Raw genomic sequence first — 57358 nt, 5'->3', positions numbered from 1 at the left:
TCCACCATGTTGATCTCCGGCGAGATATCAGCCAGCACACCCTCCATGTGCGTCAGCCCTCTTGCCAGCATAGTCAGGCCGTGAGGCATGATGATGTGGTTCTCCTTCATGACCTCCATCAGATCCATCATGACGGCCGCCACATCGATCTGACCCATATCCACCGTGCCGTACTTGGACAGAAGTCCGCTGATGTCCTCGTAGAGACGGCTCGGATCGGGCTGCTCCCTGAATTCCCCGAGGGCCATGACCGCCTCCTGGATCAGTCCCACGTCGTTGACCGCCACGCCGCGCACCGCCTTCGCGATCAGCTCCCTGTCCTGCTCTGTCAGGCGGCCCATCATCCCCATGTCGATCCAGATGATCTTGCCGTCCCGGATCCTGAGGTTTCCCGGATGCGGGTCCGCATGGAAGAAACCGTCCTCAATGACCTGTTTCATGTAGTTGTCAGCCAGCTTGCGCCCCACTTCGTTCAGGTCGTAGCCGTCCGCCTGAAGGCGCTCCTTCTCGTCAATGCAGTACCCCTCGATATACTCCATGACAAGGACGTGGAGCGTCGTGTACTCCTGGTAGAGGACCGGCATGCCCACATAGGCGACCCCCTCGTTCCTGCGGGCGAATTCCTCCATATTGGCGGCTTCGGTGAGGAAGTTCATCTCCTCCCTTGTCACATCCCAGAGCTCCCCCAGCACCATGTCCAGGTCCACCATACCCTTGATGCTGACCGGGGGCAGGAGGCGCACCGCCTTCCGCAAAAGGGAGATATCCCGGGCCATGATCCCGTAGATTCCCTTTCTCTGCACTTTGATGACGACAGGGGATCCGTCCTTCAGGACCGCCCGGTGTACCTGCGCGATAGAGGCAGAGCCCAGGGGCTTCTCCGTGATCTCCTGGAAGATCGCGCCCCACGGGCATCCGTAGGAAGCGTCCAGCACCTCCGACACTTCGGAAAACGGCATGGGCTTTACGTCTGACCGAAGCTTCATCAGCTCATCGCAGTACCGCTTGGGAAGGATGTCCGAGTGCATGGACATGATCTGGCCGATCTTAATAAAGGTTGGCCCCAGGTCTTCCAGTATCATCCGCAGTTTCTCCGGGGTCAGCCCTTTTGTGATCTCATATTTGTGCAGGACTGCGGTCATCTCCCGCAGCCTGCTCTTATATTCCATGGTTTCCTCTTTACTCATGGACTCCTTCTTCCTCTGTCTGTGCCGTCTCTTCTGCGGCGCTCTCCTTGACGAGGATGCGCGCCTTCAAAGCTTCGATCTGCTCCGGGCTCATCCGGTCCAGAAGCTCGTCCAGCTCCTCCGGTGTGGAGGCCTTCACGGACACATTGACTTTATCCTTCACCGTCTGCCGGATATTGTGCTTCAGCTCCTCGTTGAGGGCTTTGCCCTGCTCTACGGTCAGTTCGCCCTTCTTTACCATCTCATCCAGCATTTCTTTGGACTTCTCTGTCGTCACCGCCACTGCGCCGATGCCTGCCAGCAGGATCTTCTTGATCCCATCCCCAAAGTTTTCCATATCGATCTCTCCTTTCAAAGTCCTTCTGCCGCCGGTTACCCTGCTATCGTCATAAGGAAGGTCCAGCCTTTCGGGAGGAAAATGATAAGCCCGGCCGCCGCCGCCATGATGGAAGCGATCAGCACCGCCCCGGCTGCCGCGTCCTTGGCAAGTTTGGCAAGAGGGCGTCTCTCCTGCGTGACGAGATCCACCACCGACTCCACCGCCGTATTGACCAGCTCCAGCGACATGACAAGGCCGAAGAGCACGAAGCAGATGCACCATTCCGTCCGGGAAATCCCGAAAAACAGACCTGCGATGATGACCAGCGTCATCATGCAGCAGTGGATCTGCATGTTCCTCTCCCTGCGGATCACCGCAAAGATGCCTTCAAAGGCAAAGCCGAAACTTTTATAAAGCGGCGGTTTCTTCTGTCCCTTCACCTTGCATTCCTCCCGGGCAAAGATTTGTTTTTATTATATCACACTTTTCTCTGTTTGGCGTCAAAGATCTCCACGATCGTCTTCTCTGTGCCTGTCATGCCCGGGGAGGCGATCAGGCCCATGTTCCGCATGGTCTCCTCCGGCGTCTCCCCGTTGATCCCGTGCACATCCGCGATGTGGATGCCGTGCATGGCCAGGTCCACGGATCTCCATGCCGCATCGACAGCAGCGATCCCTTTCATGGTGCAGCCCTGGTTGCCGCCGTCGCAGATCATCCCGGTGATGCTGCTGGCCATATTGTTCAGCACGTAGGTCATCTCTGTCACCCCGCCGCCCCGCAGCCACGCGAGGGCGCAGGCCATGCCGGATCCGGCCGCAATGGCGCAGCCGCAGAAGGCAGACAGCCGGCCGGAATACTCCTTGATGTACATGCACACCAGATAGGAGAGGGCCGTGGCCCGCAGGAGCTGCTCCTTCGTGTAGCCATTTACCCTGTATGCCGCATAGAGGGGCATGGTGGCGATGATCCCGTGGGCGCCGGATCCCGTGATGCTCATGGCCGGCGCATCGAGGCCGATGACCCGGGCCTCGATGGCCCCGTTGCAAAGGAGGGACGCCGTGGCCTGCTCGTCCTTCGAGATCTCCTTCCCGCCGTTTCTCTCAAGAAGATGGCGGGCAAAGGTCGTCTTCGGGCTTGCAAGCCCGAGGTGGAACAGGCGGAGGTTGACTTCGTAGGCCTCCTCTATGAAGGCAATCTCCTCCCCGTCCACAGTCTCAATATAGGAGACCAGATCCTGCAGGGTATAGCAGTGGATCGGATGCCCCGCCTCCCCGCCGTCTTCTTCCCGGATCTCCGGTTCATCCTTTGTCCCGGCAATGATCTTCCCGTTCACTTCCTCGCACACGATATTCGTGTGGGAGTCCCGGATCGTCACTACCGCCGTGTCTTCCTCCGTCTCCACGGACGCCTCGATAAAGATGCGGCTGCTGATGCTGTCAAGCACGATCTTCACTTTGCCGGCGCGGATCAGCGCATCTGCCTGCCTGTTGTCCTCCTCCTTCACATCCGCCAGCGCTTCCAGCCCCTTCTCCGGCCTGCCGGCTACCGCCCCCAGGGCAGCGGCATAGGCGCTCCCCACCTGGTCGGTTCCCGGGATCCCGCAGGTGAATGCATTCTTATACATGCCGCTGTTCATGGACACGGTGATCTGCCGGATCACGCCTCTTGTGTGGCTTACCGCCTCCGCTACCGCAAAAGCGATCGCGCCCGGCTCTGTCACCCCCAGGGCCGGTTTCATGTCTTCCCGTATCATTCTTGTCAGTTCTTTCATATCCTCTTCTCCTTTTTTCAGAGTCTATTTCATCCCCGGAGCCGCGTCTGCGGCAATCCACCGCTGTACGACCGAGATGCTTTCTTCTGCGATCTTTGCGATCATATCGGCCGGCATTCCGGCCTGTGCCAGATTCAGGGCCATCGTTCTTTTGCCCTCCGTTTTTCCTTCGGCCTTCCCTTCGGCTCTTCCTTCGGCTCTCCCCTCGGCTCTTCCGACTTCCCTTCCATGTTTTTCAATCTGCTCCGTAATCTCACACATGCGTTTTATTCCTCCTTCCTTACACTTCAGTGAGATTTCTTTTAGATTTTATCAGAGTATAAGATACGGACTAACCCGTAAGACAACTGTAAGAAATATAAATGCTTTGCAATTATCATAACACATGCGCAGGCAAGTTTCCATAAGATTTTATATCGTTTTTATCCGATTTATACTCGGTTACACATCTGCAAAGAATCTTTGCGTGACATTCCTGGCCGGATTCTGTATCATAAAAGCAGGAAAGGAGGGAGGGACATGTCAAAGATCAGTCAGAATATCAAAAGACAGCGCATACAGAAAGGGCTGTCCCAGGAGGAGCTGGCGCAGAAGCTGTTCGTGACGAGACAGACGGTCTCCAACTACGAGACCGGAAAGTCGAATCCGGACCTGGACACCCTTACAAAACTGTCGGAAATACTGGAAACAGATGTAGAGACGCTGCTCTACGGAGATACCGCCTGCCGGGAGAAGAAGAAGTTCCGGCGGGACTGCGGCCTTCTGGCTCTTGCTGCTGTCCTGTTGGCCGGCGTCATCTTTGCACTGCAGCATGCCAGGACCATGCAGGGGATCACCTTTGAGATCTCCATCGCTGCCGTGTGTTTGTCCTGTATCGGCATGCCTCTTCTGCTGGCCCTCTTTGGATTTTCCGGGACAGGGCTTATTCTGGGACTGGCGGTCCGCAGGAAAGCGCAGCTCCCCCGCCGGGTTTTGATACGAAGGATCCTGGCCGCCGTGCTTCTGGCATTCCTGCTGTGGAGCGCCCTGTTCCTTCTGTGGCTGTCCGGGCATCTTCCGTTTTCCTGGCTGTCCGCAGCTGTCGGCAGGATCTATTTCCTTACTTCCATCTCCACGGCTGTAAAGTATCTGGTCGGGGCTGCCGCCGTTGCCGCCGGATGCCTCTGGCGGCTTACTGAAAAATAGGAAGAACGCTTCTCTTTTATTTCAAGGAAATCCTGCGGACGGCCTCCCGGACCGGAAGTACGCTGCCCGGCGCGACAGACAGTTCGTCCACGCCCATCTTCAGAAATGTCTCTGTGAGGGATACGTCTGCGGCAAGCTCTCCGCAGATGCCCACCCGGCAGCCGCCTCTGTGGCCGTTCTCCACCGTCATGCGGATCATCTCCAGCACAGCCGGATGACGGGCGTCGTAGAAGCGGTCCAGCGTCCCGTTCCGGCGGTCGATCGCCAGTGTGTACTGAGTCAGATCATTCGTGCCTATACTGAAGAAATCCACTTCCTCTGCCAGCGGTCCGCCAAGGATCACCGCAGCCGGGGTCTCGATCATGACGCCCAGCTCCACATCCCCACAGGCAATGCCCGCGCGGCGCAGCTCCATCCGGCTCTCCTCCACATATTTCTTTGCCTGCTGCACCTCCCACACGGAGATGACCATGGGAAACAGGATGCCGATCCTGCCGTATGCAGCGGCCCGCAGGATAGCCCGCAGTTGTGTCCGGAAGATCTCCGGGCGGTCCAGACAGATACGGATGGCGCGGTATCCCATTGCCGGATTCTCTTCCCGCGCCAGGTTCAGATACGCCGCCTGCTTGTCCGCGCCGATATCCAGCGTGCGGATCACCACCGGCCGTCCCTGCATGCGTTCCGCCACCTGCCTGTATACCTGGAACTGCTCTTCCTCCGTGGGGAGCCTGTCTTTTTCCAGATAGAGGAATTCGCTCCGGAAAAGGCCGATCCCTTCCGCGTCATTTTCAAGCGCGGCGTCCACATCGGCCGCGCTTCCGATATTGGCGCACAGGCAGACCTCTGTCCCGTCCGCCGTGACGGTCTTTTTACCCTTCAGCTTCCCCAAAAGATCCCTCTGTCTTCTCTCCTCCTCCTGCCTTGCCCGGTACTTTGCAAGAGTCTCTTCATCCGGATCCACGATCAGCTTGCCGCCGGCGCCGTCCAGCACAGCCGGCCTGCCGTCCAGCTCCTCACCGGCCGGGATGCCGCAGAGCGCGGGAATGCGCATGGTGCGGGCGAGGATGGCCGTGTGGGAACTGTCGGATCCCAGCTCCGTCACAAACCCGAGAAGCCTGTCCCGGTCCATCTGCACGGTCTCGCTTGGGGACAGATCCACTGCCGCCAGGATCACCGGTTCATCCCCCGGCACCGCGCTGCACATGCCGCCCTGCAGGATCCGGATCACCCGCTGCGCCGCATCCCGGACGTCGGAGGCGCGCTCCCGCAGGTACGGATCCTCCATCTGCGCAAACATCCGGCAGAACTGGTCCGCCGCGGAGGATACCGCATACGCCGCGCTGCTCTTCCCGGCGCGGATCCGCTGCAGGATGGAAGCGTTGAATTCCTCGTCTGCCAGGATCATACCGTGTCCCCGGAAGATGGCTGCGGCATCCTCCCCCGCTTCCCCGGCCGTCTTCCCGCAGAGTTCCTCCAGCTCCTTAAGGGCCTGCGCCTTTGCCCTCTCGTAGCGGGCCGTCTCGCCGGCTGTATCTGCTGTCTTTTCAGGAGAGATGGCCGGCCTGTCCTGTGAATAAAAACGGATCGTTCCGATGGCTGTTCCCGCCACAACGGATTTTCCCTGGTATATCTTCATAGCCTCTTTACCTTCTTACTTTATTCATGCCCGTACTGCCCGGGCAGAAGTCTTCCCCTGTCGTCGAACGCGAGAGGCTCCGCCTCCCCCAGCGCCTCGATGTCCCTGCTGCCCCGCAGTTCCTCATAGAGCGCGGCAGAAACATAGAGATCAGCGATCTGGTTCGTATTGCGGATCCGCACGACCCTGGCCGCCTCCGGATCCTCCAGGGCCGCCGTGTCGAGGGCCGCCTGCAGCGCGTCCCGGTCTGTCCTGAGCACGCAGGGGAATTTCCCCTGCGCCGGCGCCATGGAGGCCACGGCGTTCTTCGCTGTAGCGGCAAAGTCTGTCTGCTCCAGCACATCTTTTGTCGTAAAGTCCGCCAGCCCGATCCCGATGGCATTCCCGTGGGACCCCTCTGTCAGGCCGAGCACTGCAATGCGCGTGATCTGCGGGGATGCCGGCTCCGCCTGCCCCGTCACACAGACCCGTCCGATCACCTTGGTGTCCATACCAGATCCGGAGATATCCTTCCCCATCTCGTCTACGATGAGCACGTCGATCTGCTCTGCCGGCAGCTTCATCCTGCCCTGCTTCACTTTCGACAGCAGCGCCTTCTCCGTCTCCAGGAAATCCGCCGGCTCCCGCATGCAGATGCAGTCCAGCCTGTGCACCGCGTTCTCTGTCAGAAGCACGCCGAAGAGGACCGGCAGGTGCTCCATCATAAAGGCGGCCGTCTCCCGGATGACCGTGCCGTACCCGTCCTTCAGAGCCAGGGCGTGCACGTTCTGGCATCCAGCCGGGCCGCCGATGCCGATGGCCATCAGCTTCAGGACGCCGCTCTCCGTGACATCTTCAAAATCCGTGTGCATCTTGACCCGGTTGATCAGCACAAAGGCGTCGAACTGGTCGCAGAGCACGCTGCCGTACACCGGATACCCGTGAGGTCCCGTCCAGCCCCACAGCTTCGTCTCCCCGCTGCACAGAACCGGCGCGCCCACCTCCTCCTGCGTGATGCCGAGGGACGCAAGCACTTCCTGCTGCCCCTGCGCCGTGCCGCCGCCGTGGGACCCCATGGCGGCGAAGATATACGGCTCCCCGCCTGCCTCTTTCACCTTCCCGACAGTCATGCGCACGATCGCCTGGATCTGGTCGATCCCGCGGCTGCCCACGGCGATCCCGATCTTCTTTCCTTTCATTTTCCCCGGATCCAGCCCCAGGCTGTCCCAGCTCTCCTTGTATGCCTGCTGTACATCCCCGATCCTCTCCCGGTTGTAGCCGTGATTGTGGATCCGTATCATCTTCGGAAACATAGCTCTACCTCCCGCTTTCTTCTATACTGCATTATATCCTGTTTGCCCGGCACATACAAGGAGGGACATGCAGCCAGAAAGGCCGCCCCCTTACCGGGAACGGCCTTTCCGCGCTCTGTCTGTGTTCTATGCTTCCGTCTCTTCCTCTGTCTCCTCATCGCCGACAGGCTGGTTGTGGATCTCCGTAATGGAGACAACCGTCGCCTCCGGGTTGGTGACAAGGTCAATGTCCTTGTTCTTCGCGATATCCAGATCCTTCACCTGGATGGAGTCGCCGAGCTTCATGTCTCCCACGTCGATCTCGATCTTCTCCACCAGCGCGGACGGTTCCGCCTTGAATGCGATCTCGTGAAGCATCTGGTTCACAAGTCCGGTGTTCACCTTCTCGTGGTTCAGCAGGATGACCTCTGCCACGGAGTGCACCTTCTCGCCCTTTACAAGCGCCTGGAAATCGATCTCATAGATCTCTGTCTTGAGCGGGCTCAGATCGATCTCCTTCACCAGGACGTCCATCATCTGTCCGTCCACGTCCAGCATGATCTGGCTTCCCTTGCCGTGGGACTTGATGAGGCGCTCCGCATCGGTCTTTGCTATCTGGATCGGCATGGACTCCTTCATCTCCCTGCCGAATACATTGCCGGTAACAAATCCTTCTCTCCTGAGTTTCTTAGCTTTTGTCTGCATGTTACGCTTTTCAGCTTTCAAAGTAGTCATTTATCTTTTCCTCCAAAATCTGATAATGCTTAGCAGCCTTCAACTTTGCAAAACAAAGAGGTCAGTTAAGTATGTCTTTTTGTTACACGTATATTATAACACCTATTATAAATAACACAAGCCCTTTTATGAATTTTTACGGATCGCAGCTTCCGCACGGCTCATATCCGTCCTCGAGCAGCGCCTGCCTGCTCCCGGTATAGGTCTCCTTATTGTCCGGCTTGATATCCGCAGCGCCGCTGCAGTCCGGATCGTGGAATTTCTTCGTGTTCGTGTTGAGGATGTAGGTGTGCTCCTCCCCGTCGTCCACCCACTCGGCGTAGGTCTCCCCGCCTTCGATCTCCCAACTGTTTCCCTGCGAGTAATCAATCTCAATGCCCGGCTGGATGTTGAACACATACACGTTGAACGAGACGCCCCGTCCGCCGTCTTCCACTGACTCCGCTTCCATCCACACGCCGGATGCCACCAGGTTGTCGCCCTCAAAGACCGGGGTCACCTGGTAGAGCACATGGTTGCCCGTCTCCTTCACATAGTCGGCCACCTCGTTCTCAAAGGGCAGCATCCCCTCTGTGTTCATGTATCTCGTCCCGGTGATCAGGTTTCTCTCGTTGGCATTCTCGCCGGTGAGCTGGAAGCCGATGAGATGGCACCGGTTGTAGAGATGTCCGCCGTCCACCTGGTCATACTCCACAGACTGCCAGCCCGTGGGCTTTACTTCGCTGATATTGCCCCGCTCCTCATCCGGCATGGTCTCCAGGCCCACGCAGGCTTTGGCCTCCTGGCACCGCCCCAGACCGTCCAGCTCGCTGTAGGACTCATAGGCATCCCCGGTAAGCTCATCTTCCTCGAAATCCGGCTCCCCGTCCTCCACTTCCACATAGGGCTCCCCGTCATACTCCGGGATCTCCCCCAGCGCCAGCTCCGCCTCTGAGACGGAAGCCTGGCCGGCTGTCCCGCCAAATAAGACGTCTGCGCCTGCCCCCTGACAGGATGTGAGAAGAAAAGCCGCCAGTGCCAGAATGGATACACCGACCGCCCTGCTTCGGTTTCCGCCTGTCTTTTTATTCGAATGTCCTGTCAAAACGTTTCTCCAGCTCCTTTCCCGTGCGGATCGTCTCATCCAGACTTCCGATCATCTTCACTGCCAGATCCACCGCTCCGTCAAACCGGCGCAGCAGTTCCCGGTTGCTCCTGCGGCAGCGCAGGTTGTCCCTGTGCTGGTTCATCAGCCCTTTCATATACGGGTACTTTCCCGTCACCTTCAGCCCGGTGTTGATCGCATCATGCTTCAGCCGTCCCGGCGCCGTGAAGAACCGCTTGACAAGCCGCATGTCTTTTAAGGCGCGCAGCACGGTCTCCGGCTCCATATGCGCGTAAAACGGGGCGACCGCCTCCGCCGTCTCCGGATCCGCGGGGATCAGCTCCGCCAGCGGATAGGCAAAGGGATCCTTCCCGTCCATCCGGAGGAGAAGCTTCTCAAATTCCTCCTCGATCTCCAGATGCTGCACGCCGCTCCTGCGGATATAGGCATCCACGAAGGGATGGCACTCGCCATCCAGGATGAAATGGCACACAAAGCCCAGCAGATACGCGTACTCCGGGCCTGTCCTTCCCTTCTTCCTGACGACGCCCGCCGCATGCCTGAAAAAGGGCGCCGCGGATATCTCATGGAGATGGTTCCCGTACCTGGAGACCCGGTTCGCCTTCCAGGGCCTGTAAAAGAAAAAGAGATCCGGACCCTGCAGGCCGATCCGGAACTGACTGCTGTGCTGCTCGATCGTCTGTTTGACCTCCCCGTCCAGGCGGGCATATACCTTGCGCCCGAAACGGTCATGTGCGTAAAATGCCGGCATGTCGCTGCCTCCTTTGTCTGTTTCTTTTTTGCGTCCCTATTATTATAATCGGTTTTGCCAAAGATAACAAGCGCAGAACAAAAAGGAGGAAGGCTTTCCTTATACTTGCCTTCCTCCTGTGCACGCGTTTCTGTTTTCTTAGTACAGACACTTCACGGTCGGATAGATCCGGCGGAACTTCTGGTACTTCTCCTCGTACTTCTTTACCAGCTCCTCCTCCGGCTCCACCGTGTCGATCACCTTCACGATCTTCTGCGCGATGGTCTTTACATCCGGGTACTCGCCGCAGCCCACAGCCGCCAGCATGGCGCCGCCCAGGGCCGGGCCCTCCTCGCTCTCGATCACATCCACCTTCAGGTTCATGACATTGGCGATGATCTTCTTCCAGAGCGGGCTCTTCGCGCCGCCGCCGCAGATCTTCGTGCGCTCGATCCGGATGCCGAGGCTCCTCGCCACTTCCAGGGAGTCACGAAGGCCAAAGGCAACGCCCTCCAGCACTGCCTGCGTCATATCTTCCCGGGTTGTATCCATGGACATGCCGATGAACATGGCTCTCGCGTCCGGATTGTTGTGGGGCGATCTCTCTCCCATGAGATAGGGAAGGTAGAACACATTGTTCTCACCCAGTTTGGTGATGCCCTCCTGCTCTTTCCCGAAATCTTTTGTCTTCAGGATCTCCTCCATCCACCACTTGTTGCAGGAGGCAGCGCTCAGCATGCACCCCATCAGGTGGTAGTTGCCGTCCGCATGGGCGAAGGAGTGGAGCGCATTGTGCTCATCCACGCCGAAGTGCTCGCTGGAGATGAAGATCGTGCCGGATGTACCCAGGGAAATGTTGCACATGCCGTCCCCGACTGTGCCGGTTCCCACGGCTGCCGCCGCGTTGTCCCCCGCGCCCGCGATGACTTTCACGTCTGCGGAGAGGCCGAGCCGGGCGGCCACATCCTCTCTCAGGGTTCCGACCACCTCGTAGCTCTCATAGAGCGTGGGGAGCATCTCTTCCGTGATGCCGCAGATGTCCAGCATCTCCTTTGACCAGCAGCGGTTCTTCACATCCATGAGGAGCATGCCGGAGGCGTCCGACACGTCCGTGCAGAAGGATCCGGACAGCCGGTAGGCCAGGTAGTCCTTGGGCAGCATGATCTTTGTGATCTTTGCAAAATTCTCCGGCTCGTTCTTCTTCATCCAGAGGATCTTGGGAGCTGTAAACCCGGCGAACGCAATGTTGGCCGTATACTGGGACAGCTTGTCCTTGCCGATCACCTCGTTCAGGTAGTCTGTCTCCTCGCCGGTACGCCCGTCGTTCCAGAGGATGGCGGGACGGATCACCTGGTCGTCCCCGTCCAGGGCCACCAGGCCGTGCATCTGTCCGCCGAAGCTGATGCCCGCCACCTGGCTTTTGTCAAAGCCCTCCGTCAGGTCGCAGATGCCCTCCATGGACTTCTCAAACCAGTCCTCCGGATTCTGCTCAGACCAGCCCGGGTGCGGGAAAAACAAAGGATATTCCTTTGAGACGATATTTTTTATGTCACCTGTCTCGTCCATCAGGAGCAGCTTCACCGCTGATGTGCCGAGATCCACACCGATATATAACATATGTACCTCCTAAAAACAGGGCAGGGAGCACACTCTCTCCCCGCCCCTTTTTGTATGTCTGTGTCAGCTTATCTCCAGGGATTCTCTGTCGGATACCGAACGCCTGCCGGCTGGTTGTAGCCGATCTCGTCCACCGGTACGCCGATGTACTTGAACACCTCGAACAGCGCCTTGCCGTGATGTCCGAAGGCAACGGCCCCGTGATGCGGATAGCCGCCCTCGATCAGCACGTGGCGGTAGAAGCGTCCCATCTCCGGGATGGCGAACACGCCGATAGCTCCGAAGGATCTGGATGCAACCGGGAGTACCTCGCCGTGTGCGATGTAAGCGCGCAGGATATTGTCGGCTGTGCTCTGCAGACGGAAGAAGGTGATGTCGCCGGGAACGATATCGCCCTCCAGCGTTCCCTGTGTCACTTCCTCAGGCAGCGTTCTCGCCATGATCTTCTGGTACTTCATCTCGCAGAAGGACAGCTTGGAAGATGCCGTATTTCCGCAGTGGAAGCCCATGAATACATCCTGCAGCGTGTAGTCGTACCTGCCCTTGATGTCCGCATTGTACATATCCTTCGGCACGCTGTTGTTGATGTCGAGCAGGGTTACCGTATCGCCGCTCACAACGGTTCCGATGAACTCGCTGAGTGCGCCGTAGATATCTACCTCGCAGGATACCGGGATGCCCTGGGCTGTCAGACGGCTGTTCACATAGCAGGGAACGAAGCCGAACTGTGTCTGGAAAGCCGGCCAGCACTTGCCTGCGATGGCAACGTACTTTCTGTAGCCTCTGTGCTCCTCCACCCAGTCTTTTAATGTCAGCTCGTACTGCGCCAGCTTGGAAAGGATCTCAGGCTTCTTGTTGCCTGCGCCGAGCTCCTCCTCCATCTCTTTTACAAGCGCCGGGATCCTCTCGTCGCCCGCATGCTTGTTGAACGCCTCAAACAGGTCGAGCTCAGAGTTCTCCTCGATCTCAACGCCGATGTTGTAGAGCTGCTTGATCGGTGCGTTGCAGGCCAGGAAGTTGAGCGGACGGGGACCGAAGGAGATGATCTTTAAGTTGTTCAGGCCCTCGATCGCTTTTGCGATCGGGATGAACTCGTGGATCATGTCCGCGCAGTCCTCTGCGTCGCCTACCGGATACTCCGGGATGTAAGCGCCCACATTGCGCAGCTTCAGGTTGTAGCTGGCGTTGAGCATACCGCAGTACGCGTCTCCTCTGCCGTCCAGCAGATCGTTGCCGGATTCCTCTGCGGCAGCGATGAACATCTTCGGTCCGTCAAAGTGCTTTGCGAGCAGTGTCTCGGAGATCTCCGGTCCGAAGTTTCCAAGGTATACGCACAGCGCGTTGCAGCCGGCCTTCTTGATGTCCTCGAGAGCCTGTACCATGTGGATCTCGCTCTCTACGATGCAGATCGGGCACTCGTAGATGCCCTCTGCGCCGTACTTCTCTGTGTAGGCCTTCATCAGGTTCTGTCTTCTCGTCACGGATAAGCTCTCCGGGAAGCAGTCACGGCTTACAGCTACAACTCCGATTTTTACTTCTGGCATGTTGTTCATAGTGTATCAATCCTCCTTATTCCTGTTTACAGTGTGATATTTTCTCCTTTTAACCCGCAGAAGGCGCCCTCTATCTTTGCGTCCTCATGGGCAATGAGCCATTTGTTCTTTGCAGTGATGAGCCTGTCCTCGCCCGCTTTTCCAACCGGGAAGGTGAGGTCTGTGTTGGTATCCTTCGGCAGCACCACGACCACCCGGAAGCCTTCGTTGCCCTCCACGGTGCAGGGCGCGTAGTGAAGCGTCGTCGCATAGACCTCGATGGCGGTTCCGGCCGGAACGAGGAACGCCTCCACCCTGGATGTATCGTAGGTGTAGTCGGGCTCCACATCCTGCTGATGTCCGATGAGCAGGATGGCGTCCGTCACAGCCACGTTGATCTCTGAAGAGCGGTGGTACTCCAGCGCATTCAGCTTCTTATTGTTGCCGTTGCAGTATCCGATCTCAATGGGAAGCCCGCCAAAAGCCCGGTTCCTCAGATCTTCCTCCACGGGAAGGGCCTCCAGCTCCTCCACAGACGGCACATAGATGACGTCATCCAGCGGCAGGGGCGTGTGCTCCATCTCTTTGATGAGACGGCTCAGATCATAGCCTTCCAGCACTTTGCCGTACTTCCTGAACGCTGCATCCGTCACGTTCTGGATCTGCATGTCTATCTCCTCCTTTTCCATATCCGCACAGGCGGACTTGTCTTGTTAATGTCAGTATAACAACTTTTTTTGTCTGATACTACCAATTTTTTGCGCATTTCATGGCAGTTTCTTGTCTTTTTGTATGATGCGGATATATAAAAACTGTACCACCACATCGCATGATGGTACAGCATTTATACATACTACTTTCTGTCTTATCTGGAATTCTTCTTGGACTCCACGTCGAAGATAACGGCTGCCAGAACGACAAGGCCCTTCACAACCTTCTGCCAGTTCATGTCGATACCCATGATGGACATACCAAGGTTGATGACGCCCATCAGAGTGGCGCCGACGATCACGCCCGGGATCGTTCCGCTTCCGCCGTATGCGGATGCGCCGCCGATGAAGCAGGAGCCGATGGCGTCCATCTCGTAGCTGTCGCCGGCGTTCGGGTTCGCGGAATTCAGGCGGGCGATGGTCACCATGCCGGCAACCGCTGCCAGAAGACCCATGTTGGCGTAGGCGAAGAAGTACACCTTGTTCGTGTTGATACCGGACAGCTGCGCCGCCTTCTCATTGCCGCCGATGGCGTACAGGTGACGGCCGATGGTCGTCTTGGATGTGATGTAGCCGTAGATGATGATGATCACGGCGATCCACAGCAGCATGTTCGGGAGGCCCTTGTACTGCGCCAGCCTCCACATGAAGCCGATGATGACGATGCTGATGATCACGCAGCGGATGATATCATTGCTTGCCTTGTTCACGGCGTAGCCCTTCTTGATCTTGGACATCCTGCCCTTGAAGGTGATGAGGATGAAGATGGCTGCCGCGATCACGCCGATCAGCACGCAGGTGATGTTGAGGCCCTGCCCGCCGAAGAAGTCAATGATGTAGCTGTTGAACAGGTTTAAGTATCCCTGGGGCATGGGTGCGATGGTGAAGCCGTCCAGCACGATGTTGGAGAGGCCGCGGAACATCAGCATGCCTGCCAGCGTCACAACGAAGGGCGGGATCCGCCGGTAGGCGATCCAGAAGCCCTGCCATACGCCGATGGCCAGGCCCACTGCCAGCATCACGAGGATGCCGACAAAGATGTTCATCTTCATGTTAACCATAACGGTGGCGCCCACAGCGCCCACGAAGCAGACAACGGATCCGACGCTCAGGTCGATGTTGCCGCCTGTCAGGATACACAGCAGCATACCGGTTGCCAGGATGAATACATACGCGTTCTGAGAGATCAGGTTGTTCACGTTCTGCGGGAGCAGCATCCTGCCGTCTGTCTGCCATGTGAAAAATAATACGACGATGATCAGCACAATGATCATGGTATACTTCTTTAAAAATTCTGTAACTTTACCCTTTTCCATAGCTATTCTCCTTTGCTCGATTTCAAGATGCGTGACATGATGATCTCCTGGGTTGCCTCCTCTGCGCTCAGCTCACCTACGATCTTCCCCTCGTTCATGACGTAGATGCGGTCTGACATACCAAGGACCTCCGGGAGTTCGGAGGAGATCATGATCACGGATTTACCCTGCGCCACAAGATCGTTGATGATGCAGTAGATCTCGTACTTGGCGCCCACGTCGATACCTCTTGTAGGCTCGTCAAGGATCAGCACGTCCGGCCCCGCGAACATCCACTTCGCCAGCAGCACTTTCTGCTGGTTGCCGCCGCTTAAGTTGCCCACATTCTGCTCTACGGACGGGCACTTCGTGCGCAGCTTCTGGCGGTACTCCTCCGCAACGGCGATCTCCTTGTCGTTGTCGATGATGCCGTGGCTGCTGACGCCGTCCAGGTTGGCCAGCGTCGTGTTGACACGGATGGGGTTGCTCAGGATCAGCCCGTTGCCCTTCCGGTCCTCTGTCACGTAGGCAAGCTTATGTTTGATGGCGTCCTTTACAGAGTGCAAGTGCACTTCCTTGCCGTCGATCAGGAGCTGTCCGGAAATGTTCTTGCCGTAGCTCTTTCCGAAGATGCTCATGGCAAGCTCGGTGCGCCCGGCGCCCATCAGGCCGGAGATGCCCAGCACCTCGCCCTTGCGCACGTACATGGAGACATTGTCCACGACTTTTCTCTCGGAGTACAGCGGGTGGTGCACGGTCCAGTTCTTTACCTCCAGCGCCACATCGCCGATGTTCTTCTTCTCCCGCTTCGGGAAGCGGTCCGTCAGCTCACGGCCGACCATGCCTTTGATGATCCGGTCCTCCGTGAAGACGTCCTTCTGCTTGTCCAGCGTCTCGATGGTGGAGCCGTCCCGGATCACCGTGATTTTATCTGCCACATAGGCAATCTCATTGAGCTTATGAGAGATAATGATCGAAGTCATGCCCTGCTTCTTGAACTCCAGGAGCAGATCCAGGAGCGCCTGGGAATCCTCCTCGTTCAGTGAAGACGTGGGCTCATCAAGAATGAGCAGCTTCGCGTTCTTGGCCAGCGCCTTTGCGATCTCCACGAGCTGCTGTTTGCCTGTTCCTATGTCTTTGATCTGTGTGCGGGAGGACTCCTTGAGGCCTACCTGGGCCAGATATTTGTCCGCCTCGCCGTATGTCCTGCTCCAGTCAATGTTGAAGGGTTTTCCCTGCTCATTGCCCAGATACATGTTCTCGCCGATCGTCATCTCCGGCACAAGAGCCAGCTCCTGGTGGATGATAACGATCCCTTTTTCTTCGCTGTCTTTGATCTTGTTAAACTTACAGACTTCTCCGTTGTAAATGATATCCCCCTCGTAGCTTCCGTAAGGATAGATACCGCTCAGTACGTTCATCAGCGTGGATTTGCCGGCTCCGTTCTCGCCCACGAGGGCGTGGACCTCGCCTTTTTCCACTTTCAGATTCACGTTGTCAAGTGCTTTTACGCCCGGGAAAGTCTTGGTAATATTTTTCATCTCCAGCAAGATTTCTGCCAATGTTCTCCCTCCCTTTCCTTCTGATAAAACAGGCGGGCTTTTTTGTTCCCGCCTGTATCTTTGCTAGTTAAGTTCTGCTATTACTGGATATCGGACGCCTCGTAGTATCCGGAGTCGATCAGCATCTCCTCGTAGTTGTCAAGTGTAACAACTGTGGGCTCGCAGAGGTATGTCGGGATGACGCCTGTTCCGTTGTCGTAGGACTCTGTGTCATTTACTTCCGCTTCCTCGCCGCTCATGATGGCGTCTACCATCTTAACGGTCTGCTCTGCAAGGAGACGTGTGTCTTTGAATACGGACATTGCCTGCTTGCCGGCCACGATGTTCTTCACGTTCGGCATATCGCAGTCCTGACCTGTGATGATCGGCCACTCGCCTGTGTAGTTTGCCTCAAGAGAGTTCTCAACGCCGAGGGCTGTGGAGTCGTTGGAGCAAAGAACTGCGTCGAGCTGGGTGTCAGCGTAGTTGGAGCTTAAGATCGCATCCATTCTGGACTGTGCCTTCTCTGTGGACCAGTCTGCTGTCGCGCACTGCTCTTTTGTGGTCTGTCCGGAGGGAACAACCAGTTTTCCTTCGTCAATGTAGGGCTGCAGCACATCCATAGCGCCGCCGAAGAAGAAGTTCACGTTGTTGTCGCCCGGGTCACCTGTGAAGATCTCGATGTTGTAAGGTCCGTCTGTGTTCTCGAGATCCAGCGCCTCTACCAGGTACTCGCCCTGCTTCTGGCCGACAAGGTAGTTGTCGAATGTAGCATAGTACTGAACAGCTGTCGTGTTCATGATCAGACGGTCATAGGAGATAACCGGGATGTCCTGCTCCTCTGCCGTTGCAAGCGGTGTTCCGAGGGACTCGCCGTCGATGGAAGCGATCACGAGAAGGTCGCATCCGCCGGAGATCATGTTCTCCACCTGAGATACCTGTGTGTTGATATCGTTGCTGGCGTACTGAAGGTCTACCTCATAGCCAGCTTCCTCCAGCTGTTTCTTCATGTTCTCGCCGTCCTGGTTCCATCTCTGGAGATCCTTTGTCGGCATGGCAACGCCGATCTTGCCTGTGCCGGCCTCGGTCGTCTTCTCCTCGCCGCTGTCAGCTGTCGCGCCGCCGCTTCCCTCGCTTGAGCAGGCTGCCAGGGACGCTGTCATAGCTGCGATCAGGCCGATCGCAAGCAGTCTCTTTGTTCTGTTTTTCATAATCATCGTTCCTCCATTCATGTAAGAATTATTTGATGGTATTACTATAGCAGGATGTCATCTGGACATGTTTGCAAAGGTCTGCACATATTTATCAAAATAAAGGCAAAAAAACAGGGACTAGCACTTTTTTGTGCTAGTCCCTGTTAAAAATGTCCTATTGACAATGCCGGTTCTTCTGTCTTTTGTCAGTTTTCCACATTGAGGTACACTTCCTCCCTGGAGTGGAAGCCGGAATCCACGATCACGCTGTCCATATTCCCGGCAGTGACAGCTGTCGGCTCCAGGCCGATGTAGGGCACCTCCTGCCCGCTCTGGGTCTCGGCCACATCCGGTCCTTCCCCGAAGATGCCTGTCAGAGAGCCTCCCTCTGCCAGCTTCACCGTGCACTCCGCAGCCTCCCTGGCCAGGTCGTTGATGGGCTTGAACACAGTCATGGACTGGGTCCCCTCCACGATGCGCTGGCACGCCTCCAGATCCGCGTCCTGCCCGACCACCACCACGTCGCCGGCCAGCTGCCGCTCGCTCAGGGAGCGGATCACATAGCCCGCCAGCCCGTCGTTGCCGCACATGATGGCGTCGATCCTCTCGTCGGTCCCGGCGAAGGCGTCCGCCACGGCCTGGATCCCGTTCTCCGGCGTCCAGGAGATCACGTGGCTCTTGTACACGACTTTCCAGGGGCCGTCCCCCAGCTCGCTCTCAAAGCCGTTCACCACGTCCATGCTGTTGGAGTCCGCCTCCGGCCCGCAGATCATGACCACGTTTCCCCCGTCCGGCAGGTTTTCCTTGATGTTCTGCGCCATCTGTGCGCCGACCATCGCATTGTCCACCGTGATGTAGAGATCTGTCTGCTCCCCCTGGATCAGGCGGTCGTAGGACACCACCTGGATTCCCTTGTTCCTGGCCTCCCTGACTTCCTCTTCCAGGGAGTAGCAGTCGGTAGCCACAATGACGATGGCGTCCATGTTCTCCTCCGTGAACTTGCGGATCTGCTCCTTCTGTTTCTGCACGTCCCCGTTGGCGGTCTGCACATCCACCGTCGCGCCCATCTTCTGGGCTGTGTCCACAAAGACGTCCCGGTCCCGGGTCCAGCGCTCCAGGACAAAGGTGTCAAAAGTAATGCCGATCCGGATCTTGTCGCTCTCCTGCTGTGCGCCGGCAGACGCCTCCTGCGCGCCCTCCTGCCCGCCGGACGCGCAGCCCGTCAGGAGGAGCACCGCCGCCGCTGCCAGCGCGGCCGCTCTTGCCAACCTGCTTCTCTTCTTCATCCTCTACGCACCTCCCCTGTATTCTGTCGGCGTCATGCCGGTCCATTTCTTAAATATACGGCTGAAATAGTTGGGATCCTGATACCCCGCGTCGTGGCAGATCTCCTTGATGCTCCGGTCGGTCCCGCTCAACTGCTCCTTGGCGTAGTCCATGCGCAGCTTTGTCGTGTACTCGATATAGCCCGTCCCCTCCGACTCTTTGAAGAGCTTGCTCAGGTAATAGGGGCTGATCCCCACCTCCCGGGCCATCTCCTCCAGGGACAGCTCCCGGCTGAAGTTTTCCGCGATGTACTGCTTCGCCTGCTCCACCACGCTGTCCGTCTTCATCTGCTGCTTCCTGGCGATACGGGAGGCGCTCTCGCTCATCTTGTCCAGAAACCATTTCCGCAGTTCCGGATACGAGTTGAAAGACAGAAGCATCTCAATGTACCCCTCCCTGACCTCGAAATGGTATTCTGAGATCCCGCCCTGCATATAGGCGAAATGCTCCGCCCAGAGGACAAATTCCATGGCTTTTAAGCGGACCACGTTGGTCATCTTCGGCTCGTATCCCTGCATCCAGTCCATAAACCGGTCCGCCAGCACTCTGGTGCTTTCTTCATCCCCCTTCTGCACCGCCTCAAACAGCTGCTTCTCCAGATCGATGGGATAGTCATCGGCGTACCTGCAGCTCATCGTGATGTCGCTGGCGTGGATCACCTTGCCCACCGTCTGGTGGACGCTCTCCAGCGCCTCCTTGTAGGACTCTCCCATGTCCTCCCATTTTCTGACAGTCCCGATCCCCGCCTTGAACTTCAGCTCTGTCTGCTGCTCCAGCCTGCGAAGGAGGGCCCTTGTGTTGTCCACCTTCATGACCCGCTGGGCGTACTCCTGCGCCTCCTCGCCGCAGGGGACGAGGACAATGACCTTGTTTGCCATGAGGGATCCCACAATGCCGCCGGTGGCCTCCTTGACCGTCTCCCGGAAGACCATGTAGTGCTTCTGCAGCTTGATGCCTGCCCCCACCGTGTTGGTCAGCTCGCCTTTGTGGATCTCGTCCCCGCACTCGATGACCATCACGTAGCCGAGATCCTCTTCTATATTCAGAAGATCCCGGTAGGCGGCGTACTCCTCCTTCCCGGCGCTCTCCATGAGAAGACTGTAGACGAAACCGTTCTCGATCATGGGGACAACGGCCTCCAGCTTCTCCTTGATGCGCAGGTCGTTCCGCGCCTTCTCCCGGCGCTCCTTCACCTGCTTCATGGCTTTTCTCAAGGTGTCTGTCAGCACGTCCCGGTTGATGGGCTTGGTCAGATAGGACAGGACGCCCACGTCGATGGACTTCTGGGTATACTCAAATTTATCGTAGGCCGTCAGGACGATGAAGACCACGTGCCGGTTCTCCCGGCGGATCTCCTGCATGGCCTCCAGGCCGTTGATCCCCGGCATCTGGATATCCATCAGGATGATGTCCGGGTGAAAGCTCTCCGCCAGCTCGATGGCGGTCCGCCCGTTCCGGGCAAACTCCAGCTCGCACTCATCCCCAAAGGATTTGCCGATCATGAACTCCAGGGACTGCCGTACGATCCCCTCGTCATCACAGATCAGTATCCGTGTCATCGCTTCCGCTCCTTCCTTCTCTCGGGATGAACAGCGTCACCGCCGTTCCCCCTTCTTCTCTCTGCCTGATCTCAAACACATGCTGCCTGCCGTAGTAGCTGCGCAGGCGGTTGATCACATTGTCCAGGCCGATCCCCTCCGAGTCCCGGCCGCTCAGGCTGTGGGCGCTCTCCCCGCGCATGACCTTGCGCGCCGTCTCCGGGTCGATGCCCACGCCGTTGTCTTCGATCGCAATGCAGATGTTTTCATCGTCCCCCCACACGCTCAGCCGAATCCGGCCCTCGCCTTCCATTTCCCTTATCCCGTGGTTCACCGCGTTCTCGATGATGGGCTGCAGGATCATGCTCGGCATGGAGACCTGCAGGAAGCGGCTGTCGATCTTGCGGGAGAAATGGATGTCCCCCGCGAACCGCACGTTCAGGATATAGAGGTAGTTGTCCACAAGCTGCAGCTCTTCCTGCAGGGTCACGTCCTTCTCCATCTTGCGCACATTGTAGCGGAAGAAATCCGCCATGTTCTGGATGAACATGCAGGCTTTCTCCGCCCCCTCCATCATGGCCAGTTGGGCGCCGGCGTTCAGGCTGTTGAACAGGAAGTGGGGGTTGATCTGAGCCTGCAGGTATTTCAGCTGGGCCTCTTTGAGGTCGTTCTTCATGCGCAGCTCGTTGGCTGCCAGCTCGTTCTCCCTCTCGTAGTTCCGCCTTGTCTCCTCAATGTAATTGCGGATGCTGCCGATCATCTTGTTGCAGGCCTTGGCCACAGCGGTCACTTCGTCCCCGGTCTCCACAATGGGGAAGTCCACCTCCATGTTCCCCTGGGCGATCTCCGTGGCCGCGTTGGCCAGCTCGATGAGCGGCCGGGTGATGCTCCTTGTCATCATGATGATCCAGCCCACTGCCACTGCCATGATGGCAAAGAGGACGCAGATGCTGAAGGCCGTCGTGTAGCTCAGCACCACGCGGAGGGTGGAGTAGCTCCTGGCATTGCTGACAAAGGTCGTCGTGTTGACGCTGTTGATGTTGGCGCGGATAAAGCTGTATATCTCTGCAGTCTCCTCGTAGGCCTCCCGCACGCCCTGGGCGTCGCGGCCCCTCTTTTTCTCCACCGCATTGTCAGCCCGGTCGAGATAGGTGACCGACAGGTTGTAGATATTCTTCTCCGCCAGAAGCGTGCTGTCGCTTGCCGTCTCCCGGTTCAGATCCTCCAGAAGCCCCTGGTAATCCTGGGTGTACCGGTAGTAGTCCTCCAGCGCATCCGAGCTCTTTGTGTTCAGGTACTGATAGAGGGAGTCCTGGATGTGGGTCACATTGGAGGAGAGCTCATTGAACTGGATGTTGCTGTTATACACGGTGTCCATTTCCCGGATGGTGCGGTTCAGGTTGTAGTAGATAAAGATCACGATGGCAAAGACCGTCACCGACACGATGACGAAGATCTCCACCAGCCTGACCCGTATGGATTTCTGCTGTGCTTCTCTCATGGCCTACTCCCCGCTCTCAAATGCATCCACATTGCTCCCGTCGATCAGCTCCACTGTCACGGGAAAGTACTCGTTTGTGTACCGCTGGGCCATGTATTCCTCCATGGCCTCCATGCAGAGGCGCCCTGCCTCCCTGGCGTCCACCACGACGGTGGACTTGATGACCCCGTTCCGGATCCCCTCCAGGATCTCCGGGGAACTGTAGTAGCCGATGATCTCCACCTGGCCCACCAGGTTGTAGTCCCGGACGCACTGGTAGGCGCTGATGGTGTCCGTGGCGCTCAGGCACACAAGCACATCCGGGCGCCTCTCCTCGTCGAGGAGCAGGCTGCGGACCGTCTCCTCGGAGACGAATTCCCGGTCCTCTCCCGTGCGGACGGTGAACACTTCAATATCACGGGACGTGCCGGCGATGGCTTCCGTGATCCCGGAATAGATGTACCCCGGAGAGACCTCCTCCTCGTTGACAGGGAGAAGCACAGCCGCCGAGGCCCTCCCCTGGGGCGCCGCCTCCAGCACTTCCTCCCCGTACATCTCGCCCAGCGTGTAGGAGTTGGCTCCCACGTAGCTGACCCTGTCGCTCTCGGGAGCGTCCTCCATGAGGGTGATCACCGGGATATTTGCCCGGGACGCCTCCCCGATGAGGGAGGTCATCTCCTCTGTCATGTCCGCCTCCACGACAATGCCGTCCACCTTGGCGGCCACGGCCATCCGCATCAGCTCCTCCGCCGTGTAGGGCTCGCTTAGGTCCGCGCCAAAGTTCTCCGGATACATGGGCTCCTGCGCCTCCGCGCCCGCCAGAACCGCCTCCCTGTACATGGACTCCCAGAATACATCCGAGGCATCGCCGCTGATCATGGCCACGTGATAGACATAGCTGACGTCCTCAGCCTTGCCCCCCTCTTCCCCGGAAGCCTGCCGGTCCAGATACAGGTTGAATCCGACGAGAACAGCCAGGATCAGCGCCACGATCACAAGCATGACTGCATACATGACCCGGTTGTTGTCCATCCACTTCTTCATCTTCCATCAGTCCTCCCTGCGAAACTGGCTCGGCAGCATGCCGTACTTCTCTTTAAACGCCCGCGCGAAGGCTTTGCTGTTCGGAAAGCCGCACCGGGACGCGATCTCCCCCAGGGACAGGTCCGTCCGCTCCATCTGCTCCACGCCGTGCTCGATCCGGATGTCGTCCAGATACGCCTTGTAGTTGCTCCCGGTGTACCTGCGGAACATCCGGGACAGGTAGGCGGGCGAGTAGCCGAATGTGCGGGCCAGGTTCTCCAGGGACAGATCCCTGCTGTAGTTCTTTCTCATATACTCCGTGACCGCGGACAGGCGGTTCAGTTTTTTCCCCCGCCGCACCACCTCCGGGCTGACCTCCGTCTTCCGGTATTTTGTCACAAGCAGGTACACAAGCATGTAGAACTGGCTCTGCACCTTCAGCTCGTACCCGCAGGCGCGCTCCGTGTAAGTCCGGTACATGTCGCCGATCAGGCGCATGACCTCCTCGTCCTGCAGGCGGGAGCTGTGGGAAAAATAAATAAACCGCTCATCTGTGTAGTAGTTTTCAAACGTAGAGAGCGGTATCTGAAGCACGATGGTCCGGTTCGCCCTCGGCGCGAAGACCGAGTGGACTTCGTTGGAATTGACCAGCATGAACTCACCGGGCCTTAAAGGATACTCCCTGTCGTGGAGGGAGAAGGTGAGTTCCCCCTCAAAGAGCGCAAAGATCTCTATGGACCGGTGCCAGTGCTTCTGCCGTATGTAATTGCCGTCCCTGCCCTCGAAGACAAACAGCTTAAAGGGAATGTCCTCATTGGGGCGGACCATCTCGTGTGCGTACTCCATGCAAACTGCCTCCTGTCTGCTCCTACTCTCCTCCCAGGCGCGCGGCCACGAACCAGCCGGCCGCGAATGTCACGATGCCTGCCAGCAGGCTCAGGACAGAGAAGGTGCTCCAGTCAACTTTGATAAGGATCGCCGCCGGCGAGGCCACGATCAGGCCGATGATGGCGTAGTAGGCGTGGGTCTCGGCCCGTGCGAAGATGAACTCGATGATCTTGGCGATCAGGAAGATGCCGAGCAGCACGCCGATGCCGAAGGGGATGAGGATCACGCACTGCACCAGGAGCTCCGGGATGTCAAAGGCAAACAGGGCGTCCATGAACCGGTTGATCGTCCGCAGGATCGTATCGTAATAGCCCAGCAGCATCAGCATCATGGATCCGCTCACCCCCGGAATGACCATGGTGGCTGCCGCGATGATCCCCACCAGGAGAAGCTTGATCTCATTGAGCAGCGTAAAGCTCACATCCGCCGCCTTTCCGCCCGTCTCCCCCATGACGGCCATCAGGATCACGATAGCGAAAAAGACAAGGAGGGGGATCATCCGGCTCACAGTGGCCCGCTTCCCCTTCACTTTCTGGAAGATAAAGGGAAGGCTTCCCGCGATCAGGCCGCAGAAGGCGAAATTCGTGGGGATCGGGTACTGCTCGAGCAGGAATTCAAACACCCTGGACAGGATGATGATGGCAAGCGCCGCGCCGATGAAGATCGGCAGAATCAGCCGCATGCTTTTGGCAAACTCGCTTTTCAGGTGGGTGATGGCATGGATCAGCTTGTCATAGAGGCCCATAGCCACCATCATGGTGCCGCCGCTCACCCCCGGAATGATATTCGCGACGCCAACCACGACGCCCTGCAGTATTGTTTTTAACATGTTCTTTTATCTCCTTTTGCCATATACTCTTCCAGGAAGGCGAAGAGCTTCTCCATCTCTTCATCTGTCCCCACAGTGATCCTTATGTAGTCCCGGATCCTGTCGCTGTCCCAGTACCGCACGTAGATGCCGGCCTCCCGCAGGGCCCGGAACATCTCCTTCGCGTCGCAGTCCGGGTGGGATGCAAAGATAAAGTTGGCGCTGGACTCTGTGAAGGAAAAGCCCAGTCCGGCCAGGCGCTCCATCGCCCGGCTTCTCGTGCGCCTGATCTTTGCAATGGTCTCCTCAAAATACGCCCGGTCCCGCACGGAGGCCTCCCCGCAGGCCAGGGCCGCCCGGTTCAGGGTGTAGGAATTAAACGAATACTTCACGTCATGCAGGCAGCGGATCAACTTCGGGCTGCCGATGGCATAGCCGATGCGCATGCCGGCCAGGGATCTGGCCTTGGAGAAGGTCTGGGTGACAAGCAGGTTGTCGTAGGATCCGATCAGCTCCACCGCCGAGGGTCCCGCGTAATCAATGTACGCCTCATCCACGATGACGATCACATCCCGGTTGTGGCAAAGGATGTCCTCCACGAAGTCCAGCCCCTCATAGATGGCCGTCGGCGCATTGGGGTTGGGGAAGATCACGCCGCCATTCTCTTTGTAGTAGTCCTCCTTCACTATGCGGAAGTCCGCATCCAGCGCCGGCGTCTCAAAGGGGATCCGGTAGAGCTGCGCCCAAACCTTATAAAAGGAGTAGGTGATATCCGGAAAGAGGATCGGTTTGCCGGAATTAAAAAAGGTCAGGAAGCACAGGGCCAGCACTTCATCTGACCCCACGCCCGTAAACACCTGGTCCTTTCCGACATGGTGAAAGTCCGCCAGCGCCTCCACGAGGCCGGTGCAGGCCGGATCCGGATAGAGGCGCAGGTCCGCCGGGTCCATCTCCCTGAGCGCCTTTGCCACACCCGGCGCCGGCGGGTAGGGATTCTCATTGGTATTCAGCTTGACTGCCTTCTGCCGGGGCTGCTCCCCCGGCACGTAGGGATCCACCCTGCGTATATTTTTCTCAAATGCTTCCATCTTGTCCCTTCCTCTTAGAAATACTGTCTGGCAAGTTCCCGGAATTTCGGGAGGGAGTTCACGATCGTCTCATAGGAGACGCAGTAGGCGATCCGCACGTACCCCGGGCAGCCAAAGGAGCTGCCGGGCACAAGAAGGATATGGTACTTCTTGGCCTCCGCGCAGAACGCCTTTTCATCTGCGACGGGAGACTTGACAAAGAGGTAGAACGCCCCCTCCGGCTTAATGCAGGTGAAGCCGCAGTCCTTAAGGCCGCTGTACAGCGTCTCCCGGTTCCTGTTGTAGAAGGAGATGTCCGTCTCCTCGCCGATGCACTTTGCCACCACCTTCTGCTGCAGGGTGGGGGCGTTGACGAAGCCGAGGATGCGGGTCGCCACATTGGCGGCGGACAGCACGGTCTCACTGTCTGTCACCTCGTCCGGGATGACCAGATAGCCGATCCGCTCGCCCGGCAGGGACAGGGATTTGCTGTAGGAATATCCCACGATCGTGTTGGCGTAGTACTTTGTCAGCCAGGGCACTTCCACCCCGTCGTACACGAGCTCCCGGTAGGGCTCGTCGGAGATGAGGTAAATGTCCGTGCCGTACTCCTTCTGCTTCTCCTCCAGGATGGCCGCCATCTTTTTGATGGTCTCCTCCGAGTAGACAACGCCGGTCGGGTTGTTGGGCGTGTTCACGATGACTGCCTTTGTCTTCGGGGTGATCTTTGCCCGGAACTCGTCCAGTTTGGGCTGGAAGGTCTCTGTATCCGGAGAGATCTCTACCAGCACGCCGTCGTAGTTGTTCGTGTAGGAGCGGTACTCGCCGAAGTAGGGGGCAAAGGTGATGACCTCGTCCCCCGGGTTGAGGAGCGTCTTGAGGATGACATTCAGTCCCCCTGCCGCCCCCACGGTCATGATGATATTTTTCCCTGCAAAGGAGGTGCCGAAACGGCGGTTCAGGGAATCGGCAACGGTCTGCCGCACGTCCGCGTACCCGCTGTTGCTGTTCGTGTAGCCGTGGAGAACGACCGGATCCTCCTCGTCGAGCAGCTCCACGATGGCCTTCTTCACGGAAGCCGGAGCCGGCACATTGGGGTTGCCCAGGCTGAAGTCATAGACATTCTCCGCGCCGTACTGCGCCGCCATCCTGGTGCCCTCCTCGAACATGGCGCGGATGGCTGAACTGTTTGCCACCATTCCCTTCATCTTATCTGCGATCATTTCCTTATCCTCCTTACTGCTTGTCTGTATCTCTACTGCTTCTCTGTCACTGTGCCTTTTTCCACCATGAACACCGGCCGGTAGGACCGCTTCGCCTTGCGCAGCCCCTCGTCGCCGGTGTCCTCCTCCCGGTTCACGTATTTATAATCCATGCACTCGTGCTCCACAAACTGCTGGTTGATCATGGTGTAGGCCCCCTGCACGTCCGGGAACGCCTTCTCAATGTGCACGACAAATGTATCGGAACAGATGGGCTCCCCGATGGTGAAGGCCACGATCTGCCCGTCCACCCGGAGGATCCCGCCTGTCAGCTCCAGCTCTTTGAAAAGGCGCAGGGAATTGAGCGTCACGCACATCTCGGAGTTCTTCTCCGGATCATCGTCGCAGCCGTTCTGATTCCGCCACTTCAGCGCCATCTGGAAGCACTCCTCCAGGTTGTCATCCGACATGGTCTCATAGCTCCAGCGCCCCTCGTACAGGGATTTGAACTTGTTGATGTGGTTGCGCTTGCCGTGGAGCTTCTTGCCGGCCAGCGTGCAGAGCTTCTCCGACTCGTACACGTAGTCCGCGCTGTCCTCGTCGTACTCGATCCGGAACCGGCCCGGATACCACGCCTCCATCTGTGCGAAATATTCCGGCGTCACATTGTACAGGCGGAAGGGAACGCCCCTCTCCTGGCTGTACTGGTACAGCGCGTCCAGGGCGCGCTTCACGTCGTCCGCTTCCCCCGCCGGGTAGGCGAACGCAAACCCGTCCTCCCCTTCACTCTTAAAGACAAGGGTATTCTCAATGACCGCATACGTCACATTGTAGAACCTCGCCCACAAAAATACATTGTCAAATGTCCTCTCGCAGCTGCGGCTCGTATGGTGCTTAAAATAGTGGGTGATGAGCTCCTTGTCCTCCAGCTGCGGTCTCTTAAAGTCATATTCCAGCATGCAGTATCCGTCCTTCTTCCGTTTTTACATCTGCTCTTCGTTCATGTTTGCCAGCTTCGCGGACTGGTCCGCCGCGATGAGGCTGTCGATGATCTCGTCCAGGTCCCCATTAAGGACGCTGTCCAGCTTGTGCAGCGTCAGCTTGATCCGGTGGTCTGTCACGCGGCCCTGGGGGAAGTTGTAGGTGCGGATCTTCTCGGAGCGGTCTCCGGTGCCGATCTGGCTGCGGCGGGCTTCCGCCTCAGACGCCTGCCTCTTCTCCATCTCCAGGTCATAGAGTTTGGACCTGAGGAGGCGGAACGCCTTCTCCTTGTTCTGGAGCTGTGACTTCTCCGTCTGGCTGTAGATGACGATGCCTGTCGGGTAGTGGGTCAGACGGACCGCGGAATCGGTCGTGTTGACGCACTGGCCGCCGTTTCCGGAGGCGCGCATGACGTCGATGCGGATGTCCTTCTCGTCAATGACAACGTCCACATCCTCCGCTTCCGGCATGATGGCCACCGTGACCGTGGACGTGTGGATCCGGCCGCCGCTCTCCGTCTCGGGCACCCGCTGCACCCGGTGGACGCCGCTCTCGTACTTGAGCCTGGAGTAGGCGCCCTGGCCGGTGATCATGAAGACGACCTCCTTGAAGCCGCCGATCCCGTTCTCGTTGACGGAGATCAGCTCTGTCCGCCACCTGCGGCCTTCCGCGTAATGCACGTACATCCGGTAGATCTCGGCCGCAAAGAGGGCCGCCTCATCGCCGCCCGCACCGGCGCGGATCTCCACGATAACGTTCTTGTCATCGTTGGGGTCCTTGGGGAGGAGAAGGATCTTCAGCTTCTGCTCCAGTTCCTCCACCCTGGCCTTGGATTCGCTTAACTCTTCCTTGGCCAGCTCCTTCATCTCCTCGTCGGTCTCCTCCTCCAGCATGGCCAGGCTGTCCTCGATGGCCTGGTTGTTCGCCTTGTATTCTTTATATGCCTCCACGATGGGGGCCAGGTCATTCTGCTCTTTCATCAGCCTGCGGAACCGGTCCTGGTTGTCCGCCACGCCCGGCTCTGACAGTTCGTTCATGATCTCTTCATATCGGATGAGCAGATCGTCCAGTTTGTCAAACATGTTCTTTCCTCCTGTGATTTCCATTGCACTCTATTTATTGTACATGCCCATCAGGACACGGTCAAGTCCGGCCAGGTCCTTTTTCGCCTGCACGCAGGCAAAGCCGGCCTCCAAAAGCAGCCGGGACACATCCTCCCTCTGGTCGTGTCCGGTCTCCAGAAGAAGCCAGCCGCCTCTCCTCAGATGCCGGCCGGCCTGCGCTGCGATCTTCCGGTAAAAGTAAAGGCCGTCCTCATGTCCGTCCAGGGCGATGTAGGGATCGTGAAGCCGCACTTCCTCCTGCAGTCCCTCTATGACAGCCCTGCGGATGTAGGGCGGGTTGGACACGATCATGTCATAGGGCCCCTCCGTCCCGTCAAAGAGGTCGCTCCTTATCAGGCGGACATCCGCCCCAAGAGCCTGGCAGTTCTCCCGCGCCGTCGCGAGGGCCTCCTCTGAGATATCCGACGCGTCAAAGCGGCTCTTTTGCGACACCTTCCCCTTTTCTCTTCCTATTAAATAAAGGCTGGCCGCAATGCAGCCGGAGCCGGTGCACAGATCCAGCACGCGCATGCCCGGCTCCAGTTTCTCCAGGGCGCACTCCACAAGCGTCTCCGTGTCCTGCCTGGGGATCAGAACGTGGGCATTGACCCGGAAAGGGTATCCCATGAACTCCTGCACCCCTGTGATGTGCTGCAGGGGGATCCTCATAGCCCGCTTCACGACCGCCTCCCGGTAGGCGCGGATCTTCTCCTCCGGCAGCTCCCGGAAGGGATCCATAAGATACTCCTGGGCCGTCACGCCGGCTGCGTACTCCAAAAGGAGCCTGGCGTCCAGGTGCGCCTCCCCGATCCCGGCCCGGGACAGCCTCTGCGCCGCCTCCCGCACAAGGTCCCTAAGCTGCCCGGTCTGCGCCAAAGTTTTCTCTTTCATATTCCCTCCAGTCAAAGACGGCCTCCACAGCCTGGATGGCCACCTCGATCATACCGTCGTCCGGCTCCTTCGTCGTCAGTCTCTGTATGCCAAGCCCCGGCATGCTCAGCAGCCGGATGACCGGATTGTCCGAGTTACCGGCCGCTTTGAGCACCTCGTAGGAGATGCCGGCGATCACCGGCAGAAGGGCGATCCGCACCGCCACCCGCATGACCGGCGACTCCACCTGCACGAGAAGGAGCAGGATGATGCTGATAAGAAGCACAAAAAACAGGAAACTTGTCCCGCATCTTTTGTGCTGCCTGGAGCTGATCCGCACATTCTCCACCGTCAGGGGCAGTCCGTGCTCGATGCAGTTGATGCACTTGTGCTCCGCCCCGTGGTACATGAACGTCCGCTGGATGTCCTCTGTCCGCGAGATCAGGAGGATATAGAGGATGAAGATCCCGATGCGCACAAAGCCCTCGATCACGGTGCGCACGTGGTAGGAGGGGACCAGGGGCTCCAGAAATCCGGACAGGAAGTAGGGCAGGATCATGAAGATGCCGACGGCCAGGACAACGGAAACCGCCGCCACGGCGCGCATCATCCAGGCCTCCTTTTTCTCCTGCTTCTCTTTCTCCTCCCGGGTCAGGGCCTGTCCTTCCCCCTCTTCCTCCTCATAGAAGCTGGCGGAAAATATGAGCGTCCTCATGCCGAGCACAAGGGAGTCGATAAATTGAAAGATCCCCCGCACAAAGGGGATCCGCGCCAGCGGCCCCACCTTTCCGGCGACGCCCGTGTACCGCTCTTTGGACACTTCGATCTGCCCGTCCGGCCTGCGCACCGCCACGGCGTACTCCTCCTTGTGCTTCATCATGATCCCTTCCAGGACCGCCTGTCCGCCTATGTTTGATGATCTCATAGATATATACCTCTCCTATCCGGTCGCCAGGGTCTCGGGCAAGCCCGGACTTTGGCTCGTCGCCAGTACAAAAAAAGGTTGAGATCGCAAAATCTCAACCCTTTCACTGTCATCTTATTTGTCCAGGCCGTACTTCTTGTTGAACTTATCTACACGTCCGCGGGCCTGTGCAGCTTTCTGCTGGCCTGTGTAGAACGGATGGCACTTGGAGCAGATTTCTACGTGGATGTCTTCTTTTGTAGAACCGGTCACAAATGTGTTGCCGCAGTTGCATGTTACAGTTGCCTGATAGTAAGCTGGATGTATTCCTTCTTTCATTGCCTTTCACCTCTTCTTTATTCTCTCGCGCCAGAGCGCAATAATCTTATTCGTTTTCTAAACAGCTCTGTAATTGTATCACAAAACTCCCTGCTTGTCTAGATTAATTTTGTCTTTTTTACGACCTGCACAAGCTCCCGGTTGGACCGTGTGCGGGCGAACATATTGAGGATGTTGTCCACCGCCTCCTCGGCCCGCAGGCCGTTGAGGGCGCGGCGCATGGAGGTGACCGCCTCCTGCTCCTCGCGGGTGAGCAGAAGATCCTCCCGGCGCGTGCCGGACTGGGGAATATCGATGGCGGGGAACATCCGTCTCTCGGAGAGCTTCCGGTCGAGCACGATCTCCATGTTGCCGGTGCCTTTGAACTCCTCGTAGATGACATCGTCCATCTTGCTGCCCGTATCCACCAGGGCTGTGGCAAGGATGGTGAGGCTTCCGCCCTCCCGGATATTCCGGGCCGCGCCGAAGAACCGTTTCGGCGGGTGGAGGGCAGCCGGATCAAGACCTCCCGAGAGCGTGCGGCCGGACGGCGGCACGATCAGGTTGTAGGCCCGGGCGAGCCTTGTGATACTGTCCAGGAGGATCATGACATCCTTGCCGTGCTCCACCAGTCTCTTGGCCCGCTCGATCACCATCTCGGACACGCGCTTGTGGTGATCCGGCAGCTCGTCAAAGGTGGAGTAGATGACCTCCACATTTCTTCCCTCTATCGTCTCCTTGATATCCGTCACTTCCTCCGGTCGCTCATCGATGAGGAGGATCAGGAGATGGACCTCCGGATTGTTCCGCTTCACGGACAGGGCCACCTCCTTCAAAAGGGTGGTCTTACCTGCCTTCGGCGGCGACACGATCATACCCCTCTGCCCTTTCCCGATGGGGGAGAGGAGATCCATGATCCGCATGGCCGTGCTGCTCCTGCCGCACTCCAGGGACAGCCTCTCGTTGGGGAAGATGGGCGTCAGGTCCTCGAAGTTCGGTCTCCTGGCCGCCACGGCCGGGTTGATCCCGTTGATCCGGGAGAGGTAGAGAAGGGCGCTGAATTTCTCCTGCTGGGTCTTGATCCTCGTATTCCCCTCCAGGATGTCGCCGGTCTTTAAGTTAAACCTGCGGATCTGGGACGGGGACACATACACGTCGTTGTCGCCCGGCAGGTAGTTCTCGCAGCGGATGAATCCGTATCCGTCCGGCATGACCTCCAGGATGCCGTGGGCTGTGACGCCGCTGTCCAGCCGGTCAATGTCGTGGATCTCCCGGTCTCCTGTGTTGGCGGAGAGCTCCTTGACATTGTCCTCGGTCAGCCGCATCTGCCGGTGCTGCTCCCCGCGGTCCCGGTGCTGCTCCCCCCGGTCCCGGTGCTCGGTCCTGGCCGCGCTCTTTGTCTCCTCGGGCGTCGCCTGCCTGTCCCGCTCGTCCTCCTCGAGCATCCGTTCGATGAGCTCCGCTTTCTTCATGCCGGAGATACCTTTCAGTCCTCTCGCTTTCGCCAGGTCTTTCAGCGTGGCAAGAGACAGCGTTTCATACTTTTCTCGCATAAATACAGTTCCTTTCCTAATGTTATAAAAATATACAAATGCATGTTTTATCGGGATTGTTCGTCTGATATGACCGAATGAATATACGCATTTATTATACATCAGCTTTCCTTCTTTTTAAAGCCCCAATTTACAGAAAGGTGGTCACTGTCATCCTCCGCCCGTCCGTGCGGACCGTGACCGCCCCGCCGCGGGCCGTCTCAAAGACATGCGCGCCGGCCCCTGTAAGGCGCTCCAGCGTCTCCTCGTGGGGATGCCCGTACCGGTTGTCCCGGCCCGCCGAGATAAGCGCCACGGAGGGCCCTGCCGCCGCGAGGAATTCCTCCGAAGTGGAGTTTCTGGACCCGTGATGGGCCACCTTCAGCACATCATACGTCTGCGTCAGGCGCTCTGTAAGAAGCCTCTCCCCCTGCCCTTCCACATCCCCCGTCAGGAGCATGGCAAAGGAGTCCCAGGAGGCGGTAAGCACCAGGGAGGCGGCGTTTCCCGGCTCCAGGACATCCGACGCCGCGGGCTGCAGGCAGGCGACCGTAATTCCGCCGCATGCCAGGCGGCCGCCCCGCCCCATCGTCCGCACCGGAACGCCGGCCGCGTCCGCCGCGTCCAGTACCTCCGCAAGCTCCCCGTCCCACAGTTCCCTGGGCGGCACCACCAGGCAGCCGATCTCCACCCCCGTATCCTGCCGCCCCAGAAGTTCTGTCACGCCATTTAGGTGGTCGCTGTCGCCGTGGGTCACAAACACATAGGAGAGCTCTCCCACGCCCTCTGCTTTCAGGAAGGGTTCGATCCGGTACCTGCCCGCCTGGTCCGTGTCGCTGCTGCCCCCATCCACCAGGATGCATGTCCCGTCCCCGGCCCGCAGGAAGAGGCAGTCCCCCTGCCCCACATCCAGCATGGTCACCTCCAGATAGCCCCAGACTTCCGCCCGGCCGGCAAAGAGAAGCACAAGGATCCCCGTCAGCACAGGCGCGAAGGCCCGGGCGGCCGGCCGCCGGGGCGCCGCGCCTTCTGTCTCCTTTTTTCTCCGCATCCAGAGCAGGAGAAGGAGTGTCACGACAAGGGCGCCGTAGTAGAACCAGATGGCCGCCAGTCCGGGCCTGCCTGTCACGAGACGGCTTCCCGGAAGGGCCAGCGCCGCCCGGCAACTGATCTCATACAGATCAAGGATCCGGCTGCAGGCCCAGATGAGGGCGCCCCCCGCAGGCTCCACTGCCAGATAGAGAAGGCTCCCCAGCATCCCCAGAAGGAGGAGGGCGGACATCAGCGGGATCACCAGCAGGTTCAGAAGGACCGAGTAGAGGGGGAATTCAAAATAGTGGTACAGCGTGACGGGAAAGAGGATCATCTGCACCCCCAGGCTGGATTTCACAGCCTCCCCAAGGCGGTATGGAAGCCGTCGTTTCCCGGTCCGCCGCCCGCCCTGCTCCCCCGGCGGGCGCCGGGTCATCTCCCCCATGATCCACATACCCAGGATCGCCCCGAAGGACATCTGGAATCCCCCGTCATAGTAGGCCAGGGGCTGCCAGAAGATGACCACCGCGGCTGCCAGGGCAAGGGAGGTAAACATGTCGCAGACCCGCCCTGCCATATCCGCCCCCACCCGCACAAGGAACATGACAAGGGAGCGCAGCACCGCCACGCCGGGCCCGATCATAACGATATACAGAAGCAGGAAGGCGATGCCCAGCATGCCCCCTGCCAGGAAAGATCCGGTCCGCCGCCGCAGGAACTGGTAGGCGCCGATGCCGATAAAAGACAGGTGGAGTCCGGAGATGGACAGGATATGGGCAATGCCGTTGACCTGATAGAGCTCCTTCGTCTCCGAATCCATGCCCCGCCTGTCCCCCAGGATCATGGCCGCCAGGATGCCGCCGTCCTTTTCCCCCGCCGCCTCCACAAGCGCCTGCTGCCAGCGGGTCCGCAGCCTGTCAAGACCGTCTCTGAGCAGGGAGAAGGAAGGGTCTTTGACCCGGACCGTCTCAGCCAGGAGGCCGGCATGGATATTCTGTTTCTGATAATAAAATTTTTGATCAAAATTACCGGGATTTCGCGCTTCGTCAAAGAAAAAGAGGGAACCCTCCGCGCGTATGACATTTCCTGTCCGGACATCCGATCTGTCCGGATCATACAGGACGACGCCGGATTCTGACACGGTCCGGCCGCCGCCCGTGATGGAGCAGTCCCGCAGATACAGGACGTGCTGCTTTTCATCATCTTCTTTCCTGTACACCTGTCCTTCCAGGCAGACCTCCTCCCACGGTCCGAAGGCGGCAGCGGCGGGAGGATCCTGAAGCTCCTCCAGAAAAACCGCCCCGCCGAAATGGACCGCCAGGAAACCGAGGACAAAGAACGCCAGGCATACAAGAGCCAGTTTTCGTTCTCTCACTTCGTTCTACTCTTCCTCCGCCGTCAGATCCGGATTCCTCTCAAACGGCTGGCCAAGGTCCACTGTGCCCCGGAACGTGACGTCCGTCTCCCCGTTCACGGAGATCTGCACGGCATGCACATCCCCGCTCTCCGTAAGGGAGTTCACAAGGGACCAGACAGCCAGGTCCGCGGACACTTCATAGTCCTGGGAGAGAAATCCTTCGTCAAAATTCACATAGCAGACGCCGTCCCGCACGGTGACCCCGAGAAGAGACGCGCTCTCCGGCAGGGTTCTCCGGTATCCGTCCGACGCCGGCCCCTTTAAAAGCTGCTCCACGATCAGCGTCTGCAGGGACGTGTTGCTGCTGTATCTCACCGTTGTCTGCACGGGCTGCAGCTTCTCCTCCTCCCCGTCCGCGAAGTAGAGGGTAAGCTCCGTCTTCCGGTAGGAGTTGAGGGCCGGCCCGATGCTGCGCACAAAGTCGTCCGCATCCATGTATCCGGTCTCTGTGCCGTCCGCCTCCCGCAGCGGCTCCTCACCGACATAGAAGCGGACCCGGCTGACGCCGTCGATCTGGACGAGGGACTGGACCACCGCGGCCCGCAGGAGCACTTCCCGCCCCTTCTCCATCTCTGCGTATTCCGGGCTGAACGCAAGGTCCAGGCTGCCGTCTGCAAGATCCCGGATCTCCACAGACACCTGCTCCGGGACCGGGCTTGCATACCCGTCTGGATCCTCCGGGTCCCGCAGCGCATCCAGCGCCTGGCTGACCGCAGATGCCGTGTCACCCTCCGGGGGCTCCCAGGCGACAGGCACCAGCGACTGCCCCTTTTGTCCCACATAGAGGAGATACTGCTCCCCCGGCCGGACGCCGTCCCTTGCGGCGCAACCCCACAGCGCCGCAAGGACCATGGCTCCAAGCAGAAGCAGGGCCGCTTTTTTGCCTGCTCTTTGTTTCTTTTCCATATCCGTATCCGGCACCTCCTTTTTATCCGACGACATAGCTCAGCGGGATGCGCACCGTAAAGGTCGTGCCCTCCCCCGGCTGACTGTACACCTTGATGGCCCCCCGGTGCAGCACCACCGCGCTGCGGGCGATGGAAAGCCCGAGCCCGGTGCCGCCGATCTCCCGGGAGTGGGATTTATCTACCCGGTAAAATCTCTCAAAGATATGCTCCTGCGCTTCCTGGGGAATGCCGATGCCGGAATCCGCCACTTCAATATAGAAGTACTTGTGGTCCGCATTCAGGGACACATGGATCCAGCCGCCCTTTGTATTGTACTTCACCGCATTCTCCACCAGATTTGAAATAGCAAGTGAAAGCTTTACCTCGTCAACTTCTGCGTTTACCGGACGAAAGCTCTCAAAGACAACTTCCACGTTGGCGGCCGCCGCTATGGGCTGCAGCCGCTTCAGGATCCTCTCCACCAGTTCGTTGATATTCGTCTGCTTCACATCCAGGGCGGACGCCGTCTTGTCCATCTTCACAAGAGAGAGCAGGTCGTTGATGATCTTGTCCTCCCTCTCGATCTCCTCGGACAGGTCCCCCATAAACTCCCGGTAGAGTCCGACAGGCACATCCTCCTGTCCAAGAAGGGAATCCGCCAGCACCTTCATGGAAGTGATGGGCGTCTTCAGCTCATGGGACACGTTGGCCACAAATTCCTGTCTGGAATCATCCAGCGTCTTCAGGCGTCCCAGCATTTTGTTGAAGGCCTCGGAGATAAGCGTCGTCTCCGTGTAGGCGTTCTCGTGCAGATAGTTGGCGTCATACCCCTCGTTCACCGCTTCGATGGAGGAGGTGATCCTCGCGAAGGGCCGCACCATGACCGGGCCGAGCGCCGCCGCAAGAGTCGCCACCAGAAGCGCGATCACGCCCACTGCCACCCAGGCGATGTGGTTCAGCGCGTCCAGACTCTCCAGGACAAAATCCGCGGGTATGCTCGTCAGAAGGACGCCCGCCACCCGGCTTCCGTCCGGCGCATACACAGGACAGGTCACCTCTATATACCGCTGCTTCGCATCGTAGATCTTTGTCTCCTTCCCCTCGAAGCACTGCATCACATTCTCCGACACCAGGATCTTGCCCGTATCCAGGTCAAAGGTGTCCTCCGTGATCTCATACTGCCCGTTGACAAGAAGGATCCTGCCGTTGTAGACATCCGCCAGGTGCGTAAGCTCCACCAGCAGCGTCTCCGGCATCTGCGCGTCCGCGTAGCCGCCGGCGCCGATCTGATCACTTAAGATCTTGCACTGATTCTGCAGCCGGGCTGTCTGCACATCGACCGCCCGGTTCTCATAGCTCTCCAGGATAATGGCTTTCAAGACAATACAGGGAAGGATCCCCACCGCCATGAAAAGAAAAATAATACGAAACTTCAGACTCTTAAGAAAATGGTTTCTGAAATATACTCTAACCCCTGAAATAGTAACCAACTCCCCACTTCGTGTACACGTATTTCGGATCGCTCGGATTCGCCTCGATCTTCTCCCGGAGCCTTCGGATATGTACGTCCACCGTGCGCACATCGCCCGGGTACTCGTACCCCCACACGATGTTCAGCAGGTTCTCCCTGCTGTACACCTTGCCCGGATGGTTTGCCAGAAGCTCCAGCAGATCGAATTCCTTGGCTGTGAGGTTGATCTCCCGCTCCCCGATCTCCACGCGCCGGCTCTCGCAGTCGATCTTCATCTCGCCCTTCACGATGAGGCCGGTGTTCTCCTTCGCCTCCCGGCTCTTCCCCGTGCGGCGGATGATGGCCTTGATCCGCGCCTTTACCTCCAGGATATTGAATGGCTTGGTGATATAGTCGTCGGCGCCGTACTCCAGGCCGAGGATCTTGTCCATGTCCTCCCCCTTTGCGGTCAGCATGATGACGGGCACGTCCGAGTACTCCCGGATCCGCCTGCACACTTCAAAGCCGTCGCACTTCGGCAGCATCACGTCCAGAAGGATGATGTCGTATGTATTCTCAGCGGCAAGCCGCAGCGCCTCCTCTCCGTCGTAGGCGCAGTCCACCTCCATATCGTCCTGCTCCAGACTGAAGCGGATCCCCTTCACGATCAGTTTCTCGTCGTCAACAACCAATACTTTCCAGCCCATAAACTCTCCCTTGCTCCACTTGGTCTCTACACAGTGATCTCATCTTTCAGCTTCTCGTAGATGCCTTCCTTGATGCCGTCCACGTTCATGATGTCCTCCGGCGCCCGGAACTGCCCCTGCTCCTCCCGGTAGGCAAGGATGGCTTCCGCCCTCGTCTGCCCGATCCCGGTCAGGGTCATGAGTTCCTCCAGCCCGGCCGTATTCAGGTTCACCTTCGCCTGCGCGCCCCCTCCCGGGCCGCCCTCCTGGGGAATCCCGCCTGCCAGGGCCTCCTCCTGCGTGGGCACATAGAGCTTCTGCCCGTCCTGGACTTCCTGGGCCAGGTTCAGGCTCTCCGGATACCCGCCGTCAAGGGCTCCGCCTGCAGCCTCCAGCGCCTCGTACACCCTGGCGCCTTCCGTCAGCTCGTAGACGCCCGGCGAGGCGACCTGCCCGCAGACATAGACGAACACGGTGCCCTCCCGGAGAGCGCCGGCCTCCTCTTCCTCCTGCTGCCCGCCGCTTTCCGGCGCCTCCTTCTCAAGAGACACCTCCTGCAGCCCGGAAGTCTGCGCCTCCCGGCGGCATCCGGCAAGGATCACTGCCACAATTACAAAAAGAAAAACTACCTTCTTCGGTCCTCTAAGCATAAAAACCTCCTGACAGCCGTCCTGCGGCCGCGGACACCCCTCTTTATGCCCAGATACCGCCGGCATCTCTCCGGCGGTACACCCATTGTACTATTTCCACTGGAAAATTGCAACTCCAATCAGGGCCAGGGCCATGCCCCCCGCCTTTCTCCAGGCAAAGGGCTCCTGCTCCACCCCGAACAGCCCCAGAAGCTCGATCAGGTAGGCCACAAGGAGCTGGGCGATGACGATGAGGAGGGCCGCCTTTGCAGGCCCAAGCTGGTCCATGCTCCGGATGACGGTCCAGGTGATGCCGGCGCCGATGGCGCCTCCGAGAAGCATGTATCTGGGCTCCACCCGCGCCAGGGCGCCGAGGCTTTCCCGCCCCGCGCACAGCCAGATGCCAAAGCAGACGGCCAGGGCGGAGAACTGGACCCACACATTGCTCACCGAGGCCCCTGTCGTCTTTGTCACCTGGGTGTTGAACACGCCCTGCACGCTCATGAGCGCACCGGAGAGGAGCGCAATAAAAAAACCGGCCATGAGGAAATACCTCCTTTCCTGTTTTGGTCAGGATTAGTATTCCCCAAAGCCGGTCCGTCCTATTCTCCTATCTGCTCTCCTAAAGCGCTTTGTCCAGTTTCCCGATCATCTCGTCCACGTGCTCCTTCGTGATGACAAGGGGCGGCACGATGCGAAGCACGTTGCCTCCAGCAGAAATGACGAGAAGTCCTTCCTCCTGTGCCCGGGCGATCACCTCTCCCACCGGGACCGCAAGCTCCAGTCCCTGCATCAGGCACTTGCCCCGGCGCTCCTTCACAGAGTCCCTGCGGGCTGCCAGCTCATCCAGCTTCTCCTCCAGATAGGCGCCCACTTCCCGCACATGCTCCAGCAGGTGCTCCTCCTCAAAAATGTCCAGCACGGCGCTGACCGCGGCGCAGGCGAGCGGGTTGCCCCCGTAGGTGGTGCCGTGGTCCCCCGGGGCCAGCGACTTTGCAGCCACCTTCTCCGTCATGGCAAAGGCCCCCACCGGCACGCCCCCGCCGATGGCTTTTGCCATGGCCATGATGTCCGGCTTCACACCGTAGTCCTGCCAGGCGAACATGGCGCCGGTCCGGCCCATGCCGCACTGGATCTCATCCAGGATCAGGAGAACGCCGTTCTCATCGCAGAGCCTGCGCACGCCGGCGAGGAAGGCCGGATCGATGGGGTGAATGCCTCCCTCCCCCTGCAGCGTCTCCAGGATGACCGCACAGGTCTTTTCGTTCATCTGGGCCCGGACGCTCTCCAGGTCGTTGTATGTCGCGAACCGGACGCCGCCGATCAGCGGTTCAAAGGGAGTCCGGTACGCCTCGTTGCCCGTCACGGCCACGGCCCCCATGGTGCGGCCGTGGAAGGAGTGCTCCATGGCGATGAATTCAAAGCGGCCGGACTGCTCTGTAAAGGCATATTTCCGGGCTGCCTTCAGGGCTCCCTCGATAGCCTCGGTGCCGCTGTTTGTAAAGAAGACCCGGTCCATCTGCGCCGCTTTCGCCAGCTTCCCGGCCGCCTCCGCCGCCGGAATGCTGTAGTAGAGGTTGGAGGTGTGAAGAAGCTTGTCAACCTGCGCCTTCAGGGCCTCCGTGTATGCCCTGTGTCCGTAGCCGAGACCGCACACGGCGATGCCGGCTGCAAAATCCAGATACTGTTTCCCGTCCGTGTCGTAGAGGTAGACGCCCTCGCCCCTTTCCAGCACGATGGGATAGCGGTTGTATGTGTGCAGGAGCGCATGCTCCGCCTCGTCGATCCATTTGTTAGCCATTGTAAAATCTGCTCCCTTCGTCATCCAGAATGGCGGTCCCGATCCCCTTGTTCGTAAAGATCTCCAGCAGGAGACAGTGGGGGATCCTTCCGTCCAGGATATGCACCCTGGACACGCCGTTCTCGATCGCATCGATACAGTTGTTGAGTTTCGGCAGCATCCCGCCGCCGATATAGCCCTGCTCCATCAGTTCCCGGGCTTCGGACACCTTCAGCTCGGAGATCAGCGTCTCCGGGTCCTTTGGATCCTTGTACACGCCCTCGATATCTGTCAGGAAGGCCAGCTTTTCCGCATGCATGGCCCGGGCGATGGCGCAGGCCGCGTCGTCCGCGTTGATATTGTAGGTGTCATTCTTGTCGTCCAGGCCGATGGGGCACACAATGGGCAGGAAGTCCTTCTCCAAAAGATCCCACAGGATCGCTGCGTTTACATCCTTTACTTCCCCCACATAGCCTATATCCTCCCCGCCTGCGAGTTTCTTTGTCACGCGCAGGAGGCCGCCGTCCTTTCCGCTGATGCCGATGGCGCGCACGCCAAGGCCCTCCACGAACTGGACCAGCTCCTTGTTGACTTTGCCCAGGACCATCTCCGCCAGCTCCATGGTGGCCTCGTCTGTCACCCGCAGGCCGTTCACAAAGCGGGGCTCCATGCCCACCTTGCCGACCCAGCGGCTGATCTCCTTGCCGCCGCCGTGGACGATTACCGGCTTGAAGCCGACCAGCTTAAGGAGCGTCACATCCTGGATGACCCGCTCCTTGAGCGTCTCATCCACCATGGCGCTGCCGCCGTATTTTACTACGATCACTTTCCGGTTAAACCGCTGGATGTAGGGGAGGGCCTCGATGAGCACCTCGGCCTTATCCAGGTATTTCTGCATGTTGTTGTCCATTTTCCCTAGCTCCTGTAATCTGCGTTGATCTCTATGTATCCGTGGGTCAGGTCGCAGCCCCAGGCGCAGGCGCTCTCCCCGCCCATCTTCACGTCCGCGATGGCCCGCACCTCCGGTTCGGACAGGATCTTCGTAGCCTCCTCCTCGCTGTAGTCCACCGCTGTGCCGTTCTCTATGATCTGGATCTTCCCGGCCGCGCTCTCAAAGAAGAGGTCCACTTTCTCCGGGTCAAACTGTGCGCCGGAGTATCCCATGGCGCACAGGATCCTGCCCCAGTTGGCGTCGTGTCCGGCGATGGCCGTCTTTGTCAGGTTGGAGCAGACGATGGATTTGGCCAGCACTTTGGCCTGCTCCTTTGTCTGCGCCCCGGTGACCTTCGCCTCGAACAGGGCGGTGGCCCCCTCGCCGTCGCCGGCGATCTGCTTTGCCAGGTACTCGTTGATCACGTGGAGCGCCGCTTTGAACTCCTCATAGTCCGGCGTGCCGTATGTGATCTCGCTGTTCTGCGCCAGGCCGTTGGCCAGAAGGAGGACCGTGTCGTTTGTCGACGTGTCCCCGTCCACGGAGATCATGTTGTACGTATCCGGCACATCCTCGCTCAGCGCCTTCTGCAGCGCCTCTTTTGTGATGACGGCGTCTGTCGTGATAAAGGCAAGCATGGTGCACATGTTGGGGTGGATCATCCCGGATCCTTTCGCCATGCCGCCGATGGTGACCGTCGTTCCCTGCACGTCGATGGCAACAGCGATCTCCTTCTCCTTCGTGTCTGTCGTCATGATGGCCTTTGCCGCCTCCGTGCCGGCTTCCAGAGAGCCGGACCGGCTTCCCGCAAGAGCTTCGATCCCTTTTTTCAGCTTTTCAACCGGCATCTGTCTGCCGATCACGCCGGTAGATCCGATAAGAACACCTGCAGGATCAATGCCGAGGGTCTCTCCCGCCTTGTCCGCCGTGTCCCTGCAGTAGCCGAATCCCTCTTCTCCTGTACACGCATTAGCAATTCCTGAGTTTACAACGATAGCTTGTGATTTCTTATCGCCCTTTACAACCTGCTGATCCCACTTGACAGGGGCTGCCTTCACCACATTTGTTGTAAACGTACCCGCCGTCACGCACGGAACCTGGCTGTACACGAGCGCCATATCCGTGCGGTCCTTATATTTCAGTCCGGCCGCCGTGTGGGCCGCCTCAAATCCTTTTGCCACAGTTACGCCGCCTTTGATGATCTCCATCTCATCCACCTTCCTTGTCTTTAAGATTCGTTAAACGCCGTGATGTTGGCGTCGTTCAGCACAAAATCATAGTAATTCAGGTCCTCCCGCTCTGTCCAGCCGATGGTGTTCCAGAACGCATTTCCGATATCGTTCTTCGTGAAGGCAATGAGGCAGACCTTATTGATCTTCTCCGCCTTCAGAGCCTCCATGGCTTTTACCACCATAGCCTTCCCGATACCGCGGCGCCTATGCGTCTCATCCACGCACACGTGGTAGAGGCAGCCCCGCCGGCCGTCGTGGCCGCACAGGATGCTTCCCACGATCCTGCCGTCCTCCTCCGCCACCACGCTGGTGGTGGGGTTGCGCTTCAGGAACCGCTCCACGCCCTCCCGGGAGTCGTCGATGCTGCGGATGCCGAAGCCCCGGATCTTCTTCCACAGGCGGTATACCTGTTCGTAGTCCTCCATTGTCATCTCACGGATCACCATTGTCTCTCACCTCTACGGGAACACGGGCACGAGATCCAGCCCCTCATCCTCCGGAAGTCCGAAGGCGAGGTTCATATTCTGCACCGCCTGTCCTGCCGCCCCTTTCACAAGATTGTCGATCGCGCCGATCAGGATGATGCGGCCGGTCCTTTTGTCGATCCGGAAGCCGATATCCACGTAATTGCTTCCCTCCACCCATCTCGTCTCAGGGAACACGCCCTCGTCCAGGAGGCGGATAAATTTCTCCCCTTTATAGTACTTCTCATATACGGCCCGTACGTCCGCCCAGGTCACATCTTTTGTCAGCTTCGCGTACTCGGTGGCCAGAATGCCCCGGTTCATGGGGACAAGATGGGGGGTGAAGTTCAGCGTCACCGGATGGCCGCAGGCGTAGCCGAGCTGCTCCTCGATCTCCGGCGTATGCCGGTGGGAGGCGATCCCGTAGGCCTTCATATTTTCATTGACTTCGCAAAAAAGATTCGCCACCTTGGCTCCCCTTCCCGCGCCGCTCGTCCCGGACTTTGCGTCGATGATCAGAGTGTCCATGTCGATAAGCCCCTCTTTTGCCAGCGGATAGGCTGTGAGGATGGAACAGGTCGTGTAGCAGCCCGGATTGGCGATCAGCCTTGCGCCCCGCACAGCCTCCCGGTTCACCTCGCACAGGCCATAGACCGCTTCCTTAATATACTGCGGGCTTTTGTGTTCAATGCCGTACCACGCCTCGTAAACCGACACGTCCTTGATGCGGAAGTCCGCGCTCAGGTCAATAATCTTTGCCTTTGAGAGAATGTCTTCGTTCACAAGGGAAGCGCACAGACCCTGGGGCGTGGCCGTGAAGATCACGTCCGCCGCCTGCGCCAGCTCTTCCATATTATCGTCCATGCAGACCGCGTCCACGATCTGAAACATGTTCTGATAGACATCCGCATACTTCTTATCTATATAGCTCCGCGAGCCGTACCACACGATCTGCGCGTCTTTGTGCCCCATCAGGATGCGGACCAGTTCTGCGCCCGCGTAGCCTGTGGAACCGATGATCCCAACTTTTATCATAGCTGCTTATCCTTTCCTATATAATACCGTCTGTTAAAATAACACTTGTTAAAGTGTATACCACTTTTCCCGTCATGTAAAGTCCATTGCCGGAAAGAATTTTCACTCACGATCCCAGCATTGCATGATTATACATCTATTTTGTATAATATGCAAGTTTTTTATTCTGTTTTCTTTGTATATTTAAATATATCACATTTTACTCAAATTTTGTATTGCATAAATATGAATTTTAGTGTATAGTAATCCTTGCGATTAAGACGATTCATTTCAGGAGGAACATACGATGAAAGAAAAAGTAGTACTGGCATATTCAGGCGGACTCGACACAACAGCCGTTATCCCGTGGCTCAAGGAGACATTCGGCTACGATGTCATCTGCTGCTGCGTAAACTGCGGACAGGGAGAAGAGCTGGAAGGGCTCCAGGAGAGAGCAAAGATGTCCGGCGCCGCCAAATTATATATAGAAGATATCGTGGATGATTTCTGTGACAACTACATCGTTCCCTGCGTGCAGGCGAACGCCGTCTATGAGAACAAATACCTGCTCGGCACGGCCATGGCCCGCCCCGCCATCACGAAGAAACTTGTGGAGATCGCGAGAAAAGAGGGGGCCGTCGCCATCTGCCACGGCGCAACCGGAAAAGGCAACGATCAGATCCGCTTCGAGCTCGGCATCAAGGCCCTGGCTCCGGACATCAAGATCATCGCTCCCTGGCGTATGACCGACCTGTGGACCATGCAGTCCCGTGAGGACGAGATCGCATACTGCAAAGCACACGGCATCGATCTTCCCTTTGACGCAAAGCACAGCTACAGCCGGGACCGCAATCTGTGGCACATCAGCCACGAGGGCCTGGAACTGGAAGATCCCGCCTGCGAGCCCAACTACGACGATCTGCTCGTCATGAGCGTGACGCCGGAGAAGGCGCCGGACGCGCCCGAATATGTGACAATGACGTTTGAAAAAGGCGTGCCCAAAAGCATCAACGGCGTGGAGATGAAGGTGTCCGACATCATCTGCAAGTTGAACGAGCTGGGCGGCAGGCACGGGATCGGCATCGTTGACATCGTGGAAAACCGCGTTGTCGGCATGAAATCCCGCGGCGTGTACGAGACGCCCGGCGGAACGATCCTCTACGAGGCGCACCAGCAGTTGGAGGAGCTTGTTCTTGACCGTGCCACCGCCGAGGTCAAAAAGGAGATGGCGAACAAGCTGTCCCAGGTGATCTACGAGGGCAAATGGTACACCCCGCTTCGCGAGGCGATCCAGGCGTTCGTGGAGAGCACCCAGGAGTACGTGACCGGGGAAGTGAAGTTCAAACTCTACAAAGGCAACATCATCAAGGCCGGCACAACGTCCCCCTACTCCCTGTACAGTGAATCGCTGGCAAGCTTCACCACCGGCGACATGTACGATCACCACGACGCGGACGGATTCATCACCCTGTTCGGGCTGCCCCTCAAGGTGCGCGCCCTGAAAATGCAGGAGGCGAAGACGCAAAGCGAGAGTAAATAAAATGGGGACGTAATACTTTTCAAAAGTGTTACGCTCTAAACCAATCAAACTGGTGCGTAATTGTGTCAGGCAAACATACTATTAATTCACAATTTCTGTGAACACTTTAATAAGTCTGTCAAAAAGCGAAATGGGTTTCCCTGACGATGTCGGGAAACCCTTGTTTTTTCTCTAGGCAACTGAAAATGCCGCCTATACACTCACTTAGAATTGAACACAATTACACACCAGTTGATGCAAATCCGGACGTAATACTTTTGCAAAAGATTACGTCCGGATTTATGCCAGACCGCTCTCACATGCCGGAAGTCCGTCACCTCCGCTGCAGTTCGCGCCCGACTTCCGCTGCAGACGGCATCCCGCTCTGGGCACCGAATTTCTCCGTGGAAAGGCCTGCCGCCGTGTTGGCGTAGGTGAGAGCCGCACGGATGTCATCTCCCGCGCAGATCCGGACGCAGAAAGCCCCGTTCAGCGTGTCCCCCGCTCCCGTTGTGTCCACAACAGCCGACTTTCTGGCCGGTACGCACAGGATTTCGCCATTTTTCAGGCAGGTAACCACACCGCGTGAGCCTTGCGTGATGACAAGTTTCTCCGGATATTTCCGCAGCATCTCTTCTGTCTTTTGCCCCTCTCCAAAGATCAGGACCGCCTCGTGCTCATTGGGGGTGAGATACGTCACCATCTCCACGATCTTCTCCGGCATTGCTGCCGCCGGCGCCGGGTTCAATACGACCGGGATCCCCATGCCATGGCACAGTTCCACGAGATAATACACGGTGTCCAGCGGAATCTCATGCTGCAGGACAACCATGTCATACTGCGCGAGTTCCTCCCGGATACTGTCCGCGTAGCCTCTGTCCACCTTCCCGTTGGCGCCGGGGACGACCACGATCGTGTTGTCGTTCTCAGCCACCGTGATCATGGCGATACCGGTAGGTACGCCCTTCAGCACGCGGATATGGTCTGTCTTTACCCCGGCTCTTTTGAGGTTTTCAAGCAGCGTCTCCCCGTTGCCGTCATCCCCGACGCAGCCGAACATCTCCACCTCTGCGCCAAGTTTTGCCATGGCCACAGCCTGGTTGGCCCCCTTTCCTCCGGGGATGCTGCTCACGCTGTCTCCCCGCAGGGTCTCCCCCTTCCCCGGGATCCGCTCTGCCGTCACTGTCATGTCCATATTGATGCTGCCCACTACTGCAAGTTTCATTCTCTCGTTCTCCTCTCTGTTATTCCGCTTCATCCCTGTTTACTGTTCCCGCCAGACCCGCAGGAAATTTTTGTACCAGATCTTATCTAACTGCTCCTCCGACAGCCCTGCCCTTCGCAGGGTTTCCCACAGCAGCTCCATACAGCCCGTATCCGGGACGTCAAGGTGTTCCACGCCATCAAACCCGTCAAAATCTGTGCCGATGGCCGGAAGATCCGCTCCGCCCACATGGATCATATGAAGGATGTGGGCTGTCATCTCCTCCAGGGCGGATTCTTCTGGCGTGCCGAGGAAGGGGCCGTAGAAATTCAGTCCCGCCGCGCCGCCTTTTTCCCCTAGCTTTTTCAGCATTTCATCCGTCAGGTTCCGGGGATGGTCTGCCAGGGCACGGCAGTTGGAATGGGTCGCCAGAACCGGCTTGCGGCTGTGCCGCAGCACATCCCGGAACACGCCGTCGGAAGCATGGGACACGTCCACCATCATCCCCAGTTCGTTCATCCGCTCCACGGTCCGGATGCCGAAGGGCTTCAGTCCTCTCTCCATCACGCGTCCGTCCCGGCTGTTCGGAAACCCCAGGCAGTTCTCGTAGTTCCAAAGGAGGGTCATGATGCGTACGCCCTTTTGAAAGAGGGTGTCCAGCCTCTCCAGCCGCCCTCCCAGGATGCCGCCTTCCTCCACCGCCGGGATGACGCCCGTCTTTCCGGCGCGGCGGATCCTTTCTATGTCTGCCGGGCATGACGCCACTGCAGCCCGGTCCGCATACTTTCCGACCTGCTCCTGCAAATATGCGAGCATGGATAAAACGTGCTGATAGCCGGCATCATACTGTTCCTGCCCGCTCTCCCCCTCCATTGCGTCCCGGTGTACGAAACAGGCAAACACCTGGGCCAGCGCCTTTTCCTTTTCCAGAAGGCGGAGGCTGACAGATCCGTCGTTCTCCAGCAGGTCGCCCCTGCCGCCCAGATCCGTGAGCCGCCAGAGCGTGTCACAGTGCATGTCAATGAGATTCATGTTGTATGCCCTCCTTTTCATACATATACTATACTACATTATGGACGCGGAGGAAACAGTATGACGCCTGTGATCGGGATTGTCGTCTGCGGCTTTGCCGGCAACCGGCAGTATGTCACGGACACCTATATTTCGGCTGTATGCCGGGCCGGGGGCTGCCCTCTGGTGCTGCCCTGCGTGGATGGTAAGGGCAATGATCTGCTGCAGACAATGGCCGCCTGCTGCCATGGGTTCCTGTTCTGCGGCGGGGGCGATATCACACCTGCTCTTCTCCACCGGCCTCCTCTGTCTCCTGCCGGAGAGACAGATATGAAGACAGATGTATTTCAGATCAGCCTCTTAAAACATGTTCTCCCCCTCGCCAGGCCTGTCCTGGCCATCTGCCGCGGCATGCAGATCCTAAATGCCGCCTGCGGAGGGGAACTCCTGCAGGACCTCTCCCTCCGGGAAGAACCAAGCCTCAACCACATGCAGCGGTCACGCCTTCGCAGCGATATCTGTCACACCGTTCTCTTCAAAAAAGATAGCATGCTATATGAAATCTTCGGAGATCACACGGCTGTGAACAGTTTTCACCACCAGGCTGTCCTGACCCCCGGAAAAGGGATATCCATCACTGGCCGTGCGCCGGATGGAATCGCCGAGGCGCTGGAAATGCCCGGGCATCCGTTTGCAGTGGGAGTCCAGTGGCATCCGGAATGCATGATGCACTCACTGAACATGCGACGACTGTTCCGCATTTTTGTTGGCAAGGCGGAACAAATCCGGACGTAACACTTTTCAAAACTGTTACGTCCGGAATTGCATCAACTGGTGTGTAATTGTGATAATTGTAGGAAATTGTCGACTATTAGTATGCCGATGCTGTGCTAAAAAAAGCCATTTTTATTTACAAAACTATTTGTTTTCTAAAGACAAAAAACACAATAGCACACCAGTACAAGTAAAAGCGGACGTAACACTTTTAAAAAGTGTTACGTCCGCTTTTACTTGCTATTCAAATGGATACACGATCCCCCACTCTTTCCGCAGCGCGTCCATCCACTCCATGATCCGCATGGTCTCTGCGTGAGGCATCTCCCCGCACTCGAGCTCGCCAGCGGCAAGGGCGCGTTTGCACGCCAGAACCTCGTACTCATACCCCGTGATCTGCTCCGGCACTTTCACTTCGCGGATCAGGCTCCTGTCCGGCGCGTAGATCCGGATCACGTCAATGTTGTTGATATTGCACGCGATCAGATAGCCTTTTGTGCCGTAAACGATGCCATACTGCTCTGTATCTGCCCACATGCCGGTGTGAAGGACCGCCAGCTTTCCGTCGCGGTATGTGAGGATAATGGCGTCCTGCCCATCCACGCCGGTGTCCGTCTTCACACACTCGGAGGTCATCTTCACCACGTCGTCCCCCAGCACCATGCTTGCAAAGTTAAGGGTGTAGACGCCCACATCCAGAAGGGCTCCGCCCGCCAGATCCGGCCGCAGCATCCTGTCCTTATCCGTCAGCTCGTACCCCAGGTTTGCGGTGAGCATCTTGATCTCTCCCAGCTCTCCCGATGCGATGATATCATCGATCATCTTTCTGGACGGCATGTACCGCGTCCAGATCGCTTCTGTTATAAACACCTTTTTTTCTGCCGCATAGTCGAGAAGCTCCCTTGCCTGCGCCGCATTGGCTGTGAACGACTTTTCGCACAGAACCGGCTTCCCGTAGGAGATGCACAGCTTCGCGTGCTCCAGGTGATGGGAGTGAGGCGTTGCAACATACACGAGATCCACGTTCTCATCTAAGAGCATCTCCTCATAGGAGCCGTACGCCTTCTCCACATGATTGTCCACTGCAAATTTCTGCGCCTTTTCCAGATTCCTGGATGCCACTGCGTAGCACTCTGCCTCCTTCATTCCATTCAGGGTCCTCGCCATGGTGACCGCGATCCTGCCCGCTCCTAAAATACCTACGTTCATATCCTGCCTCCTGTTCCCGGATGCAGCCGGAATCTTTCTCCGGCCCGCCGGCTTGTTTTCTTTTTTGTACTATACCACCTGTCCCCGGCGAAGTAAAGAAGCCCCCTCGCATCCCTGCAGGAGGAACCAGTCTCCCCAAACGTATTTCGCTCTTAAAAATGAATGAAAAACCTTTTAAAATTTCATTTTTCTTGATATTTCTTACAATTATTCCCGTATACAAAACATTTTTGCAGGAAACGATTGACGAAAGTTCACTTTCCAGCTACAATGTTAGCATTGAGTGTATTTATATAAGTAAGAAATGAAATGAGACGGAGGATGCAAGGATGACACCTTATGAAGAATTGTCAAAGGAAGAACTGTTAAAGATCAAATCTGAGCTGGAAGCGGAGTTTGAAGAAGTAAAATCCCGGGGCCTGAAGCTTGACATGTCCCGCGGCAAACCGTCCACGGAACAGTTGAACCTTTCCATGGGCATGATGGATGTCTTAAACAGCAGCTCTGACCTTGTCTGCGAAGAGGGCGTAGACTGCCGCAACTACGGCGTCCTGGACGGCATCCGCGAGGCAAAGCAGCTTCTCGCCGACATGATGGAAGTGCCAAAGGACAACATTGTGATCTTCGGCAACTCCAGCCTGAACATCATGTACGATACGATCGCCCGCTCCATGACACACGGCGTCATGGGCAGCACGCCCTGGTGCAAACTTGATAAGGTGAAATTCTTATGTCCTGTGCCCGGCTACGACAGGCATTTCAAGATCACGGAATACTTCGGCATCGAGATGATCAACGTGCCCATGACCCCCACCGGCCCGGACATGGATATCGTGGAGGAGCTTGTAAGCACGGATCCCGCCATCAAGGGGATCTGGTGTGTCCCGAAGTACTCCAACCCCCAGGGCATCACCTACTCGGATGAGACCGTGCACCGCTTTGCAAAACTGAATCCGGCGGCTGAGGACTTCCGTATTTTCTGGGACAATGCGTACGGCATCCACCACTTATATGAGGACAAACAGGATTACCTCATCGAGATCCTGATGGAGTGCAAGAAGGAGGGCCATCCTGACATGGTATACAAGTTCTCCTCCACCTCCAAGATCAGTTTCCCCGGCTCCGGCATCGCAGCCATCGCCGCTTCCACAGACAACCTGAAGGCGATCCGGGAGCAGATGCAGATCCAGACCATCGGGCACGACAAGGTGAACCAGCTCCGCCACGCCAGATACTTCAAGGATATCCACGGCATGGTGCAGCACATGAAAAAGCATGCGGATATCATGCGCCCCAAGTTCGAGGCTGTCCTCCACACACTGGAGCGCGAGATCGGCGGTCTCGGCATCGGTTCCTGGCTGGCTCCCCGCGGCGGCTACTTCATCTCCTTTGACTCCATGCCCGGCTGCGCAAAGAAGATTGTCGCCAAGGCAAAAGAGGCAGGCCTGATCATGACAGAGGCAGGTGCCACCTTCCCCTACGGAAAAGATCCGCAGGACAGCAACATCCGCATCGCACCCTCCTATCCGACTGCGGAAGAGCTGAAGGTTGCCACAGAGATCTTCGTCCTGAGCGTCAAGCTTGTGAGCATTGACAAAATACTCGAAAGTAAATAAATCGTTTCTTTAGAAACAAAAAGCTGTGCACCGCTTGCGATGTACAGCTTTTTCTGTTTTAGGCAGCCGTCTCTTGTCTTCCTTCTATCTTCCTTCCATGGTCTGCCTGATGATATCTTCCATATTGTCATAGCTGAGCATACCGCTCACATAGCCGAACACTTCCCCGCTCTCATCGATCATGAACGTCGTGGGATAGGCGCTGATGCCGAACATAGCGCTCACTTCCCCTGTCTCATCCATGAGCACCGGGTAGGTGTACCCGTTCTCTTCCATAAAGGCGGCCACTTCCTCTTTCGTGCCTTCGCCTCCGATACCAGGCGCCGCCACGCCGAGGATCACTGCCTCCGCCTCCCCGCCCCGGGCCGCATATGTCTCATAGAGTTTCTGCACATCCGGCATCTCCATCCGGCAGGGTCCGCACCAGGTCGCCCAGAAATTTAAAAAGACCACCTTCCCCCGGTACGACTCCAGGCTGTGGGATGCGCCGTACTGATCCGTCAGGGTAAAACGGATCGCCGCACCGGAATCATCCTCCTTCTCCCCGGCAGGATCGTCTTCTTTCCCGCCCGCTTCCTCATCTGGCCTTCCGGCCTCCGCTTCCTGGCTGCCGACGCCGGACAGATAGCCGGTGATCGCATTCATTTTCCCGGTGAACATCATAAGCCCCATGGCGATCATGAGGACTGCGCCGATCCGGACCGTGTACCGCACAATGCCGGCGTGCTGCCTGAACAGCCTAAGAAGCGTGGTCGTAAAAAGCCCCACTGCCAGAAACGGCAGGATGAAGCCCAGCGTGTACACGCCGATCATAAGAAACCCTTTTGCCCTTGTAGCCGCGGAAGCCGTCATAAGAAGCACGCTGGAGAGCGCCGGCCCCACGCAGGGCGTCCAGGCAAAACTGAAGGAAAATCCCATCAGCAGGGCTGTCAGAGGCGACATCGCCATATGGTCCATACGGAAGGGCAGCCGGTGCTCGTTGCCAAGAAGCCTGGAAGAGCCGAACACCCCAAGCTGGTAGAGCCCCAGGATCACAACAAGGACGCCGCCCGCCTTCGCAAACACATTCTGGTGTTCCTGAAAAAAGCTGCCTGCGGCCGAGAAGCCGAGGCCCAAAAGGAAAAAGGTAAAGCTGATGCCAAGCACAAAGAACAGGGTGTTCACCAGCACCCTGCGCCGCGGGTAGTGCCAGTTCCCCCGGGCATCCTTTGTGCCGGCGCCGCCCGACAGATATCCGATATAGAGGGGGATCAGCGGGAATACACAGGGCGAAAGAAAACTCAATACGCCCTGCGCAAACACCGTCAGAACCGGTATACTTACAGTAAGATCAAATCCCATACAGGCCTCCCTGGATCCTAAAAATTTTTCTCCATCATAGCCGGTTTTGTCTGGGCCGTCAACCGGTTTTGTGACCCGCTCACAAAAATTGACACCTGCCCCGTAAACTTTTATAATATTCTGCGGAGGTGCTACCATGCAGGACAGCAAACTTTTAACCGGAAATATCACAAAAAGCCTACTTCTTTTCGCCCTTCCCATGATCGCCGGCAATCTGCTCCAGCAGTGCTACAACATCGCGGACACGGTCATCGTAGGGCGCTTTCTCGGCGCCGATGCCCTAGCGGCTGTCGGGTCCGCCTACACGCTCATGACATTTCTGACATCCATCATCCTGGGCCTGTGCATGGGGAGCGGCGCGTCCTTCTCCATCAGCTTCGGCCGGGGAGATCTTGACCGCATGAAAAACGGCATCTTCCAGTCCTTTGTCTTTATCGGTATTGTGACGGCCGCCGTCAACCTCGCCGTCTTTCTCGGCATTGACGGGATCATCTGGTTCCTGCGCGTACCGGACTCCATCACCGCGCTGATGCGGGACTACCTTCTCGTCATCTTTGCAGGCATCACCGCCACATTTCTCTACAACTATTTTGCGTGCCTGCTCCGCTCCGTCGGCAATTCCCGTGTCCCGCTCCTCTTCCTGGCCGTCTCGGCTGTCATGAACATCGTGCTGGACCTCGTATTTGTCGTCGTCTTTTCCTGGGGCGTGGCAGGCGCAGCGTTTGCCACCATCCTGTCCCAGTACGCCGCAGGAGCCGGCCTTGCCGCCTACACATGGTTCCGCTTCCGGGATCTGATGCCGGGCAGGACTCATATGCACCGGGACCGCGCCGTTTTCCATGAGATCACCGGCTTCTCCTTTCTCACCTGTCTCCAGCAGTCTGTGATGAACTTCGGCATCCTCATGGTACAGGGGCTTGTCAACAGCTTCGGCCCTGTGATCATGGCCGCCTTCGCGGCCGCTGTGAAGATCGATTCCTTTGCCTACATGCCGGTACAGGACTTCGGCAATGCCTTTTCCACTTTCATCGCCCAGAATTATGGAGCAAAAAAAGAAGACCGCATCCAGAAAGGCATGAAGAGCGCCTTTTTATGCGCGCTGTTCTTCTGCCTCCTGATCAGCCTTCTCGTCTGCCTCTTTGCGGAGCCGCTGATGCAGCTCTTTATATCTGCCGGCGAGACAGAGATCATCGCCGCCGGCGTACATTACCTGCGCATTGAAGGGGCCTTCTACTTCGGCATCGGCCTTCTGTTCCTTCTGTACGGCCTGTACCGCGCCATCGCGCGGCCCGGTATGTCTGTCGTGCTGACAGTCATCTCCCTTGGCACACGCGTGGTGCTGGCCTACACCCTGTCCGCCATCCCCGCGGTCGGCGTCACCGGCATCTGGATGTCCGTTCCCATCGGCTGGGCGCTGGCGGACCTGACCGGGGTTCTCTGCTACCGGCGCATCAGACGCCGGAACTCCCTGTAGAACATGAGGCTCGTGGCGGTGACCGCCGCTGCGTCCGCAATGGGCTCCGCCAGGAACACGGCAAACACTTTATCCCCCATGAACGCAGGCAGGATGTAGATGAGCGGGATCAGCACGATGATCTTGCGGAAGATGGCAAGAAACGCGCTGATCCTGGAATTGCCAAGCGCGATAAAGGACTGCTGGCAGGAGATCTGGATGCCCATGAGCACGACGCAGGCCATATAGATCCGGAGCGCCCACTTTGTGATCTGCGCAAGCTGCGGATCGTTGGTGAAAATGGCCACAAAAAGGCCCGGGAACAATTCCACCGCAGCCCACAGCACAAAGGCATAGATCAGGCAGCAGGCCGTCTGCAGCTGAAACGCCCGCCTCACCCGCTTCATGTCGCCCGCCCCGTAGTTAAAGCTGATGATGGGCTGCCCTCCCTGGGTAAAGCCCTGCAGCGGCAGCATGGCGAACTGCATGATGCTGGACAGGATCGTCATGGCCCCGACCGCCAGGTCCCCGCCGTACTTGAGGAGGGAGGAATTAAAGCAGAGCACAAGGATACTCTCCGTGGACTGCATGACAAAAGGCGCCACGCCCAGCCCGATGCAGGGCATAAGGATCCCCCGCCTGACCCGGAAGTTCTCCTTCCTAAGCCGCAGCACCGTCCGCTTCCCGCACAGGAACCGGACCGCCCACACAGCGGAGAGCGCCTGGGAGAGAACGGTCGCCAGCGCAGCCCCCGCCACACCCATATCAAAAAGGAAGATAAATACCGGATCCAGCACGATATTGGTCACAGCGCCGATCACCACCGTGAGCATGCTGATCCTGGAAAATCCCTGGGCGGAGATAAACATGTTCATCCCCAGCGTCAGCTGCACAAAAACGGTGCCCACCGCATAGATGCTCATATACTCCACCGCGTAGCCGATGGTATTTTCACTGGCTCCGAACAGAAGGAGGAGGGGCCGCTGAAACGCCAGCGTCAGCCCCGTCAGAGCCACGGCAATGACAAGCAGCGTCGCAAAGCAGTTCCCCAGTATTTTTTCCGCCGTCTCTTTGTCCTGCTTGCCCATATATATGCTGGCTCTCGGCGCGCCGCCCTGCCCGATCAGGCTGGCAAAGGCGGATATGATCATAATGAGCGGGAAGCAGACCCCGACGCCGGTCAGCGCGGCCGCCCCTGTCTCAGGGATATGGCCGATATACATCCGGTCCACCATATTGTAGAGGGCGTTCACAAGCTGGGATGTGATGGCCGGCACTGCCAGCGTCATCAGAAGCCGCCCCACCGGCTCCTTTCCAAGGTCCACCTCTCTGGACATCTCCATCTTCATTCTAATCCATCTCCTTGACACTTAAATCTTTCTCTGTAAACTTTTGCAGAACTTTCATCATTGTGTTCTCCATCTGATCGATCTCCTCCTGGGAGATATCTGCCAGCACTTCTCTGTTGATCCTGCCAATCTCTTCGTTCAGCCTGCGCACGAAGGGCGCCGCCGCCCCGGTCAGGCAGACCCTCTGGATGCGCCTGTCCCTCTCATCCTGCCTGCACTCTACCAGGCCTCTTTCTGCCAGCGACTCAATGCTGCGGCTCACCAGCCCTTTGGAGACCCCCAGCACGACCCGCATCTGGCTGGCCGTATCAATGGTCCGGTTGTTGGACAGAAGGATCAGCACAGACATCTCATTGGGAGAGAACTTCTCCTTTTCAAACCGCCGGTTCAGCTCCCCTGCATACACCTGGCGGATCTGCGTAAAATACCCAAGCATGGCCTCAACTGTCTTTTGCATTTCGTTCTCCTTCCATGCGCTTATAGTTTACTTGTAAACAATATGCAGTGTACAACAAAAGGCGGCATGTGTCAATACCGCCTTCCCTTTTATCTGCTGACCGGATCCCACAGATCCCCATAGCCGTAGCAGTCCACTACATACTTCATGCCGTCCAGCACCTCGTCCTGGGTGTAATCGTGTTCTTCCAGGAACTCCTCGCTCTTGCTCCCCAACTTCTCGTAAAAGCGCAGCGCCATCTCAAAATATGCCGGGGCCCGGAGATCCATCTCATCGAGAAGCCGGTTCTCCGCCTCGTTGATCTGTCCGTCATCGATCATGGCCATATATGTTTGATAGCGCTCCAGCAGCTCTTCTGCCACCGGGAGCTCTCCCTCCCTGTCAATGTCCCTGTTAAAGATCATCCGGATCAGCATGCGCGCGATCTCGTGCACGAGCCGCATGATATAATCCTTGTCCTCTATCATTTCTGTCCTCCTTATATCATAGAATGAGCCGGCTAAGCCGGCTTATTCTATGATTGATTTACTTTCCCTCCTGCGCTTCATCCGCCGCACACATATCTATGATCTCCCGGATCCGCTCCTCTGACTCATCCAGCAGTTCCGCAATCTCGGCAACCTGCATACCTCTGCCAAGATTCTTCTGTACCTGCCTGCGCAGCAGCTGCTCTTCACCCTGACGCCGGCCTTTCTCAATTCCGGCCTCGCGCTCCTGCTGCATATGCCTCTCCTGATCATACTCAAATATACTCATCGCTCTCGCCTCCGCCCTGTGTTCCAGCAGGTTCTTCTTGTCCTCGAACAGCATGATAAACAGGGTGGACTTAAACGTCCGGTTGACAGGTAACGCGTCGTTCATGTTTGCATTTGTCATACGCACAGCCTCCTTTTGAAAATGGAATGCAAAGAGACTGCACTGTCCGCCTTCCTGCTAAAGCCGCATCCGCTAATCTCTCTGCTGATAATGGGAATTAAAAGCATTGAGATTTTCCTGAATGTAATAGAAAAACAGATGCAGCTAATGCTGCGTTAGA

54 protein-coding genes (1 of these 54 cut by a window edge) are annotated in these 57358 nt (G+C 57.8%); 5 read left to right on the top strand and 49 right to left on the bottom strand.

Annotation, left to right across the window (positions count from 1 at the left end; genetic code table 11):
- The 5 genes in view from H6A20_RS03760 to H6A20_RS03740 are tightly spaced (at most 38 nt apart) and all read right to left on the bottom strand, a layout consistent with a single transcriptional unit that may run on beyond the window.
- Nucleotides 1–1187: the 5' portion of an ABC1 kinase family protein gene (locus H6A20_RS03760; RefSeq protein ID WP_204905835.1), read on the bottom strand. Its footprint begins 397 nt before the window's first position; the window shows 1187 of its 1584 coding nt (coding positions 1–1187); the start codon lies at nt 1185–1187; the stop codon falls past the left edge of the window.
- Nucleotides 1180–1524, bottom strand: coding sequence for a phasin family protein (locus H6A20_RS03755; RefSeq protein ID WP_204905834.1), 345 nt, complete (start codon nt 1522–1524; stop codon nt 1180–1182). The genes H6A20_RS03760 and H6A20_RS03755 overlap by 8 nt, the downstream gene beginning before the upstream one ends.
- A 35-nt stretch (nt 1525–1559) precedes the next feature.
- The gene (locus H6A20_RS03750) at nt 1560–1946 is read right to left on the bottom strand and encodes a diacylglycerol kinase (RefSeq protein ID WP_204905833.1); all 387 of its coding nucleotides are present in this window, start codon (nt 1944–1946) and stop codon (nt 1560–1562) included.
- Between the two features lie 38 nt (nt 1947–1984).
- Entirely contained in the window at nt 1985–3277 is a 1293-nt protein-coding gene (locus tag H6A20_RS03745; protein ID WP_204905832.1) for an L-cysteine desulfidase family protein, read from the bottom strand.
- A gap of 24 nt (nt 3278–3301) precedes the next feature.
- Nucleotides 3302–3538 (bottom strand): RpnC/YadD family protein, encoded by a 237-nt coding sequence (locus H6A20_RS03740; protein WP_204905831.1) that lies wholly within the window; start codon nt 3536–3538, stop codon nt 3302–3304.
- 258 nt (nt 3539–3796) lie between these two features.
- Here H6A20_RS03740 and H6A20_RS03735 point away from each other — a divergent pair, with 258 nt between their 5' ends.
- Nucleotides 3797–4462: a helix-turn-helix transcriptional regulator gene (locus H6A20_RS03735; protein WP_204905830.1), complete on the top strand. Its 666-nt coding sequence runs from the start codon at nt 3797–3799 to the stop codon at nt 4460–4462.
- Nucleotides 4463–4478: 16 nt separating this feature from the next.
- Here the strand turns inward: H6A20_RS03735 and ptsP are convergent, their stop codons facing one another.
- From ptsP to argC, 36 genes are all read right to left on the bottom strand, one after another.
- A complete protein-coding gene (gene ptsP, locus H6A20_RS03730) occupies nt 4479–6098 on the bottom strand; it encodes a phosphoenolpyruvate--protein phosphotransferase (protein ID WP_204905829.1) in 1620 nt (539 codons plus the stop codon).
- 20 nt (nt 6099–6118) lie between these two features.
- Nucleotides 6119–7390 (bottom strand): nickel pincer cofactor-dependent isomerase, group 22, encoded by a 1272-nt coding sequence (locus H6A20_RS03725; protein ID WP_204905828.1) that lies wholly within the window; start codon nt 7388–7390, stop codon nt 6119–6121.
- Nucleotides 7391–7516: 126 nt separating this feature from the next.
- A complete protein-coding gene (locus H6A20_RS03720; RefSeq protein ID WP_204905827.1) occupies nt 7517–8104 on the bottom strand; it encodes a 50S ribosomal protein L25 in 588 nt (195 codons plus the stop codon).
- Nucleotides 8105–8240: 136 nt separating this feature from the next.
- Nucleotides 8241–9188, bottom strand: a complete 948-nt coding sequence (locus H6A20_RS03715) for a DNA/RNA non-specific endonuclease (protein ID WP_243426114.1) — start codon at nt 9186–9188, stop codon at nt 8241–8243.
- Nucleotides 9169–9960 (bottom strand): zinc dependent phospholipase C family protein, encoded by a 792-nt coding sequence (locus H6A20_RS03710; protein WP_204905825.1) that lies wholly within the window; start codon nt 9958–9960, stop codon nt 9169–9171. Before H6A20_RS03710 ends, H6A20_RS03715 begins: the two co-directional genes overlap by 20 nt.
- 138 nt (nt 9961–10098) lie before the next feature.
- Nucleotides 10099–11556, bottom strand: a complete 1458-nt coding sequence (gene xylB, locus H6A20_RS03705; protein ID WP_204905824.1) for a xylulokinase — start codon at nt 11554–11556, stop codon at nt 10099–10101.
- 68 nt (nt 11557–11624) lie between these two features.
- Entirely contained in the window at nt 11625–13109 is a 1485-nt protein-coding gene (locus H6A20_RS03700) for an L-fucose/L-arabinose isomerase family protein (protein WP_204905823.1), read from the bottom strand.
- A gap of 26 nt (nt 13110–13135) precedes the next feature.
- Nucleotides 13136–13756 carry a DUF4867 family protein gene (locus H6A20_RS03695; protein ID WP_204905822.1) on the bottom strand — a complete coding sequence of 207 codons (621 nt, stop codon included), beginning with the start codon at nt 13754–13756 and terminating at the stop codon, nt 13136–13138.
- A gap of 197 nt (nt 13757–13953) precedes the next feature.
- A complete protein-coding gene (mmsB, locus tag H6A20_RS03690; protein WP_204905821.1) occupies nt 13954–15114 on the bottom strand; it encodes a multiple monosaccharide ABC transporter permease in 1161 nt (386 codons plus the stop codon).
- A gap of 2 nt (nt 15115–15116) precedes the next feature.
- Nucleotides 15117–16655 carry a multiple monosaccharide ABC transporter ATP-binding protein gene (gene mmsA, locus H6A20_RS03685; protein ID WP_204905820.1) on the bottom strand — a complete coding sequence of 513 codons (1539 nt, stop codon included), beginning with the start codon at nt 16653–16655 and terminating at the stop codon, nt 15117–15119.
- An 80-nt stretch (nt 16656–16735) separates the two neighbouring features.
- On the bottom strand, nt 16736–17845 hold the full coding sequence (gene chvE, locus H6A20_RS03680; RefSeq protein WP_204905819.1) for a multiple monosaccharide ABC transporter substrate-binding protein: 1110 nt from the start codon (nt 17843–17845) through the stop codon (nt 16736–16738).
- A gap of 188 nt (nt 17846–18033) precedes the next feature.
- Entirely contained in the window at nt 18034–19113 is a 1080-nt protein-coding gene (locus tag H6A20_RS03675) for a sugar ABC transporter substrate-binding protein (RefSeq protein ID WP_204905818.1), read from the bottom strand.
- 3 nt (nt 19114–19116) lie between these two features.
- Nucleotides 19117–20712, bottom strand: coding sequence for a response regulator (locus H6A20_RS03670; RefSeq protein WP_204905817.1), 1596 nt, complete (start codon nt 20710–20712; stop codon nt 19117–19119).
- Nucleotides 20690–22192 carry a sensor histidine kinase gene (locus tag H6A20_RS03665; RefSeq protein ID WP_204905816.1) on the bottom strand — a complete coding sequence of 501 codons (1503 nt, stop codon included), beginning with the start codon at nt 22190–22192 and terminating at the stop codon, nt 20690–20692. Before H6A20_RS03665 ends, H6A20_RS03670 begins: the two co-directional genes overlap by 23 nt.
- Before the next feature lie 3 nt (nt 22193–22195).
- Nucleotides 22196–23215: a sugar ABC transporter substrate-binding protein gene (locus H6A20_RS03660; protein ID WP_204905815.1), complete on the bottom strand. Its 1020-nt coding sequence runs from the start codon at nt 23213–23215 to the stop codon at nt 22196–22198.
- 6 nt (nt 23216–23221) lie between these two features.
- Nucleotides 23222–24040, bottom strand: coding sequence for an AraC family transcriptional regulator (locus tag H6A20_RS03655; protein ID WP_204905814.1), 819 nt, complete (start codon nt 24038–24040; stop codon nt 23222–23224).
- A 22-nt stretch (nt 24041–24062) separates the two neighbouring features.
- Entirely contained in the window at nt 24063–24911 is an 849-nt protein-coding gene (locus tag H6A20_RS03650) for a DUF368 domain-containing protein (protein ID WP_204905813.1), read from the bottom strand.
- Nucleotides 24905–25978 carry a histidinol-phosphate transaminase gene (gene hisC, locus H6A20_RS03645; protein ID WP_204905812.1) on the bottom strand — a complete coding sequence of 358 codons (1074 nt, stop codon included), beginning with the start codon at nt 25976–25978 and terminating at the stop codon, nt 24905–24907. The genes H6A20_RS03650 and hisC overlap by 7 nt, the downstream gene beginning before the upstream one ends.
- A gap of 14 nt (nt 25979–25992) precedes the next feature.
- A complete protein-coding gene (locus tag H6A20_RS03640) occupies nt 25993–27180 on the bottom strand; it encodes a pyridoxal phosphate-dependent aminotransferase (protein WP_204905811.1) in 1188 nt (395 codons plus the stop codon).
- 32 nt (nt 27181–27212) lie between these two features.
- Nucleotides 27213–28118 carry a DUF2156 domain-containing protein gene (locus H6A20_RS03635; RefSeq protein ID WP_204905810.1) on the bottom strand — a complete coding sequence of 302 codons (906 nt, stop codon included), beginning with the start codon at nt 28116–28118 and terminating at the stop codon, nt 27213–27215.
- Between the two features lie 24 nt (nt 28119–28142).
- Complete coding sequence (gene prfA / locus H6A20_RS03630) at nt 28143–29222, bottom strand: peptide chain release factor 1 (protein WP_204905809.1); 1080 nt, start codon at nt 29220–29222, stop codon at nt 28143–28145.
- A gap of 30 nt (nt 29223–29252) precedes the next feature.
- Nucleotides 29253–30134: a peptide chain release factor N(5)-glutamine methyltransferase gene (gene prmC / locus H6A20_RS03625; protein WP_204905808.1), complete on the bottom strand. Its 882-nt coding sequence runs from the start codon at nt 30132–30134 to the stop codon at nt 29253–29255.
- On the bottom strand, nt 30097–31038 hold the full coding sequence (locus H6A20_RS03620; protein ID WP_204905807.1) for a DUF1385 domain-containing protein: 942 nt from the start codon (nt 31036–31038) through the stop codon (nt 30097–30099). The genes prmC and H6A20_RS03620 overlap by 38 nt, the downstream gene beginning before the upstream one ends.
- Nucleotides 31039–31152: 114 nt before the next feature.
- Nucleotides 31153–31356, bottom strand: a complete 204-nt coding sequence (rpmE, locus tag H6A20_RS03615; protein ID WP_033124288.1) for a 50S ribosomal protein L31 — start codon at nt 31354–31356, stop codon at nt 31153–31155.
- 98 nt (nt 31357–31454) lie between these two features.
- Nucleotides 31455–32888 carry a transcription termination factor Rho gene (rho, locus tag H6A20_RS03610; protein WP_204905806.1) on the bottom strand — a complete coding sequence of 478 codons (1434 nt, stop codon included), beginning with the start codon at nt 32886–32888 and terminating at the stop codon, nt 31455–31457.
- A 130-nt stretch (nt 32889–33018) separates the two neighbouring features.
- The gene (locus H6A20_RS03605) at nt 33019–35274 is read right to left on the bottom strand and encodes a DNA internalization-related competence protein ComEC/Rec2 (RefSeq protein ID WP_204905805.1); all 2256 of its coding nucleotides are present in this window, start codon (nt 35272–35274) and stop codon (nt 33019–33021) included.
- Nucleotides 35275–35280: 6 nt separating this feature from the next.
- Nucleotides 35281–36222, bottom strand: coding sequence for a GerMN domain-containing protein (locus H6A20_RS03600; RefSeq protein WP_204905804.1), 942 nt, complete (start codon nt 36220–36222; stop codon nt 35281–35283).
- Nucleotides 36223–36244: 22 nt separating this feature from the next.
- Nucleotides 36245–37612, bottom strand: a complete 1368-nt coding sequence (locus tag H6A20_RS03595; RefSeq protein WP_243426113.1) for a sensor histidine kinase — start codon at nt 37610–37612, stop codon at nt 36245–36247.
- A 58-nt stretch (nt 37613–37670) separates the two neighbouring features.
- The gene (locus tag H6A20_RS03590) at nt 37671–38360 is read right to left on the bottom strand and encodes a response regulator transcription factor (protein ID WP_204905802.1); all 690 of its coding nucleotides are present in this window, start codon (nt 38358–38360) and stop codon (nt 37671–37673) included.
- Between the two features lie 26 nt (nt 38361–38386).
- Complete coding sequence (locus tag H6A20_RS03585) at nt 38387–38989, bottom strand: helix-hairpin-helix domain-containing protein (RefSeq protein ID WP_243426112.1); 603 nt, start codon at nt 38987–38989, stop codon at nt 38387–38389.
- Nucleotides 38990–39079: 90 nt separating this feature from the next.
- Nucleotides 39080–39511, bottom strand: coding sequence for a DMT family transporter (locus tag H6A20_RS03580; RefSeq protein WP_204905800.1), 432 nt, complete (start codon nt 39509–39511; stop codon nt 39080–39082).
- A 79-nt stretch (nt 39512–39590) separates the two neighbouring features.
- Complete coding sequence (locus H6A20_RS03575) at nt 39591–40769, bottom strand: aspartate aminotransferase family protein (protein WP_204905799.1); 1179 nt, start codon at nt 40767–40769, stop codon at nt 39591–39593.
- On the bottom strand, nt 40762–41658 hold the full coding sequence (gene argB / locus H6A20_RS03570; RefSeq protein ID WP_204905798.1) for an acetylglutamate kinase: 897 nt from the start codon (nt 41656–41658) through the stop codon (nt 40762–40764). The genes H6A20_RS03575 and argB overlap by 8 nt, the downstream gene beginning before the upstream one ends.
- 5 nt (nt 41659–41663) lie before the next feature.
- The gene (gene argJ, locus H6A20_RS03565; RefSeq protein ID WP_204905797.1) at nt 41664–42887 is read right to left on the bottom strand and encodes a bifunctional glutamate N-acetyltransferase/amino-acid acetyltransferase ArgJ; all 1224 of its coding nucleotides are present in this window, start codon (nt 42885–42887) and stop codon (nt 41664–41666) included.
- 20 nt (nt 42888–42907) lie between these two features.
- On the bottom strand, nt 42908–43357 hold the full coding sequence (locus tag H6A20_RS03560; protein WP_207750368.1) for a GNAT family N-acetyltransferase: 450 nt from the start codon (nt 43355–43357) through the stop codon (nt 42908–42910).
- Between the two features lie 12 nt (nt 43358–43369).
- On the bottom strand, nt 43370–44410 hold the full coding sequence (gene argC, locus H6A20_RS03555; RefSeq protein WP_204905796.1) for an N-acetyl-gamma-glutamyl-phosphate reductase: 1041 nt from the start codon (nt 44408–44410) through the stop codon (nt 43370–43372).
- 286 nt (nt 44411–44696) lie between these two features.
- On the opposite strand from argC, the gene H6A20_RS03550 reads away from it, so the two are divergent.
- Nucleotides 44697–45929, top strand: a complete 1233-nt coding sequence (locus tag H6A20_RS03550; RefSeq protein ID WP_204905795.1) for an argininosuccinate synthase — start codon at nt 44697–44699, stop codon at nt 45927–45929.
- A 313-nt stretch (nt 45930–46242) separates the two neighbouring features.
- Here H6A20_RS03550 and rbsK read toward each other — a convergent pair whose 3' ends face one another.
- Both rbsK and H6A20_RS03540 read right to left on the bottom strand, forming a co-directional pair.
- Nucleotides 46243–47133 carry a ribokinase gene (gene rbsK / locus H6A20_RS03545; protein WP_204905794.1) on the bottom strand — a complete coding sequence of 297 codons (891 nt, stop codon included), beginning with the start codon at nt 47131–47133 and terminating at the stop codon, nt 46243–46245.
- Nucleotides 47134–47172: 39 nt separating this feature from the next.
- On the bottom strand, nt 47173–48144 hold the full coding sequence (locus tag H6A20_RS03540; protein WP_204905793.1) for a dipeptidase: 972 nt from the start codon (nt 48142–48144) through the stop codon (nt 47173–47175).
- A 60-nt stretch (nt 48145–48204) separates the two neighbouring features.
- Here H6A20_RS03540 and H6A20_RS03535 point away from each other — a divergent pair, with 60 nt between their 5' ends.
- The gene (locus H6A20_RS03535) at nt 48205–48918 is read left to right on the top strand and encodes a gamma-glutamyl-gamma-aminobutyrate hydrolase family protein (RefSeq protein ID WP_204905792.1); all 714 of its coding nucleotides are present in this window, start codon (nt 48205–48207) and stop codon (nt 48916–48918) included.
- 219 nt (nt 48919–49137) lie between these two features.
- Here the strand turns inward: H6A20_RS03535 and H6A20_RS03530 are convergent, their stop codons facing one another.
- A complete protein-coding gene (locus tag H6A20_RS03530; protein ID WP_204905791.1) occupies nt 49138–50106 on the bottom strand; it encodes a Gfo/Idh/MocA family protein in 969 nt (322 codons plus the stop codon).
- Between the two features lie 329 nt (nt 50107–50435).
- Here H6A20_RS03530 and H6A20_RS03525 point away from each other — a divergent pair, with 329 nt between their 5' ends.
- On the top strand, nt 50436–51722 hold the full coding sequence (locus H6A20_RS03525; RefSeq protein WP_204905790.1) for an aspartate aminotransferase type Ic: 1287 nt from the start codon (nt 50436–50438) through the stop codon (nt 51720–51722).
- 84 nt (nt 51723–51806) lie between these two features.
- Here the strand turns inward: H6A20_RS03525 and H6A20_RS03520 are convergent, their stop codons facing one another.
- Nucleotides 51807–53063: a cytochrome c biogenesis protein/redoxin gene (locus H6A20_RS03520; protein WP_204905789.1), complete on the bottom strand. Its 1257-nt coding sequence runs from the start codon at nt 53061–53063 to the stop codon at nt 51807–51809.
- A gap of 136 nt (nt 53064–53199) precedes the next feature.
- Between H6A20_RS03520 and H6A20_RS03515 the strand changes: the two genes are divergently transcribed.
- Nucleotides 53200–54537: an MATE family efflux transporter gene (locus H6A20_RS03515; RefSeq protein WP_204905788.1), complete on the top strand. Its 1338-nt coding sequence runs from the start codon at nt 53200–53202 to the stop codon at nt 54535–54537.
- Here H6A20_RS03515 and H6A20_RS03510 read toward each other — a convergent pair.
- From H6A20_RS03510 to H6A20_RS03495, 4 genes are all read right to left on the bottom strand, one after another.
- Nucleotides 54504–55859 carry an MATE family efflux transporter gene (locus H6A20_RS03510; RefSeq protein WP_204905972.1) on the bottom strand — a complete coding sequence of 452 codons (1356 nt, stop codon included), beginning with the start codon at nt 55857–55859 and terminating at the stop codon, nt 54504–54506. The genes H6A20_RS03515 and H6A20_RS03510 overlap by 34 nt on opposite strands.
- A gap of 7 nt (nt 55860–55866) precedes the next feature.
- Nucleotides 55867–56322, bottom strand: a complete 456-nt coding sequence (locus H6A20_RS03505) for a MarR family winged helix-turn-helix transcriptional regulator (protein WP_204905787.1) — start codon at nt 56320–56322, stop codon at nt 55867–55869.
- A gap of 89 nt (nt 56323–56411) precedes the next feature.
- On the bottom strand, nt 56412–56789 hold the full coding sequence (locus tag H6A20_RS03500) for a DUF6483 family protein (protein WP_204905786.1): 378 nt from the start codon (nt 56787–56789) through the stop codon (nt 56412–56414).
- A gap of 58 nt (nt 56790–56847) precedes the next feature.
- Nucleotides 56848–57198: a hypothetical protein gene (locus tag H6A20_RS03495; RefSeq protein WP_204905785.1), complete on the bottom strand. Its 351-nt coding sequence runs from the start codon at nt 57196–57198 to the stop codon at nt 56848–56850.
- Nucleotides 57199–57358 lie beyond the last annotated feature (160 nt).

Source organism: Mordavella massiliensis, from assembly GCF_016901695.1.
GTDB lineage: Bacteria > Bacillota > Clostridia > Lachnospirales > Lachnospiraceae > Claveliimonas > Claveliimonas massiliensis_A.
This window is presented reverse-complemented; position numbering and strand designations above follow the sequence as displayed.

Coding starts and splice junctions, on each gene's coding strand:
- H6A20_RS03755 (WP_204905834.1), bottom strand. CDS start 1,524: ATGGAAAACTTTGGGGATGGGATCAAGAAGATCCTGCTGGCAGGCATC.
- H6A20_RS03745 (WP_204905832.1), bottom strand. CDS start 3,277: ATGAAAGAACTGACAAGAATGATACGGGAAGACATGAAACCGGCCCTG.
- H6A20_RS03740 (WP_204905831.1), bottom strand. CDS start 3,538: ATGTGTGAGATTACGGAGCAGATTGAAAAACATGGAAGGGAAGTCGGA.
- H6A20_RS03735 (WP_204905830.1), top strand. CDS start 3,797: ATGTCAAAGATCAGTCAGAATATCAAAAGACAGCGCATACAGAAAGGG.
- ptsP (WP_204905829.1), bottom strand. CDS start 6,098: ATGAAGATATACCAGGGAAAATCCGTTGTGGCGGGAACAGCCATCGGA.
- H6A20_RS03725 (WP_204905828.1), bottom strand. CDS start 7,390: ATGTTTCCGAAGATGATACGGATCCACAATCACGGCTACAACCGGGAG.
- H6A20_RS03720 (WP_204905827.1), bottom strand. CDS start 8,104: ATGACTACTTTGAAAGCTGAAAAGCGTAACATGCAGACAAAAGCTAAG.
- H6A20_RS03710 (WP_204905825.1), bottom strand. CDS start 9,960: ATGCCGGCATTTTACGCACATGACCGTTTCGGGCGCAAGGTATATGCC.
- xylB (WP_204905824.1), bottom strand. CDS start 11,556: ATGTTATATATCGGTGTGGATCTCGGCACATCAGCGGTGAAGCTGCTC.
- H6A20_RS03700 (WP_204905823.1), bottom strand. CDS start 13,109: ATGAACAACATGCCAGAAGTAAAAATCGGAGTTGTAGCTGTAAGCCGT.
- H6A20_RS03695 (WP_204905822.1), bottom strand. CDS start 13,756: ATGCAGATCCAGAACGTGACGGATGCAGCGTTCAGGAAGTACGGCAAA.
- mmsB (WP_204905821.1), bottom strand. CDS start 15,114: ATGGAAAAGGGTAAAGTTACAGAATTTTTAAAGAAGTATACCATGATC.
- chvE (WP_204905819.1), bottom strand. CDS start 17,845: ATGAAAAACAGAACAAAGAGACTGCTTGCGATCGGCCTGATCGCAGCT.
- H6A20_RS03675 (WP_204905818.1), bottom strand. CDS start 19,113: ATGAAGAAGAGAAGCAGGTTGGCAAGAGCGGCCGCGCTGGCAGCGGCG.
- H6A20_RS03670 (WP_204905817.1), bottom strand. CDS start 20,712: ATGACACGGATACTGATCTGTGATGACGAGGGGATCGTACGGCAGTCC.
- H6A20_RS03665 (WP_204905816.1), bottom strand. CDS start 22,192: ATGAGAGAAGCACAGCAGAAATCCATACGGGTCAGGCTGGTGGAGATC.
- H6A20_RS03660 (WP_204905815.1), bottom strand. CDS start 23,215: ATGAAGAAGTGGATGGACAACAACCGGGTCATGTATGCAGTCATGCTT.
- H6A20_RS03655 (WP_204905814.1), bottom strand. CDS start 24,040: ATGGAGTACGCACACGAGATGGTCCGCCCCAATGAGGACATTCCCTTT.
- H6A20_RS03650 (WP_204905813.1), bottom strand. CDS start 24,911: ATGTTAAAAACAATACTGCAGGGCGTCGTGGTTGGCGTCGCGAATATC.
- hisC (WP_204905812.1), bottom strand. CDS start 25,978: ATGGAAGCATTTGAGAAAAATATACGCAGGGTGGATCCCTACGTGCCG.
- H6A20_RS03640 (WP_204905811.1), bottom strand. CDS start 27,180: ATGATCGCAGATAAGATGAAGGGAATGGTGGCAAACAGTTCAGCCATC.
- H6A20_RS03635 (WP_204905810.1), bottom strand. CDS start 28,118: ATGCTGGAATATGACTTTAAGAGACCGCAGCTGGAGGACAAGGAGCTC.
- prfA (WP_204905809.1), bottom strand. CDS start 29,222: ATGTTTGACAAACTGGACGATCTGCTCATCCGATATGAAGAGATCATG.
- prmC (WP_204905808.1), bottom strand. CDS start 30,134: ATGAAAGAGAAAACTTTGGCGCAGACCGGGCAGCTTAGGGACCTTGTG.
- H6A20_RS03620 (WP_204905807.1), bottom strand. CDS start 31,038: ATGAGATCATCAAACATAGGCGGACAGGCGGTCCTGGAAGGGATCATG.
- rpmE (WP_033124288.1), bottom strand. CDS start 31,356: ATGAAAGAAGGAATACATCCAGCTTACTATCAGGCAACTGTAACATGC.
- rho (WP_204905806.1), bottom strand. CDS start 32,888: ATGCGAGAAAAGTATGAAACGCTGTCTCTTGCCACGCTGAAAGACCTG.
- H6A20_RS03600 (WP_204905804.1), bottom strand. CDS start 36,222: ATGGAAAAGAAACAAAGAGCAGGCAAAAAAGCGGCCCTGCTTCTGCTT.
- H6A20_RS03595 (WP_243426113.1), bottom strand. CDS start 37,612: ATGGCGGTGGGGATCCTTCCCTGTATTGTCTTGAAAGCCATTATCCTG.
- H6A20_RS03590 (WP_204905802.1), bottom strand. CDS start 38,360: ATGGGCTGGAAAGTATTGGTTGTTGACGACGAGAAACTGATCGTGAAG.
- H6A20_RS03585 (WP_243426112.1), bottom strand. CDS start 38,989: ATGCTTAGAGGACCGAAGAAGGTAGTTTTTCTTTTTGTAATTGTGGCA.
- H6A20_RS03580 (WP_204905800.1), bottom strand. CDS start 39,511: ATGGCCGGTTTTTTTATTGCGCTCCTCTCCGGTGCGCTCATGAGCGTG.
- H6A20_RS03575 (WP_204905799.1), bottom strand. CDS start 40,769: ATGGCTAACAAATGGATCGACGAGGCGGAGCATGCGCTCCTGCACACA.
- argB (WP_204905798.1), bottom strand. CDS start 41,658: ATGGACAACAACATGCAGAAATACCTGGATAAGGCCGAGGTGCTCATC.
- argJ (WP_204905797.1), bottom strand. CDS start 42,887: ATGGAGATCATCAAAGGCGGCGTAACTGTGGCAAAAGGATTTGAGGCG.
- H6A20_RS03560 (WP_207750368.1), bottom strand. CDS start 43,357: ATGGTGATCCGTGAGATGACAATGGAGGACTACGAACAGGTATACCGC.
- argC (WP_204905796.1), bottom strand. CDS start 44,410: ATGATAAAAGTTGGGATCATCGGTTCCACAGGCTACGCGGGCGCAGAA.
- H6A20_RS03550 (WP_204905795.1), top strand. CDS start 44,697: ATGAAAGAAAAAGTAGTACTGGCATATTCAGGCGGACTCGACACAACA.
- rbsK (WP_204905794.1), bottom strand. CDS start 47,133: ATGAAACTTGCAGTAGTGGGCAGCATCAATATGGACATGACAGTGACG.
- H6A20_RS03540 (WP_204905793.1), bottom strand. CDS start 48,144: ATGAATCTCATTGACATGCACTGTGACACGCTCTGGCGGCTCACGGAT.
- H6A20_RS03535 (WP_204905792.1), top strand. CDS start 48,205: ATGACGCCTGTGATCGGGATTGTCGTCTGCGGCTTTGCCGGCAACCGG.
- H6A20_RS03530 (WP_204905791.1), bottom strand. CDS start 50,106: ATGAACGTAGGTATTTTAGGAGCGGGCAGGATCGCGGTCACCATGGCG.
- H6A20_RS03525 (WP_204905790.1), top strand. CDS start 50,436: ATGACACCTTATGAAGAATTGTCAAAGGAAGAACTGTTAAAGATCAAA.
- H6A20_RS03520 (WP_204905789.1), bottom strand. CDS start 53,063: ATGGGATTTGATCTTACTGTAAGTATACCGGTTCTGACGGTGTTTGCG.
- H6A20_RS03515 (WP_204905788.1), top strand. CDS start 53,200: ATGCAGGACAGCAAACTTTTAACCGGAAATATCACAAAAAGCCTACTT.
- H6A20_RS03510 (WP_204905972.1), bottom strand. CDS start 55,859: ATGGAGATGTCCAGAGAGGTGGACCTTGGAAAGGAGCCGGTGGGGCGG.
- H6A20_RS03505 (WP_204905787.1), bottom strand. CDS start 56,322: ATGCAAAAGACAGTTGAGGCCATGCTTGGGTATTTTACGCAGATCCGC.
- H6A20_RS03500 (WP_204905786.1), bottom strand. CDS start 56,789: ATGATAGAGGACAAGGATTATATCATGCGGCTCGTGCACGAGATCGCG.
- H6A20_RS03495 (WP_204905785.1), bottom strand. CDS start 57,198: ATGACAAATGCAAACATGAACGACGCGTTACCTGTCAACCGGACGTTT.